The organism is Planococcus citreus (genome assembly GCF_003664125.1).
In the GTDB taxonomy this organism is placed as follows: domain Bacteria; phylum Bacillota; class Bacilli; order Bacillales_A; family Planococcaceae; genus Planococcus; species Planococcus citreus.
This window is the reverse complement of record NZ_RCCP01000001.1, coordinates 805,168-861,423: the sequence shown is the minus strand read 5'-3', so window position 1 is coordinate 861,423 and position 56,256 is coordinate 805,168. Positions and strand designations below refer to the sequence as shown.

General features: G+C 47.3%; 63 protein-coding genes, 1 riboswitch and 1 other annotated feature (2 of these 65 cut by a window edge). Of the genes, 36 read left to right on the top strand and 27 right to left on the bottom strand.

The features are described 5' to 3' along the window. The 3 genes from DFR62_RS04310 to asnB all read left to right on the top strand — a co-directional run. Positions 1-506: the 3' portion of a response regulator transcription factor gene (locus DFR62_RS04310; RefSeq protein WP_121298225.1), read on the top strand. The gene continues 205 nt to the left of window position 1, outside the view; only the last 506 of its 711 coding nucleotides appear in the window; its start codon lies beyond the left edge, outside the window; its stop codon occupies positions 504-506. Positions 507-522: 16 nt separating this feature from the next. Continuing rightward, positions 523-1,905, top strand: coding sequence for a HAMP domain-containing sensor histidine kinase (locus DFR62_RS04305; RefSeq protein WP_167456516.1), 1,383 nt, complete (start codon positions 523-525; stop codon positions 1,903-1,905). Positions 1,906-2,000: 95 nt separating this feature from the next. Then, positions 2,001-3,899 carry an asparagine synthase (glutamine-hydrolyzing) gene (asnB, locus tag DFR62_RS04300; RefSeq protein ID WP_121298223.1) on the top strand — a complete coding sequence of 633 codons (1,899 nt, stop codon included), beginning with the start codon at positions 2,001-2,003 and terminating at the stop codon, positions 3,897-3,899. Positions 3,900-3,997: 98 nt separating this feature from the next. Here asnB and DFR62_RS04295 read toward each other — a convergent pair whose 3' ends face one another. Further along, entirely contained in the window at positions 3,998-5,062 is a 1,065-nt protein-coding gene (locus DFR62_RS04295) for a metal ABC transporter solute-binding protein, Zn/Mn family (protein ID WP_121298222.1), read from the bottom strand. Positions 5,063-5,254: 192 nt separating this feature from the next. Next, positions 5,255-5,782: a GNAT family N-acetyltransferase gene (locus DFR62_RS04290; protein ID WP_121298221.1), complete on the bottom strand. Its 528-nt coding sequence runs from the start codon at positions 5,780-5,782 to the stop codon at positions 5,255-5,257. An 822-nt stretch (positions 5,783-6,604) separates the two neighbouring features. Between DFR62_RS04290 and DFR62_RS04285 the strand changes: the two genes are divergently transcribed. Beyond that, positions 6,605-8,074, top strand: a complete 1,470-nt coding sequence (locus tag DFR62_RS04285) for a glycoside hydrolase family 32 protein (protein WP_121299492.1) — start codon at positions 6,605-6,607, stop codon at positions 8,072-8,074. A gap of 32 nt (positions 8,075-8,106) precedes the next feature. Then, the gene (locus DFR62_RS04280; protein WP_121298220.1) at positions 8,107-9,072 is read left to right on the top strand and encodes a carbohydrate kinase family protein; all 966 of its coding nucleotides are present in this window, start codon (positions 8,107-8,109) and stop codon (positions 9,070-9,072) included. A 100-nt stretch (positions 9,073-9,172) separates the two neighbouring features. Here the strand turns inward: DFR62_RS04280 and DFR62_RS04275 are convergent, their stop codons facing one another. Genes DFR62_RS04275 through DFR62_RS04265 form a run of 3 tightly spaced genes read right to left on the bottom strand, consistent with a single transcriptional unit; the run spans position 9,173 to position 12,795 of the window. Next, on the bottom strand, positions 9,173-10,441 hold the full coding sequence (locus DFR62_RS04275; RefSeq protein ID WP_121298219.1) for a PTS ascorbate transporter subunit IIC: 1,269 nt from the start codon (positions 10,439-10,441) through the stop codon (positions 9,173-9,175). Positions 10,442-10,465: 24 nt separating this feature from the next. After that, on the bottom strand, positions 10,466-10,732 hold the full coding sequence (locus DFR62_RS04270; protein WP_121298218.1) for a PTS sugar transporter subunit IIB: 267 nt from the start codon (positions 10,730-10,732) through the stop codon (positions 10,466-10,468). Next, positions 10,729-12,795 (bottom strand): BglG family transcription antiterminator, encoded by a 2,067-nt coding sequence (locus tag DFR62_RS04265; protein ID WP_121298217.1) that lies wholly within the window; start codon positions 12,793-12,795, stop codon positions 10,729-10,731. The genes DFR62_RS04270 and DFR62_RS04265 overlap by 4 nt, the downstream gene beginning before the upstream one ends. Positions 12,796-13,143: 348 nt before the next feature. On the opposite strand from DFR62_RS04265, the gene DFR62_RS04260 reads away from it, so the two are divergent. Then, complete coding sequence (locus DFR62_RS04260; RefSeq protein ID WP_241663185.1) at positions 13,144-13,686, top strand: PepSY domain-containing protein; 543 nt, start codon at positions 13,144-13,146, stop codon at positions 13,684-13,686. A 139-nt stretch (positions 13,687-13,825) separates the two neighbouring features. On the opposite strand, the gene DFR62_RS04255 is transcribed toward DFR62_RS04260, so the two are convergent. The 7 genes from DFR62_RS04255 to DFR62_RS04225 form a co-directional block, all read right to left on the bottom strand. Continuing rightward, positions 13,826-14,722, bottom strand: coding sequence for a 3-hydroxyacyl-CoA dehydrogenase (locus tag DFR62_RS04255; RefSeq protein WP_121298216.1), 897 nt, complete (start codon positions 14,720-14,722; stop codon positions 13,826-13,828). Positions 14,723-14,844: 122 nt separating this feature from the next. After that, the gene (locus tag DFR62_RS04250; RefSeq protein WP_121298215.1) at positions 14,845-15,159 is read right to left on the bottom strand and encodes a DMT family transporter; all 315 of its coding nucleotides are present in this window, start codon (positions 15,157-15,159) and stop codon (positions 14,845-14,847) included. After that, positions 15,159-15,500, bottom strand: coding sequence for a DMT family transporter (locus tag DFR62_RS04245; RefSeq protein WP_121298214.1), 342 nt, complete (start codon positions 15,498-15,500; stop codon positions 15,159-15,161). The genes DFR62_RS04250 and DFR62_RS04245 overlap by 1 nt, the downstream gene beginning before the upstream one ends. Positions 15,501-15,546: 46 nt before the next feature. Then, complete coding sequence (locus DFR62_RS04240; RefSeq protein ID WP_121298213.1) at positions 15,547-15,759, bottom strand: hypothetical protein; 213 nt, start codon at positions 15,757-15,759, stop codon at positions 15,547-15,549. Positions 15,760-15,928: 169 nt separating this feature from the next. After that, a riboswitch (guanidine-I (ykkC/yxkD leader) is annotated at positions 15,929-16,024 on the bottom strand. 67 nt (positions 16,025-16,091) lie between these two features. Beyond that, positions 16,092-16,706 carry an FMN-binding negative transcriptional regulator gene (locus DFR62_RS04235; protein WP_121298212.1) on the bottom strand — a complete coding sequence of 205 codons (615 nt, stop codon included), beginning with the start codon at positions 16,704-16,706 and terminating at the stop codon, positions 16,092-16,094. Between the two features lie 18 nt (positions 16,707-16,724). Then, a complete protein-coding gene (gene paiA / locus DFR62_RS04230; RefSeq protein ID WP_121298211.1) occupies positions 16,725-17,237 on the bottom strand; it encodes a spermidine/spermine N(1)-acetyltransferase in 513 nt (170 codons plus the stop codon). A gap of 22 nt (positions 17,238-17,259) precedes the next feature. Continuing rightward, complete coding sequence (locus DFR62_RS04225; protein ID WP_121298210.1) at positions 17,260-17,712, bottom strand: MarR family winged helix-turn-helix transcriptional regulator; 453 nt, start codon at positions 17,710-17,712, stop codon at positions 17,260-17,262. 98 nt (positions 17,713-17,810) lie between these two features. On the opposite strand from DFR62_RS04225, the gene DFR62_RS04220 reads away from it, so the two are divergent. The 5 genes from DFR62_RS04220 (at position 17,811) to DFR62_RS04200 (ending at position 20,496) form a co-directional block, all read left to right on the top strand. Next, entirely contained in the window at positions 17,811-18,428 is a 618-nt protein-coding gene (locus DFR62_RS04220) for a YczE/YyaS/YitT family protein (protein ID WP_121298209.1), read from the top strand. A gap of 177 nt (positions 18,429-18,605) precedes the next feature. Continuing rightward, the gene (locus tag DFR62_RS04215; RefSeq protein ID WP_121298208.1) at positions 18,606-19,067 is read left to right on the top strand and encodes an NUDIX hydrolase; all 462 of its coding nucleotides are present in this window, start codon (positions 18,606-18,608) and stop codon (positions 19,065-19,067) included. 26 nt (positions 19,068-19,093) lie between these two features. Then, the gene (locus tag DFR62_RS04210; protein WP_121298207.1) at positions 19,094-19,285 is read left to right on the top strand and encodes a hypothetical protein; all 192 of its coding nucleotides are present in this window, start codon (positions 19,094-19,096) and stop codon (positions 19,283-19,285) included. Between the two features lie 25 nt (positions 19,286-19,310). Further along, positions 19,311-19,691, top strand: a complete 381-nt coding sequence (locus tag DFR62_RS04205) for a membrane lipoprotein lipid attachment site-containing protein (protein ID WP_121298206.1) — start codon at positions 19,311-19,313, stop codon at positions 19,689-19,691. 433 nt (positions 19,692-20,124) lie between these two features. Continuing rightward, positions 20,125-20,496 carry a hypothetical protein gene (locus tag DFR62_RS04200; RefSeq protein ID WP_121298205.1) on the top strand — a complete coding sequence of 124 codons (372 nt, stop codon included), beginning with the start codon at positions 20,125-20,127 and terminating at the stop codon, positions 20,494-20,496. A gap of 76 nt (positions 20,497-20,572) precedes the next feature. Here the strand turns inward: DFR62_RS04200 and DFR62_RS04195 are convergent, their stop codons facing one another. After that, entirely contained in the window at positions 20,573-21,058 is a 486-nt protein-coding gene (locus DFR62_RS04195) for a hypothetical protein (RefSeq protein ID WP_121298204.1), read from the bottom strand. Positions 21,059-21,089: 31 nt separating this feature from the next. Continuing rightward, the gene (locus DFR62_RS04190) at positions 21,090-21,305 is read right to left on the bottom strand and encodes a DUF6366 family protein (RefSeq protein ID WP_121298203.1); all 216 of its coding nucleotides are present in this window, start codon (positions 21,303-21,305) and stop codon (positions 21,090-21,092) included. Between the two features lie 336 nt (positions 21,306-21,641). Here DFR62_RS04190 and DFR62_RS04185 point away from each other — a divergent pair, with 336 nt between their 5' ends. Further along, complete coding sequence (locus tag DFR62_RS04185; protein WP_135449656.1) at positions 21,642-21,941, top strand: hypothetical protein; 300 nt, start codon at positions 21,642-21,644, stop codon at positions 21,939-21,941. 73 nt (positions 21,942-22,014) lie between these two features. Next, positions 22,015-22,258, top strand: a binding site (T-box leader). 63 nt (positions 22,259-22,321) lie between these two features. Next, positions 22,322-23,569: an MFS transporter gene (locus tag DFR62_RS04180; RefSeq protein WP_121299488.1), complete on the top strand. Its 1,248-nt coding sequence runs from the start codon at positions 22,322-22,324 to the stop codon at positions 23,567-23,569. A 53-nt stretch (positions 23,570-23,622) separates the two neighbouring features. On the opposite strand, the gene DFR62_RS04175 is transcribed toward DFR62_RS04180, so the two are convergent. The 3 genes from DFR62_RS04175 to DFR62_RS04165 form a co-directional block, all read right to left on the bottom strand. Then, on the bottom strand, positions 23,623-25,143 hold the full coding sequence (locus DFR62_RS04175; protein WP_241663166.1) for a multicopper oxidase family protein: 1,521 nt from the start codon (positions 25,141-25,143) through the stop codon (positions 23,623-23,625). A gap of 65 nt (positions 25,144-25,208) precedes the next feature. Beyond that, positions 25,209-25,661, bottom strand: a complete 453-nt coding sequence (locus tag DFR62_RS04170; protein ID WP_121298201.1) for a DUF305 domain-containing protein — start codon at positions 25,659-25,661, stop codon at positions 25,209-25,211. A gap of 30 nt (positions 25,662-25,691) precedes the next feature. Beyond that, positions 25,692-26,321: a YdhK family protein gene (locus DFR62_RS04165; RefSeq protein ID WP_121298200.1), complete on the bottom strand. Its 630-nt coding sequence runs from the start codon at positions 26,319-26,321 to the stop codon at positions 25,692-25,694. A 256-nt stretch (positions 26,322-26,577) separates the two neighbouring features. Between DFR62_RS04165 and DFR62_RS04160 the strand changes: the two genes are divergently transcribed. Together DFR62_RS04160 and DFR62_RS04155 are read left to right on the top strand one after the other, a co-directional pair. After that, positions 26,578-27,984 carry a sensor histidine kinase gene (locus DFR62_RS04160; RefSeq protein WP_121298199.1) on the top strand — a complete coding sequence of 469 codons (1,407 nt, stop codon included), beginning with the start codon at positions 26,578-26,580 and terminating at the stop codon, positions 27,982-27,984. Then, positions 27,959-28,636, top strand: a complete 678-nt coding sequence (locus tag DFR62_RS04155) for a response regulator transcription factor (protein WP_121298198.1) — start codon at positions 27,959-27,961, stop codon at positions 28,634-28,636. The genes DFR62_RS04160 and DFR62_RS04155 overlap by 26 nt, the downstream gene beginning before the upstream one ends. Before the next feature lie 48 nt (positions 28,637-28,684). Here DFR62_RS04155 and DFR62_RS04150 read toward each other — a convergent pair whose 3' ends face one another. Beyond that, positions 28,685-29,017, bottom strand: coding sequence for a four-helix bundle copper-binding protein (locus DFR62_RS04150; protein WP_121298197.1), 333 nt, complete (start codon positions 29,015-29,017; stop codon positions 28,685-28,687). Positions 29,018-29,228: 211 nt separating this feature from the next. Here DFR62_RS04150 and DFR62_RS04145 point away from each other — a divergent pair, with 211 nt between their 5' ends. Then, positions 29,229-31,334: a heavy metal translocating P-type ATPase gene (locus tag DFR62_RS04145; protein WP_421958196.1), complete on the top strand. Its 2,106-nt coding sequence runs from the start codon at positions 29,229-29,231 to the stop codon at positions 31,332-31,334. Between the two features lie 155 nt (positions 31,335-31,489). Continuing rightward, on the top strand, positions 31,490-32,320 hold the full coding sequence (locus DFR62_RS04140; protein WP_121298196.1) for a DUF4037 domain-containing protein: 831 nt from the start codon (positions 31,490-31,492) through the stop codon (positions 32,318-32,320). Here the strand turns inward: DFR62_RS04140 and DFR62_RS04135 are convergent. Next, complete coding sequence (locus tag DFR62_RS04135; RefSeq protein WP_121298195.1) at positions 32,304-32,840, bottom strand: hypothetical protein; 537 nt, start codon at positions 32,838-32,840, stop codon at positions 32,304-32,306. The two genes, DFR62_RS04140 and DFR62_RS04135, sit on opposite strands and share 17 nt — an antisense overlap. A gap of 548 nt (positions 32,841-33,388) precedes the next feature. Between DFR62_RS04135 and DFR62_RS04130 the strand changes: the two genes are divergently transcribed. The 9 genes from DFR62_RS04130 (at position 33,389) to DFR62_RS04090 (ending at position 38,353) form a co-directional block, all read left to right on the top strand. Then, entirely contained in the window at positions 33,389-34,099 is a 711-nt protein-coding gene (locus DFR62_RS04130; protein WP_121298194.1) for an alpha/beta fold hydrolase, read from the top strand. A gap of 22 nt (positions 34,100-34,121) precedes the next feature. Continuing rightward, on the top strand, positions 34,122-34,493 hold the full coding sequence (locus DFR62_RS04125; protein WP_121298193.1) for a hypothetical protein: 372 nt from the start codon (positions 34,122-34,124) through the stop codon (positions 34,491-34,493). 48 nt (positions 34,494-34,541) lie between these two features. Beyond that, entirely contained in the window at positions 34,542-34,988 is a 447-nt protein-coding gene (locus DFR62_RS04120) for an NUDIX domain-containing protein (protein WP_121298192.1), read from the top strand. Between the two features lie 29 nt (positions 34,989-35,017). Further along, the gene (locus DFR62_RS04115) at positions 35,018-35,434 is read left to right on the top strand and encodes an NUDIX hydrolase (RefSeq protein WP_121298191.1); all 417 of its coding nucleotides are present in this window, start codon (positions 35,018-35,020) and stop codon (positions 35,432-35,434) included. Between the two features lie 36 nt (positions 35,435-35,470). After that, a complete protein-coding gene (locus DFR62_RS04110) occupies positions 35,471-36,040 on the top strand; it encodes an AAA family ATPase (protein WP_121298190.1) in 570 nt (189 codons plus the stop codon). Then, positions 36,037-36,444 carry a YhfM domain-containing protein gene (locus DFR62_RS04105; protein ID WP_121298189.1) on the top strand — a complete coding sequence of 136 codons (408 nt, stop codon included), beginning with the start codon at positions 36,037-36,039 and terminating at the stop codon, positions 36,442-36,444. The genes DFR62_RS04110 and DFR62_RS04105 overlap by 4 nt, the downstream gene beginning before the upstream one ends. A gap of 33 nt (positions 36,445-36,477) precedes the next feature. Then, complete coding sequence (locus tag DFR62_RS04100) at positions 36,478-36,744, top strand: hypothetical protein (protein ID WP_121298188.1); 267 nt, start codon at positions 36,478-36,480, stop codon at positions 36,742-36,744. A gap of 373 nt (positions 36,745-37,117) precedes the next feature. Beyond that, positions 37,118-37,783, top strand: a complete 666-nt coding sequence (locus DFR62_RS04095) for a haloacid dehalogenase type II (RefSeq protein WP_121298187.1) — start codon at positions 37,118-37,120, stop codon at positions 37,781-37,783. Between the two features lie 66 nt (positions 37,784-37,849). After that, positions 37,850-38,353 carry a peroxiredoxin family protein gene (locus DFR62_RS04090; protein WP_058383087.1) on the top strand — a complete coding sequence of 168 codons (504 nt, stop codon included), beginning with the start codon at positions 37,850-37,852 and terminating at the stop codon, positions 38,351-38,353. Positions 38,354-38,404: 51 nt separating this feature from the next. On the opposite strand, the gene DFR62_RS04085 is transcribed toward DFR62_RS04090, so the two are convergent. After that, on the bottom strand, positions 38,405-38,782 hold the full coding sequence (locus tag DFR62_RS04085; protein WP_121298186.1) for a VOC family protein: 378 nt from the start codon (positions 38,780-38,782) through the stop codon (positions 38,405-38,407). Positions 38,783-39,305: 523 nt separating this feature from the next. Between DFR62_RS04085 and DFR62_RS04080 the strand changes: the two genes are divergently transcribed. Then, complete coding sequence (locus tag DFR62_RS04080) at positions 39,306-39,512, top strand: hypothetical protein (RefSeq protein ID WP_121298185.1); 207 nt, start codon at positions 39,306-39,308, stop codon at positions 39,510-39,512. A 60-nt stretch (positions 39,513-39,572) separates the two neighbouring features. Here DFR62_RS04080 and DFR62_RS04075 read toward each other — a convergent pair whose 3' ends face one another. From DFR62_RS04075 to DFR62_RS04055, 5 genes are all read right to left on the bottom strand, one after another. Next, positions 39,573-39,968 (bottom strand): hypothetical protein, encoded by a 396-nt coding sequence (locus DFR62_RS04075; RefSeq protein ID WP_121298184.1) that lies wholly within the window; start codon positions 39,966-39,968, stop codon positions 39,573-39,575. A 43-nt stretch (positions 39,969-40,011) separates the two neighbouring features. Beyond that, positions 40,012-40,374: a GNAT family N-acetyltransferase gene (locus DFR62_RS04070; protein ID WP_121298183.1), complete on the bottom strand. Its 363-nt coding sequence runs from the start codon at positions 40,372-40,374 to the stop codon at positions 40,012-40,014. Positions 40,375-40,780: 406 nt separating this feature from the next. Beyond that, positions 40,781-41,467: a Na-translocating system protein MpsC family protein gene (locus DFR62_RS04065; RefSeq protein WP_121298182.1), complete on the bottom strand. Its 687-nt coding sequence runs from the start codon at positions 41,465-41,467 to the stop codon at positions 40,781-40,783. 150 nt (positions 41,468-41,617) lie between these two features. After that, positions 41,618-42,658: an ArsR/SmtB family transcription factor gene (locus DFR62_RS04060; RefSeq protein WP_121298181.1), complete on the bottom strand. Its 1,041-nt coding sequence runs from the start codon at positions 42,656-42,658 to the stop codon at positions 41,618-41,620. Positions 42,659-42,876: 218 nt separating this feature from the next. Continuing rightward, positions 42,877-43,608 carry a C40 family peptidase gene (locus tag DFR62_RS04055; protein ID WP_121298180.1) on the bottom strand — a complete coding sequence of 244 codons (732 nt, stop codon included), beginning with the start codon at positions 43,606-43,608 and terminating at the stop codon, positions 42,877-42,879. Positions 43,609-44,924: 1,316 nt separating this feature from the next. On the opposite strand from DFR62_RS04055, the gene DFR62_RS04050 reads away from it, so the two are divergent. The 5 genes from DFR62_RS04050 (at position 44,925) to DFR62_RS04030 (ending at position 51,528) form a co-directional block, all read left to right on the top strand. Then, positions 44,925-45,890 (top strand): patatin-like phospholipase family protein, encoded by a 966-nt coding sequence (locus DFR62_RS04050; RefSeq protein ID WP_121298179.1) that lies wholly within the window; start codon positions 44,925-44,927, stop codon positions 45,888-45,890. Positions 45,891-45,983: 93 nt separating this feature from the next. After that, positions 45,984-47,009: an acyltransferase gene (locus tag DFR62_RS04045; protein WP_121298178.1), complete on the top strand. Its 1,026-nt coding sequence runs from the start codon at positions 45,984-45,986 to the stop codon at positions 47,007-47,009. Between the two features lie 227 nt (positions 47,010-47,236). Further along, a complete protein-coding gene (locus DFR62_RS04040) occupies positions 47,237-47,611 on the top strand; it encodes a hypothetical protein (RefSeq protein WP_121298177.1) in 375 nt (124 codons plus the stop codon). 485 nt (positions 47,612-48,096) lie between these two features. Beyond that, on the top strand, positions 48,097-48,999 hold the full coding sequence (locus DFR62_RS04035; RefSeq protein WP_121298176.1) for an Ltp family lipoprotein: 903 nt from the start codon (positions 48,097-48,099) through the stop codon (positions 48,997-48,999). A gap of 513 nt (positions 49,000-49,512) precedes the next feature. Further along, complete coding sequence (locus DFR62_RS04030) at positions 49,513-51,528, top strand: bifunctional 2',3'-cyclic-nucleotide 2'-phosphodiesterase/3'-nucleotidase (RefSeq protein ID WP_121298175.1); 2,016 nt, start codon at positions 49,513-49,515, stop codon at positions 51,526-51,528. A gap of 612 nt (positions 51,529-52,140) precedes the next feature. Here DFR62_RS04030 and DFR62_RS04025 read toward each other — a convergent pair. Continuing rightward, entirely contained in the window at positions 52,141-52,506 is a 366-nt protein-coding gene (locus tag DFR62_RS04025; RefSeq protein WP_121298174.1) for a hypothetical protein, read from the bottom strand. A 323-nt stretch (positions 52,507-52,829) separates the two neighbouring features. Here DFR62_RS04025 and DFR62_RS04020 point away from each other — a divergent pair, with 323 nt between their 5' ends. The 4 genes from DFR62_RS04020 (at position 52,830) to DFR62_RS04005 (ending at position 55,943) form a co-directional block, all read left to right on the top strand. Further along, the gene (locus DFR62_RS04020) at positions 52,830-53,852 is read left to right on the top strand and encodes a dTDP-glucose 4,6-dehydratase (protein WP_208640406.1); all 1,023 of its coding nucleotides are present in this window, start codon (positions 52,830-52,832) and stop codon (positions 53,850-53,852) included. 36 nt (positions 53,853-53,888) lie between these two features. After that, positions 53,889-55,049, top strand: coding sequence for a glycosyltransferase (locus tag DFR62_RS04015; RefSeq protein WP_158290845.1), 1,161 nt, complete (start codon positions 53,889-53,891; stop codon positions 55,047-55,049). Positions 55,050-55,248: 199 nt separating this feature from the next. Continuing rightward, positions 55,249-55,443, top strand: coding sequence for a hypothetical protein (locus tag DFR62_RS04010; protein WP_121298171.1), 195 nt, complete (start codon positions 55,249-55,251; stop codon positions 55,441-55,443). Between the two features lie 260 nt (positions 55,444-55,703). Then, positions 55,704-55,943 (top strand): hypothetical protein, encoded by a 240-nt coding sequence (locus DFR62_RS04005; RefSeq protein WP_121298170.1) that lies wholly within the window; start codon positions 55,704-55,706, stop codon positions 55,941-55,943. A 151-nt stretch (positions 55,944-56,094) separates the two neighbouring features. Here DFR62_RS04005 and DFR62_RS04000 read toward each other — a convergent pair whose 3' ends face one another. Further along, positions 56,095-56,256, bottom strand: the 3' end of a protein-coding gene (locus tag DFR62_RS04000) for a hypothetical protein (protein WP_121298169.1). 414 nt of this gene lie beyond the right edge of the window; 162 of the gene's 576 nt are visible here — the last part of the coding sequence; its start codon lies beyond the right edge, outside the window; it ends in the stop codon at positions 56,095-56,097.

Below are 56,256 nucleotides of genomic sequence, written 5' to 3'. Positions count from 1 at the left end.
ACTCCAATACACCCATCCTTATGTTGACGGCCCGATCTGCGATTGAAGATCGTGTAAAAGGGCTTCAACTCGGGGCAGATGATTATTTAGTAAAGCCTTTCGATTTCGAGGAATTGAAAGCGCGCGTCTATGCCTTGTTGAGAAGGAGCGCTCAAGTTAAAGAGAACGTAGCCAATGATTCGATAATTGTTTTAAAAGGTAAAAAATTAATGGTCAATAAACAGGATAAACAAGTAGTTTTCTGTGGACGGAGTATGGAGCTTACAGCGAAAGAGCATGCCATCATTGAGTTGCTCGCAGGGTCACCGAACAAAATCTTTACACGCGAAGAAATACTCGATTTGGTATGGGACTACTCAGAAATCCGGGATGTGCGGGCTATCGATTCGCACATCAAGAATATCCGGCTGAAATTCAGGAAGCTACAGCCAAACGTGTCGGTTATTAAAACGGTGTGGGGTTTAGGTTATCAAGTGGATTTGAAGGAAACTGAAGATGAGGCGTAAAGGGATTGTATTAAAGTTGGGTTTGCTGATTATGGCCCTATTTTTGAGTATCCTGATTCCGTTTGCATTCTTGATCGACCGAATATTCTTGAATGTTTATTCCATTTATCTAAACGATAACGTCAAGTCTCTCGCCCAGAGTTTGGAAGTCGAATGGGTAGAAAAAAATCAATCCCCTGAAGAAATTTATCATCACTTGGATCTTTTCTTCGAACATGAAGTGATTTTTTTAAATCAGGGTGGTCATATAACGCATGGCAATATCATGGAGTTCAATGAAGGGAACCATATCCCGGATGAATGGATCGCCCGGATGCAAAAAGGGGAGACCTTAGAAGGCGAACGTTACAACTCAGACACTGAAGAAAATTTTTATTATTTCGTAGCGCCAGTTTTTGACGATGAATCCTTTCAGGGTGGAGTAATGATTTTCTCTTCTATTGATGAACTGCATAATAAGATGCACAACGTAAGAGACTGGATGTTTCGGGCAATCGCGGCGACAATCCTGATTGCAATAGGTTATACGTTTTTCATTGTTTGGTATCTATCCAGGCCACTGGTCAGTATGGAGAAAGCGACACGCGAAATCGCAAAAGGCAATTTAACTACACGGGTAGAAGTGAAGAGCCAAGATGAACTTGGCTCTTTAGGCAACGCTATCAATGATTTAAGTGTGGAGCTTAATAATTACCGGAAAACCCGAAGTGAATTTTTAGCGAATATTTCTCATGAATTGAGAACCCCGACTTCCTATCTGATTGGCTATGCAAACCTTATTAAACAAGGAAAGTACGAAACACCCGAAGAGTTGGGCCGTTATGCATCGGTCATTGAGGGGGAAGCATCAAGACTTGCGAAATTGATCCAGGAGTTATTCGCTTTATCAAAAATGGAAGAAGGGGAATACACGCTTCAGATCCAAGAAGTGGATATGGAAGACTTTGTCCAAACCTTGCATGCGAAAATGAAACTGAAAGCCGCAGAGAAAGGGCTGGCTGCAACTGTACAGTTGCATAGCAATGACCGCGCATTCTTTACGGATGGCATGAAGCTCGAACAGATTTTGTTGAACCTCCTGGAGAACGCAATCAATTATACAGAACAAGGATCGGTCAGCCTGCAAGTCGAGATGGGAGAGGAACATATTGAGTTCATTGTCGAAGATACAGGGGCAGGAATACCGGAAAGTGATCAGTCTCTAATATTCGACCGATTCTACCGAGTGGACAAATCTCGATCCCGTGCGACCGGTGGGACGGGGCTTGGCTTGGCCATAGCCTCTGAACTGGCCAAACAAATTTCAGGAACCATCCAAATGGAAAGTGAGGAAGACAAAGGGACCCGTTTTATTGTAAAGTTTCCATACAGTATCGATAATCAGGATACAATGAACTGAGGTTTTTGGCTGAAAAGACACATTTTCTCTCCATATTTTCTCCATAATTCATTTCTATACTCATGCATAACGAAATGGAAATGAGGAGATGTAGGATGTGTGGATTTATAGGGGTTATTCCCGGTTCTTCAGAAACCAATGACGAAATCGTGCTGAGTGCCATGTTGGACCCGATTGTCCATCGCGGGCCGGATAACCAATCAGTGTACAGCGATGGTCAAGTTGGGTTGGGATTCGCCAGATTGAGCATATTGGATTTACGAAGTGCTGCCAATCAGCCTTTGGAAGCTGAAGAGGTGGTCCTTGTCTTTAACGGGGAAATTTACAATTACCGTGAAATCCGAGCAGAATTGATGGAACTGGGGTTCGAGTTTTCAACGACTTCCGATACAGAAGTGCTGTTAAAGGGTTATGTGCATTTCGGGGAGAACATCATCGGGAAATTACGCGGCATGTTCGCGATCCTGATTTGGGATAAACCGAACGGAAAGTTCATTGCAGCAAGGGATCCGTTTGGCATTAAGCCTTTGTATTACACAAAAATCTCCGACGGCTCATTCTTGTTCGCTTCTGAGATCAAATCATTCATGGAGCACCCGGGGTTTGTGAAAAAGCTGAACAAACGGGCCTTGAAGCCCTATTTAACTTTCCAGTACTCCGTGCTGGAAGAGACATTTTTTGACGGCGTATACCGTGTGCAGCCAGGAACTTATCTCGTGATGGAAAAAGGTGAAGAGACCCGGACTGTCGCTTATTTCTCCCGTGAATTTAAGGAACAACGTAAAAGTTACGAGGAATACATCGAAGACATCCAGCAGGCTGTCGCCGAATCTGTCGATGCGCATAGGGTGAGCGATGTTCCGGTGGGGTCCTTTTTATCAGGTGGAATCGACTCGAGCTACATCACCTCTTTGCTGAAGCCGCAAAAATCCTTTACCGTGGGATTTGAAGATTATGAGGACATGTTTGATGAGACCCAACTAGCGGTAGAGTTAGCGGGACAGTTGGGAGTCGAGATTGAGCAGCGGTATGTAAGTGCGCAGGAAAGTTTTGACGTCTTTCCCAAAATTCAATGGCATATGGACGAGCCGCATTCCGATCCGTCGATTATTCCATTGTACTTTTTGAATGAAATGGCCAGCAAAGACGTGACCGTTATTTTATCCGGTGAAGGGGCGGATGAATTATTTGGGGGATACGAATGGTATCAGCCTTCTAAAAAGCTGAATTCGTACCGGCGATTGCCGAAAGCTATCCAATATACGCTTGCACAAGCATCGAATGCCTTGCCGCAATCGAACCCGTATCGGAAGTTTTTCCAAAAAGCCATCCAGCCGATTGAAGAGCGCTTTATTGGCCATGCGCTTGTGTGGAGTGAAAAAGATGCGCTTGGAATTTTGAAGGACGACTATCAGGCTGGCCCTTCCGTCCAGGAAGTGGTGGACCCGCAGTATTCGAAAATGAACTACCGGAATGAAACGGATAAAATGCAGGCGCTGGATTTGGAGTTGTGGCTGCCTCGGGCCATCCTACTGAAAGCAGATAAGATGAGCATGGCTCATTCGATTGAGTTGCGTGTGCCTTTCTTGGACAAGAAAGTATTCGAAACGGCAAGGCAATTGCCGGAAAGCATGCGGGTTGATTATGGCAAGTCGAAAGTCGCTTTACGGGAAGCAGCGCTTAAGAATCTTCCGGAAGACTGGGCAAAGCGGAAAAAGTTAGGTTTTCCCGTGCCGATCCGCCACTGGATGAGAGAAGAAAAGTTTTATCAAATGATTTATTCGACCTTCCAACGAGAGTATGTCCAAGAGTTTTTCAATCAAGAGAAACTGTTGGAGTACCTCGAACGGCATTATAAAAATGAGGAAAATCATGCGCGGTATATTTGGACAATCTATAGCTTCTGCATTTGGTACGAGCAGTATTTTCTGGACGAATCAAAGGGACAGGCAGCCAAGAACCGAGATAAGCATCCCGTCTTGCAAGGGCAATGAATATAATTTCAAATTCGATAAACATTTTTCATTAAGCTCTCAATTGAAAATAAGTCAGACATCAAAAAACACCGCGATTCATTATCGCGGTGTTTTTGTTATTTTAGCATTGTTTCCAAGGTTTTCAGGTTCTTTTCCATCAACGTGAAGTAAGTTTCGTCATTGTCTTCATTTTCCGGAGTGAGAACGCTTAGGTTGTGAAGCTCGACAGCTTCAGCCCCGACTTCATTCTGAATCACTTCAGCCAGTTTGGAAGATACGTTTTGCTCAAACGCAATGTGTTCGATGTTCTTCTCTTTTGCCAAGTCCACGATGGCCGTCAATTCTTTCTGTGAAGGCTCATCTTGGCTATTCAATCCGGCAACTGGGACCTGTTCAAAGCCGTATGTGTCTGCAATATAACCAAAAGCATCATGGGAGACGAAGAAAGTCTTGTTTTCCGTGCTGCTGGCTAATGCTTGATAGGATTCATCCAATTGCTGTAGTTCGCTAACCAGTTCCTCATAATTTTCCTCGTACATTTCAGCACCCTCAGTATCAGCTTCTACAAGCGAATCTTTGATGGATTCAGCTAGCTTCTGGCTCAAGACCGGTGAAATCCATACGTGGGGATCGATTGAACCGTGGCCATGTTCGTCATGGCTGTCTTCTGCGCCACTTTCTTCCTCGTGACCTTCTTCGTCAGCATGTTCATCTTGTGTTTCTTCTTCTGAATGAGCGTCCTCAGCTTCTTCTTCGTGCAGTTGTCCGGATTCCAATTCTTCATCAGAAATGGCGTTTGACGTAGCGATTAATTTTACATCTTCACCGCTCAATGTATTTTCTGCACTGTCGATAAATCCTTCAAGGCCAAGACCGATATAGAAAAGAAGGTCAGCTTCTGCTAATTTCACCATATCCTGCTGTGTCGGTTCAAACGTGTGTTCATTGGAACCGGGCGGGTAAATCGACTGGACATTGACACGTTCTCCGCCGATTCTTTCAGTGAAGTAAGCAAGCGGATAAGCTGTCGTGAACACATCGAGCTCCGCTGAGGCGGACGCATCAGTTGTGTCGGCCGTTTCTTCCGACGAAGCATCCGTCGGTTCTTCTGAAGCGTTTTCGGGTTGGCTGCAGGCAGCCAATAGCAGGACGACCAGTAAAAGAAAAGCAATTTTTTTCATCTATATTCCTCCAAAGTGTAATAATTACGCTTTAATAGCAAGTGTAATACTACACGCTCTTCGGGAGAAAAACAAGCAGTTCCTAAAAATGTGCCATAAATTTTTGCAACGCGGTATAGCGGCAGCTGGCAGTCATTCAGGTTAAGGCTGATTATATACTGAGAGGAGGAAGGCGATATGGCCTACTCCTCTTTATGGTAAGAGAGCCAGTGATTGAATAGGCAAAGACTCCGTGGTAACAAATCGTTGAATTGGCCCAGGCCAATGATCGCGTTGGATTTCCACGAACTCATTGTTGGTATATTCGGATATGGTTTTTCGCCAAAACTTCTGTGCGGGAAGATTAGTTTCGAGCTCAGCCACTTCCCAGACGCCTTGAAACAAGTCGAATATATGGAATGCGGCTTGCTTGCCGATCCCTTCTTTCCGATATTTCTTCATGATGAAAAACTCGCATATCTTTAAATAGGAAGAACAACTTGAATCCTCAGATGCTATCTCGCGCACCAATGCAAATCCGGCAAGGTTTCCATCTACTTTGATAAGGAACGGGAAATGCGTAGGGATTGTCCAATAGTAATCGAGGTACTTGTAGCCAAACAAACCGTTTTCATCAACATCTTCGGATTCGAACTCGGAGAAGTCGTATTGATACAGTTCCATCAAGTTTTGAAATACATGCTTTTGTTCGATAGTCGGCTGAAAGATTTCAAGTTTCATAGTCCTTCCTCCATTCTGTCGATTTATTTATCTACTATAAATGTGAAATGTGTAAAAAGAATGGAGAAATGATTTGAATGAAAAAATTGTGAATGAACTAGACGGAGTTCGAAGCAAAATAATATTTCGGGAATAGATCACGAAGCGGAATTCAGTTTACACGCCATCACTTAAAGGAAAGTGAAGGTGCTCAAACAGAGACCACTTCATACCATTTCAGTTGTAGGAGATTTTTGAAAACTGAGTTGAGGGGGATAGGGGCGTCGATGGAAGCTAATGAAGAAATAGATTTTGATAGAACTGAACCCCAAGTCAGGGCACTTATACAAGTGTCCCGACTTGGGGTTCAGCTCATCTTTTCTTATGAAACTTCGACTATAAATGGAAAGGCCGGTACTCCTGAATCAGCGAATTTGAATTCTACCCATAGTTTATAAAATCCAGGGAAAGGGAACTGCGCTTCGAATTCAGGAACATCTTCTGAAGCTGGATGAACATGGATGAATTGTGTTGCATCTCCATTTAAAAGCCAGTAAACCCAAGGAGATGTGAGTTTACTGGCGTACCTTATCTTGTAGAGTGCAAGACACACTCCTATCACAAATTTACAGAAATATCTGACTTTTTAAGTGCGTCTCATTGATAAAATACCCTAAAAATAATATAATTCCTTTAAATAATCGCTATCATTTTTGGTGAAGTATAGCAGATGCCATCCAGGGATTCTGATTACAAGGAGGGGATGTCACAAGGGAGTTTTTAAGTCATGCGGCATGACAAAATTCTGCTTTTACCAAAAGGAGAATGAGAGAAATGACAAAGATGGAATTACCGCGGGGGAAGAGTTACATCCGTCTGGACCAGATCAGCCAAGAGGATATCGACAATTTGATTTTGAGGGTCAATAGCTGTACGTGGCGGCAAACCTTTCATATCCAACCGGTGTCCGGGCTGCTCAACGATCCGAACGGCTTCTGTTTTTACAACGGGGAATTTCATTTGTATTATCAGTGGCATCCGCTCGGGCCGTTTCATGGCTTGAAGTATTGGTACCACACCAAATCGACAGACCTGGTCAACTGGGAGAATGTCGGGATCGCCATCAAGCCGGACGAGTATTTTGACAGCCATGGCGCATATTCGGGAAGTGCTGTGGAACATGACGGAAAACTATACTTGTTATATACCGGCAATACACGGGATGAGAATCTCGTAAGACATCCTTACCTGTGCATCGCGCAGATGGACGATGAGGGAAATATCATCAAATCGAAAAAATCTGTGCTCGATAAAGTGCCAGAGGGATACACCGAGCATTTCCGCGATCCGAAATTGTGGAAAGTGGAAGACCGGTATTACGCGGTCATCGGCGCGCAGCGAACCGATGAAACAGGGGCTGTTTGTTTATTGAGTTCATCCGACTTATTGGAATGGAAGTTCGAAGGGGAACTGGCTACCAATCTGGATAATTTCGGTTTTATGTGGGAATGCCCGGATTATTTTGAAATGGATGACCGGGGCATCTTGATCTTCTCTCCGCAAGGGCTGGAACCAGAGGGGGATCTTTACCAGAATCTTTACCAGGCCGGTTATGTGCTGGGCGAGAAAATTGATTTAGAGCGGCGGCAATTGATTCACGGGGATTTTGTCGAACTCGACCGGGGATTCGATTTTTACGCCCCGCATACGATGAAGGATCCGAGTGGCAGACGGCTTATGGTCGCTTGGATGGGCTTGCCGGAAATCGAGTATCCGACCGATATCAATGGATGGGCCAACTGCTTGACCATCCTCCGGGAATTAACGCTTCGGGACGGGAAAATCATCCAGACACCGATTCCGGAACTTCAATCACTCCGCAAGGCTAAAACGGAAGCGCAAGGGGAACTGTCGGATGAAAAGAAAGTCGTTGAAGGATTCTCAGGGGTCACGTATGAACTGATCTGTGAATTTGAACGCGGGGACGCCTTGGAATATGGCATCGAATTCCGCGCGAGCGATACTGAAAAAACGGTGATTAAATTCGATGCCGCCCAAGGGAAAGTCATCATGGATCGTGCCTCATCGGGCAAAGTGATCGGCAGCAAGCATGGCACCGAACGCAAATGCCGGATCGATGGGGATGTGTACAAATTTCACCTATTCGTCGATTCATCGTCCGTGGAGATTTTCGTGAACGACGGCGAAGAAGTGTTTACCGCACGGATCTTCCCGGATATTAGAAGCCAGGAAATCCGGTTTTTTGCGACAGGCGGCCGAGCTAAGTTTAAAGCAGTGAAATGGGATTACTGATGAATGAAAGCAAGAAAAGGGAGAGGTGCCGAATGGGAAACTTGTTCTCGATTGGCGAAATACTGATCGATTTTATTCCCCATCAAAAAGGCATCGCCTTAAAAGATGTGGATTCGTTTACACGAGTGCCTGGCGGTGCGCCGGCCAACGTGGCAGCGGCGGTTGCGAAGTTTGGCGGCACAGCTTCATTGATCACCAAAGTCGGACAAGATGCCTTTGGTGATTTTCTGTTGGAACGGCTTGCCGAGGTGGGCGTGAAAATCGATAAAATTCCACGGACTAAAGAAGCGAATACGGGGCTTGCTTTCGTCTCTTTGCGTGAAGACGGGGAGCGGGACTTTTCATTTTACCGGAACCCTTCTGCGGATTTGCTTCTTAAAGCTTCAGAAGTGAATGCCGACTGGTTCGGGCAAGGCGATGTGTTGCATTTCGGTTCGGTCGATTTAGTCGACAGCCCGATGAAAAAAGCTCACGTGAAAGCGATCGGGGCCGCCAAGAGGCATGGCGCGATCATCAGTTTTGATCCCAATGTACGTTTGCCACTTTGGGACAATCCGAAGCAATGCCGGGAGACCATCCAGGAATTTATTCCAACGGCACATATCGTCAAAGTTTCCGATGACGAACTGGAGTTCATCACTGGCATTGCGGACGAGTCCATAGCCATCAACTCTTTGTTTACAGGGGATGTATTGGGAGTGGTGTTAACGAAAGGCGCTAAGGGTGCAGATTTGTACGTGCAAAATGAAAAATACTCATCACCGGGATATTCGGTAAAAGTCGAAGACACGACGGGAGCGGGAGATGCGTTCACTGGCGCATTCTTGTACCAATTATTGAATTTGGGTGCGGGACAAGACAATTTGGAAGCCATGCTAAAAGAACATCACGTGCAACTACTGGCTTTCGCAAATGCCAGCGGAGCGCTGGTCACTACTGGAAAAGGCGCCATTTCTTCACTTCCGACAAAAGATGAGGTCTTGGAGTTAATGAACTAAACCCGCGAAATGTCCAGACGCTTTGGCAAACAACTCTATAATTGCTGCACGCAAAAACCATTCCAAAATCAGTCGATTTTGGAATGGTTTTTTTAAATGATTATGCGAATCCTAACAACTTCATGATGCTCAAAATCAAGATGCCGACAACGCCAAAGTCCGAGTCTCCAAAGGTCGTTCCGGTGAATCCGATATCGCCCAGCAACACCAATAGGATGGCAGGGATAAAGCTGATGATCAGTCCATTGGCAAATGCGCCCGCCATGGCACCGCGTCTTCCGCCTGTGATGTTGCCAAAGACGCCAGCCGCAGCTCCCGTGAAGAAATGCGGGACCAAACCAGGAACAATAACACTTAACCCAAGAACAGGAAGGACGAACATCGCCAACAAGCCAGCAAAGAAGCTGAATAAGAAACCGATGATGACGGCATTTGGAGCAAACGGGAAGACCGTTGGAACATCCAATGCGGGCTTCGTATTAGGCACCAATTTATCGGCAATCCCCTGGAAAGCAGGGACGATTTCAGCAATCAGCATTCGAACACCCGCGAGGATGATAAAGACGCCTGCTGCAAACGTGATCGCTTGGATGAAGGAGAAGACTAAGAAATTCGAACCGCCTGATAGCGTCGTTTCAATATAGTCCTGCCCGGCAAACAACGCGACAACGAGGAAGAACAACACCATCGTCAACGAAACGGCTACAGAAGTGTCTCTCAAAAAGCCCAGCGACTTCGGAACCTTGATCTCTTCAGTGGATTTTTCTTTATTGCCGACCCATTTGCCGACATTAGCAGAAACAAAATAGCCAATCGAGCCGAAATGCCCGACAGCAAAATCGTCACTGCCTGTAATTTGGCGCACATACGGCTGCAATAGCGCTGGAAACAGCACCATGCACAAGCCTAAAATAATCGATCCTGTAATGATCAATGGAGCACCTTCGAGTCCGCCGACTGACAAAGTAACGGCCAGTAAACATGCCATAAACAAAGTATGGTGACCTGTAAGGAAGATGAATTTAAACGGGGTGATGCGTGCCAAAACAATATTGGTGATCATCCCGAATACCATGATCAATGCAGTAGACGTTCCGAATTCGCTTTGTGCAGCGGCAACAATCGCTTCGTTGTTCGGAATGACGCCCTGCACGTTGAATGCATAATCGAACATCTTCCCAAAGATGTCCAGTGAGCCGATCAATACGGTTGCGCCGGCTCCGATTATCAAGAAGCCCATTACGGTCTTTAAGGTGCCGGATACGACGTCAGCGCTGCTTTTGCGCTGCAATAATAATCCCGCGAGCGCAAACAAACCGATGAGAATGGCTGGTTCGCCCAATATATCGTTCATGATTACCTGTAACATAGCATTTCCCCCTTCACGCCAGACTTATGCTAAATGAGGCTCTAGTTTGGATTTGATTTCTGGAATGCTCATCATATTCTCTAGATTGATGATCGTTCTGTTTCCATCTTCCAGTTGGCTCATGATATCTGCAGCTCCGATAAAGATGTCAGCCTGCACCGATTTCGCCGAAGTCAGGTCGGTATGGTCGACTTCCGCTGTTTTGCCCAATTCGTTTAACGCTTTCTTGACATTCAATTCCATAATAAAGCTGCTTCCTAATCCGTTTCCGCACACTACCATGATTTTCATTCTGTTTCCTCCTTAGAATATGTTTGAATGATCTCCAATAATTGTTCTTTGTCTGTAGCTTCAAGCATTTTTTCAATATTGGCTGGCTCGTTCAGTAACGTGGTCAGTTGGATCAAAGCACGCAGATGCGAGTCGCTGTCCGCAGCCGCTAAGACGATGATCAATTGAACAGGTTTATCCGGCGCGAAATCGACTGGCTGGTCGAGCTTCAATAAGCTCATGGACAATGAGAGTACCCCTTCTTCAGGGCGTGCATGCGGGATGGCGACGAGCGGGGTGATGACCACATACGGGCCATTTTTCTCGATGGATTCGATCATCGCGCTGACGTATTGTTCTTTCACGGTCCCTAATTCCACAAGCGGGCTGGCAGCCAGTTGAATCGCTTCTTGCCAAGTGGCGGCCTGTTGTTTTAGTTGAAGTGTTTGGGTAGTCAGTAGTTCTCCTAACACGGGTTTTTCTGCCTCCTTTACTGCATGTGTGGATGTTCCGGCTGCTTGCGTATACAAAGCGGCTTGCAATTCTTTTTCCAATTGCTTCGGGTCGTGGATCGTTGCGTATTGGGAAATGAGCTTCATCAAGCCGTCAACATCCGAGTCCGGAACTGCGTAACCGTAGAGTTCCTGCATCACTTGCTTATTCAGTTTCTGCTTGTCCCGCTCTTCAAGAATGGGGGGGACCACAAACAAAGTGGCCTCGGTATTCAAGTAGACCGATGAAAAGACTAAATCATAATCCAATGGATATTCAGCTGTGTCCCTGACTGATAAGACATCCAAAAACAGGATGGTCGGAAACAATTCCCGCAGCGTATAGTTGAGGATATTGCTGACGCCAATGCCATGGGGGCAAACGACAATCGCTTTTTTCCGGTCGTCCAAACGAGTGCCTTGCCGTTGTAGCCAGCCGCCGAAATAGATCGTGAAGTAAGCGGCTTCATCTTCCGGAAGCTCGATGCCCAGCTCTTTTTCCAGGATCTTCAACGATTTACGTGTCAAATGGTGAAGTTCCGGATAAATTTTGTTGACCCGCTCCATCATCGGATTTACGTGGGGAAACCCGTATTTGATGCGGTAAAAAGCCGGTTTGAAATGGACGTACAATTGCTCGCAAAGCTGCTCTTTGTCTTGAAGATGAACAAATGTCAGCCGTTCAAACTCTTCTGTAACTTGCTGCAAAAGCTCACGGAAAACCTCGTCATCTCTCAAGGGTGACCGATCTTTTGTCCGGTTCATGCTGACCAGATGCAAGGTGGCGTAGAGTTTTTCCGTCTGGCTCCAATTGGATTGGAAAGTTGCTGTGTTGATCATGGCTTCGATCAATGCATATTCTTTGGTTTCTGCAAATGGCAGCCAGCTCGGGTCTTGAGCCAACTCTTCTCCTTTACCGATCAATTGATCGGTTGAAAAGAACAGGTAAGCGAGTTCATCGAGCCGTTCATCAGTAAAGGTGATGCCCAATTGCTTTTCAATGTGTTCCAACTGCTCATGCACAGCTGCGATACGTTCTTCAAATTCACTCCAGATGCACTGTGTAATCATTTGGCTGTTTGGGCTGTTCAACACTTCATAAAGCAGCTGCTCGATGACGAATCGTTTGCTCCGGCTGTCGCCCGTAATGATGTAACCCGATTGTTTGGAATACTGGATGGTTAATCCCATCTCGCTAGCCAGTTCTTTCAAGCGTTGTAGGTCATTCAGTACGGTGTTTCTTGAAACGCCCGTGGCTGATTGAAAATGGAAAACGGACAATGGTTCTTGGCTCAGCAGGATCATCAAGTAAATCACTTGCTCGCGATCCTTTTCTGAAAAAACATAACTCCGTTTTGTCAGCTTGACGCTGATCGCATCTTCAGGAATCTTATCGGGTAAAAAATACCCGAGTTCTCTTGTGTACTGCACAGGAGCGTAATCATTAAATTGAAGCCAATCATTGACCTTGCCCAAACTGTATTGAATCTGTCTGCGTGTCAGCCCTGTTTGATCTTCAATTTCACCCATTGAGGGAATCGATGAATGCTGCAGGAGCTTTAGTAAACTAGCGCTTCTCTCGTCTAAAAACATCCTTCAGGCCTCCCTTGTCTCTACAATATTCGATGTATTTGCTGAAATCTATCTTTTCTCAGTCCCAATATTGTTCCTATCGCTGCACAACACTGTACTGTAGTTTGGAGAATCACGCTAGAGGATTTTTTTCGTCCATTAATAAAAGTTATAGTAAATGAATTTTTGAAGGCTTCCTTACTGCGTCGTTCAGATTGTGCGACGAATAGTAAAAGAGAGCAGGAAACAAGCGGTTAGTCTAGTAGGAGGCGAAAGCGGGGATTCTCATCGAATTCTAATCTTTTCCTCAGTTAAAGCTCATTTCGGTTCGTTATTGTTATTGTGTAATAACAAAAAGGAGGAATCGTCTTGAAGAAATCATGGATGAGAGTCATTGCAGGAACCGCCATCGCGGGTGGTATTGGCGGAGCGTCCGTTGTTGGGGCATCGGCATTGAACGCAGCGGAAGCTCCAAAAGTGAGTGCTGGGGAAGCTTTGCAGGAAGTATTCGCAAAAGTGGAGGGAACGGTACAAGAAGTAGAGTTGTCATTAGAAGACAATCGCTTTTACGAAGTCGAAGTGGAAAGTACAAGCCGTGAATATGAGTTTATGATCGACGCTGATTCGGGTGAGTTTTTGCAACAAGCTCCAGATGAAGAAGCTTCTGCTGGCGATGAATTAAACCGCCCGGTAGATGCCTCAAACTATGCGGAGTACGCGATGATTGAAAAGAAAGTTGATACAGATTCACTTACGTACCATTTGGCCACAGACAATCCAGGAAACCGCATTCTCTTTCTAGTGAATGAAAACGGTGAAAAACAGTTTAAGACCATTTTTCTAAAGCATGCTCAAGAGTTGGAAATCATCGATTTGGATAACGGCAAACAGGTATACCAAGGCAATATTTAAGTTTGGCAAGAATTAAGAGTGAGGAGCTCAATTAGGGCGTTCTTTCATCTATAGGCATTAAAGGAGATACACAAACGAAGACGCAAAAAAACCCGCAAATTTGTGTTTATTCACACACAGATTTGCGGGTTTTCTTATCTCACTCTTTCAAAAAATCCTTATCCATATAGCGCGGGTTCGGGTAATCGTAGAAGCCTTTTCCGTTCTGGATGCCCATGCGGCCTTTGTCGAGGAATTCCGTTTTCAGATAGTCCGCAACTTTCGCAGCTTCCGCGTCGCCGGCGTTGGCTTTGGCGACAGATAAGTGATACGGCGTGTTGATGCCAATTACATCCAAGATCGCGAACGGTCCTCTCGGGGCGCCGGTTGCAATCATCCAGGTTTTGTCGACGGTGTGCGGGTCCGAAATGCCGTTGACGACCAAATACTGCGCCGAGTTCAAAAACGGCACGAGCAATGTATTCAAAATATAGCCCGGCTGTTCTTTATGGAGCGGCAACGCGACCATGCCGATCGCTTGAGAAAACTCGACCACATCGTTGAAGACCGATTCGTCGGTTCCGCCATGGCCCATGATTTCTGCGGTATTGCTGCGCCAGATATCATTAGCGAAATGAAGCGCCAGAAATTTCTCTGGGCGTCCTGTGTATTCAGCGAATGTGCTCGGCAGCATCGTCGACGTATTGGTCGCAAAGACCGTCTGTTCCGGTGCGACTTTTGCCAGGTTCGTGTAGAATTCCTTTTTTATGTCGAGCACTTCAGGCACCGCTTCAATCATCAAATCGGCATTCTCTACTGATGCCCCTAAATCGGTATAGAACGACAGGCGATTATAAGCTGCATCCAACGCTTCGTCTGTCGCTTTCAAATCCTTCTTGAAATGCTTTTTGAGCACCTCGAAACGTTCTTTTGCGCGAGTCAAGGCTTCCTCGTTGATATCGTATACTGCGACATCAAATCCATGATACGCAGATTGAAAAGCGATTTGGCTCCCCAACACACCGCTTCCTGCAACCGTGACATTCTTGAAATCCATTCCATCCCACTCCCTTTGAATAGATGATGAAAGTCTTGGTGTATTGGCAGAAAAGGATGTTTCTGCCAAACAATCTCTAATTCCCATAGTAGGGGAAGCGGGGGAGTTTTGCCATTGTTAAATTAAGAAACGAGCTTCAGCCCGACGGCAGAACCGAGAACCATCGCGATAAACAGGATGCGCCGCCAATCTTTTGATTCGTTATAAAACAGCATGCCGATGATTGCGCCGCCGGATGCCCCGATGCCGGTCCAAATCGCGTACGCCGTTCCCATCGGCAATGATTCCATCGCAACGGACAAAAATAAGAAGCTCGCGACAAATCCGCCGATGAGCATCGCGAGTGATTGCCACTTTCGGTCGTGATGCCATTTATTGATCATCGCCACGCCGACCATTTCAAAAATCCCTGCAAGTATCAATGAAACCCAAGCCATCACGCTTCACTCCTTTCAGGTGCTGAATCCGGTGTCACGAGTTTCAAGCCGATGACGCCGAGCAGTAAAATCCCGACCAGTACCAGTTTTGCGGCATTGATGGGTTCATTGAAGAATATAATTTCCGACAATACTGTCCCGGCCGTCCCGAGCCCGACAAACACCGCGTATACGGTGCCGACCGGTAATTTGTTTCCCGCATCGATCAGCAACGTGAAGCTGACAGCGATTGCGACGATCGTAATGAGCCATTCGCCGAGCGAATCCGCATGCTTTAATCCGACCACCCACGCCACCTCAAACAATGCCGCGATTAATACTTTTCCCCATTGAAGATTCATTGGAATTCCTCCTAATAATAAATAAAGTAAAAAATTGAAAAGTAGATCAGCCAATGAAGTCGCTGCAGGTGGACGCTTTCGGGCCCACAGGATGTGGGTCATGCAGCTGGCGCGACAGGACGTCGCGCTGCCAGCTGCCAGGGCATGGCTTCAGCCGCTTCTTGTTCGCTAATGGAAAAGTTGGAAACGCAGCTGCTCCAACATCTGCATGGCAGATGCGTCGCAAATGAACAAGCTCAAGTTCCTTTCGCTTATTCATTAGTCGCCACCTTCCGCTTTTTCATCCAGGTTAATAAAATTCATAAAAACGAAGGTAACACGAATCCAAGAGTTGTTCGTAGCAGTATTGTGAAACATCCGTTGCTACAATTTAAATTTCATAGAATACTTTTCAAAAATAAAAAGCCCGGGAGAACTGTAAAAACAGTTTCTCCCAGGCTTTTGTCCCTCCGTGTCACAGCGAATGCTGTGTGTTTTCTCTCGGACCAGGCCAGCTGTGCTGCGGAACCCTAGAAAACCTTTTTTAGTAATTCAATTACCTTTAGTTATATAAGAGACGGTCCTGAACTTCAAGCGAAAAGGGTTCGCAGATTACGGACGCCTTTTGTCCATGACGTCCGCGACTTCATGGGACAACGGGTCTTTTTCTTGCCGCAACCCGTCGATCACATGTTGATAGTCTTCGGGCGCTTGGTTCTGGCTCAGCTTGAATGCAGCTTGGATATCGGTGATGTGAAGTTTGAACCCGACGATGCCTTTAATATCTTTTTCGAGCAGTTCGGTCGGGAGGGTGTCCCACAGAACCGGCTCGTCGCGATGCTGTTCATGCTTCTCGAGCAAAGTTACCAGATCCTCGCGCAGTTCATCTTCCGATAGCAAGCGGCCGGTGCCGTACACATGCGCCGACTGGTAATTCCACGTCGGGATGTCTTTTTCCTCATACCAGGAAGACGTCACATAGGAATGCGGGCCTTGGAAGGTTACCAATACTTCATCCGCTTCTTCAATCGTTTTCCACTGAGGGTTGCCGCGTGCGAAATGGCCGCGCAATACATATCCGTCTTGTTCTTTTTTTAGCTGGAAAGGCAAATGCGTCGCAAGCGGACGGCCTTTTCCAGCGGTGATGATCGTGCCGAATGAATGGGCTTCAATGAATTCGCGGATCTCTTCGGGGTCATTCACTTTATAGTGTTTTGGAATATACATGGTAGACCGCCTTTCAGATTAAAGTGTCTTCGTCAAAATCAAATCCGTCTGCTCGTCATCGCCCATGAAAAACGAATGGCTGCCGGTTTCGACAAAGCCTTTTTTCTCGTAGAACGCACGGGCGTTGTCGTTGTGCTCCCAAACGCCGAGCCATATTTTTTCTTTTCCCAGTTCTTTCGCCATCTCAAACGCCTGATTCATCAATACTTTCCCAGCGCCGTTTTTCTGGAATTTTTTCTTGATGTAGATGCGTTCCACTTCGAGCGCCTGATCACCCATCGGCTCGGTTTGCGCTTCGTCTGTGTTGATTTTCAAATAGCCGGCCACTTCCTCGTCGACCATCGCGAAATAGAAATGGGAGGAGGGGGTGGCGAGTTCTTTCTCGAGCTTCGGCTTATTATAGGCCGCTTCAAGATAGGTGTTCATGTTTTTTTCGCTATTGTGCTTGTCGAAGGTTTCCTTATAGGTGAGAATGCTGATGTCTTGCAGTTCCTGAAGATCGCTTGCTGTGCATTTACGTAGGCTTGCCATGAAGATTCGCTCCTTTTACTGGTTAATAATCGCGCTTATGGCCTTTTTTGACCGTTTCGAAATCGACTTCGATGTTCTCTCGGATGCGGCGCAAATAGCGTTCGATTTCAACCGCTTCCTGTTCGGTAAAGCCATCGAGTGCGACCGCATTCGAATGCTCGTTTTCCCGGATGATGAAGGGATAGGCTTGGCGAGCTTTTTCGGTCGGGTAGATCTTTTTGATTTTCTTGTTATCTGAGTCATTATGCTTTTCAATAAAGCCGTTGCTCTCCAATTTCTGGAGCGCTCGTGTCGCGGTGGAGCGGTCGACTTTGATGAGGTCGAGCAATTGCTCCTGGATGATGCCGGGATTTTCACAGATGCGGACGAGGTAGAGATATTGCCCTTTCGTCAGCTCGAGCTCTTTGAATTCGATATTGCTGATGGAATCAAGAGCACGGGCAATCATGCCGATTTCGCGTAGGATTTCTGCCATAATAGAACTCCTTAATTTATGTTGCAAATGCAACAATAATGAATTATATTGAGTGTACAAGAACCACTCGGCCAATGCAAGAAGGGGGAGCGAAAAAAATGAAATATTTCTTTTACGTCGTAGGCCTGTTGTTATTGTCACTCGGAATCGCGCTGACCATTTTGTCAGACCTCGGCACCTCGCCGTTCGACGCTTTATTGGTCGGCCTGAGCTTTAATGTCGGCTTGACGGTGGGGAGTTGGGAAATCATCATCGCCGCCATCATGATCGTCGGCAACGCCATGCTCGGCCGGCAGAAACCGGAACTCCTTGGCATCATGACAGCCGTCATTGTCGGAATCGGCATCGATTTCTGGCTTCATACATTGAGCACAGCGATTGCGCCTGTTAGTGTCACCAGCCAGATTCTCTACTTTACAGCGGGCCTCTTCGCAGTAGGCGTGGGAACGGCCATTTATCTCCACACGAATTTCGCGCCGATTCCAGTGGACCGCCTGACGCTTCTCGTAAAAGAATTGGCGAAGACCAATCTGTTCTACTCCAGAACCGCCATCTATTTGATATTCCTGGTCCTCGCCATTGTTTTCGGGGGACCGATTGGCATTGGAACGGTGCTGACGGTGTGTTTCGGCGGGCTTATCTTGAACGCCATTATGCCCGTGACGGCGAAAACCTTGGATCGTATGTTGCTTCCGAAAGAGTCACTAATACCCTAATGTTGAACTTAACGAATGAATGAAAATGATAGCAAGAGATTGAAGAGAAGAATCTGAAAATTCTTCTCTTTGTTTGATTTTATGTTGGGTTTTTTTGGTATATTAAAAAGGACCAAAAGAAATAGCAATCTAGAAGAGGGTTTAAGGTTTTGCGATAGATGTAATGAGGAGGTTTTTATGAATTATATAAAAGACATGCGCGAGCTGATCGACTCGAATCTATTGATGACGGTTGGATGTGGAATCATTCTGGAAAAGGACAGCCAAATTTTGCTTCAGCACCGAAAAGACCGAGATGTCTGGGGGATTCCGGGCGGCGTCATGGAGCCTGGCGAAACATTTCTCGAGACGGCCGTTCGGGAAACACATGAAGAAACCGGCCTGCATGCAGAGAACCTGCAGCTATTCGGCCTGTATTCAGGGACAGAAGGCTATGCCGAATACCAAAACGGCGACCAGGTCTATAGTGTGCAAATCATTTTTCACACACAGCAATTTTCAGGTGAGCTGATGCAAGAAGGGGAAGAAAGCCACGAGCACCGTTTCTTCAGCCCAGACGAATTGCCGAAAATCAACTTTCATCAGGAACGCTTCGTCATGGATTGGGCAAACAACGCGAGCTTGCCGATATTGAAATAAGTGCGCAGCGAATGGGAGTGGAAGGGATGAGAGAATACTTAAAAGAAAACAAGGCCTACCATTTATCATTCCTCGCCGCTGTCATCATTGGGTTTATAGTTGCCAAAATCTTTACGGACGTGGCAGCGGACGGCCTACTCCTCTGGGTGCTCGGCTTCTTTTTTGTAGCTGAGCTTGTGAAGTTCATCGTTTGGCGGATTGAGCAAAGAGAAGAGTGATAATCGACTATGGAGGTGTGGCCAAATGAAGAAACTGATCACAATCTTATTCCTTGCTGTTTTATTAAGTGGATGTATTGGCGGAGAGCAATATCTTTATTCAGGAAAAAGCCAGAGTTGGAGCATGACGTATAAAGTAGTCGAGGCACAAAGCGGCAGCCAGCAAGTTGAGGGGACGCTCGAGTATATAGGAGCAGGGACAGCACCAGAGACGATCGGTTATTCGATGAATTCGGTTATTCGAGGCCAATCAACAACGAATGTGCCGGTAACAGATGGGAAAGTGACGCTGCAAAACGGAAGCTGCGTGGATTGTGCGATCATTCAAGAGCACACGAAAATTAAAGTCGAAGTCATATGGGATGGGAAATCGGAAACCTTCAATTTGGATGAGGAAGAATCTTAAACGGCGACGTGTGGTCGTAATAAAAGGCTGGAAAGTAACCAATCCTTTTGAAACTTTAAGTCGGCCACGTGTAACCAATACGTAAAGGATTCTAAGTAAGCTACAGCAGATTAACATTTCTTATACAATTCACTTATCGAGCTTTTTTTCTAGCCGATTTACCTTTTTGAATAGCACTACCAATGCAATAATGATGGCAATCGGCAAAACCCAGGTGAATATTAAACTGAACACTCCAGTCAGGAATACAGAAGTCATTGTAAAATTCCCTTTTTAATTATATTTTTCTCTACAGATTTTTGGGTTTATTCATTTCCAATTAATTGTTAATAAGACAAGCATAGCATAAGTAAAATTACTTTGGAATGAATCCTGGAAGAGCTGCGGTTACTTCGATATGAATTGAAATTAAAACTATCAAGGAGGATGGCAATTGAGAATTCTAAAATACATAGCAATCGCAAGCGCTGTGCTTTTCCTATCCGCCTGTTCGGATGGACCGGATGTCGGCAACTCACCTTACCCGGCAACAGAATTGATAGCGGATCCGCCTGTCGTCATAGGGCATGTGATCAAAGTGCTCGAGGAAAAGCAAGCCTTGGTAGTGGTCGAAAGAATCACCAAAGAGCAAGCGCTCGAAATCGATTACCAAAGCTATGAACTTCCGACGGCTACATTTTTTTCTAATGGGACAAGGTTCGAAAAGGGATTTAAAGAAGGAGATAAAGTGGCTGTCTGGAAATTCGATGAAGGTCCTGAAATGGCAGGCGTCGTCGCGGAGCGGATCGTTCTATTGGAAGAGTAAGGGTGAGAATCTGAATAAAGACAGATAAAAGCGACGCAGCTGTTTGAATCAGCTGCGTCGCTTTTATAGTTCCTTCTCAGAAAGATATTTCCACTTCTTCAAATAAGGTGATGCCAAAATAGCTGTATTGGATATGTATGCTCCGGATTTCTTCATTATGTATCACATTGAGCCCGTAAATCTCTTCGTCTTTGGAAGCACTTTCTGCATCGTGAGGCGGAGAAGTACCTGTTTGGATGGTTACTTCATCGAAATTGTGGAAGCGATAGGGCTGCGCTGCTTCGGACTGAAAATCGTCTGTATGAACCAGTCCTTGCACCTCGTTGCTTACTTGAATTTTGCTATCTTGCGGATCTTCGTAATCATTCACTGCGACATCCGTCACGCGGATATCCCCCCATCCCTTATTGCCAAAACCGACTACGGCGAAATGTTGGTTTTCATTAGTGGCTTGCATATTTATTTCAAGCGGCGGGTTGCTTTTCAAGAAAATAAGCGTCCCGCCGACCAAAGCCACACACACCATCAACGTTAACACTACGATTAAAATTTTCTTATTCAACTTCCCCAATCCCTTCTGTTAATCCAACTACTCAACCGAAAAACACTTGATACAAACTATAAGCAATCAACAAGATCACCAGCAGCAAAATGACCCCGCCGATTTCTTTCCATCCCATGCCTCGCGTATCTGGCATGCCGCTTTGTGCGCGGTTGGTCGAGTCATTGACATTGCTGCCTGCATGTTCTTTCTGGTCTTTCAGCTGCAGGCGGTCACGCTGGTCTTCAGCTTTGTTGTGATTGGGCATACTAGGTCCTCCTCCAATTATCATTTTGAATATAACTCTAATGAACTATACGACCTTTGATCCAAAAAGTTACATAAATACCAGTCGTTTTTTCCTTATTTACTTAAGATTAACTATGTCTTGCCACAAATATGTATGCTACCATTTATTTATCAATATTTTCCATAAAATCCATATTAATTGCAGTGAATTAAAGGGGGCTAATTATGGGACCGGGTTCCATGCTCGTAATGCTGATCATCACCATTGCGTTGGTGTATTTCGTAATTAAAGCGATCAAGAAAACGATAGATGGCTTCAAAAGGTGAAAAATGTATAAATGTTTCGGGGATGGGAGTGGGAACGATTAAAAAGCGGCTTGGCTTATTTATCATTTCATCGATTTTATTGACAGGTTGCGGCAGTTTACACGGCACGGTGGCGGAAAAGACAGAGGCGAGTTTTATGCTGGATGTCCAAACCGATGATGCACGGCAAGACCCCATCCAAGAGATTTTCCTGACCGACCATACGGAGTTCATCGGCGCCGCGAGCTCGTTCGAGGAGCTCGAAGAAGGCGATCGCGTCAAAGTCACGCCATTCGATACGACACCGGACATTCCTTATTTTCTTGCCTCCAGGATCACGGTTGAATGAATATTAATGAAACAGGCAGAATCTTGTTATATACCAATCCCTCGGGCTCATGGTAATCTAGTGAAAATCTAAAATCAGTGCGATGAAGAGAACAGTAGCTGGCAATTCCTTTTCCTAGAGAGCTCCGGGTTGGTGGAACGGGGCAAAAGGATGTCAGCGAAGCAAGCCTCTGAGCACCGCATCGGAACCAAATGGGGATGATGCGGCGTCTGCTCCCGTTAAAGAGCTTAGGTATAGATCCAGTGTACCGAATGAGGCGCATATGGCGACATATGGGCGAACAGGGGTGGCACCACGACCGGAATCTCGTCCCCAAGACAATTAGTCTTGGGGGCGGGATTTTTTTCTTTGTCCAAAAGAAAAGGAAAGCGGTGGCAGAGATGAAAAAGATATGGAACGACAAAGAGTGGCGGGAACCCGCCATATTACTAACAGGGATCGGCATCGCGAACTTCGGGGCATGGGTGTATTTGATCGCCTTGAACTTGATCGTGCTCGATATGACCGGATCGGCGCTTGCAGTCGCGGGGCTATATATCGTCAAGCCAGCTGCGACCCTATTGACAAACTTCTGGTCAGGCAGTGTCATCGACCGGACGAACCAACGCAATTTGATGATCACGCTCGATGTATTGCGGGCCTTGCTCATCGCTTGTTTACCGTTCGCCTCCTCTGTATGGCTCATCTATGTATTCGTACTCCTCATCAATATGGCGGGATCGATGTTTGAACCGGCCTCGATGAGCTACATCACTAAATTGATTCCAGAGAAAAACCGCCAGCGCTTCAATGCCTTCCGCAGTCTCATCGATTCAGGGGCCTTTCTCATCGGCCCGGCAGTTGCTGGTATCTTGTTCATGATGGGCACGCCGGTGATTGCCATTTACTTGAACGCAGCGGCGCTCGTCACTTCCGCCCTCATCCTCAGCACGATGCCGAAGCTCGAACACAAAGCAGCCGCTGCGGTAATTCCAACGCGTATGTCCTGGGAAATAATCCGCGCCGACTGGAGAATCGTCATCGCATTCAGCAAACGCCACGTTCTTGTCATGACGGTCTTCTTTTTATTCAGCTGCATGATGGTCATGGCCACCGCCATCGATTCGCAGGAAGCGACGTTCTCGAAACGCGTGCTCGGCCTGACAGACGGCGAGTACGGGTTTCTCGTGAGCGTCGCGGGAGCTGGCATCATTTTCGGGGCTATTGTTAACACCGTATTCACGAAAAGATTGACGGTCGCTGCTTTGATCGGCGGTGGATCGGTGTTGGTATCACTCGGTTATCTCGTCTATGCGTTTTCGAGTTCATTCGCGGTCGCAGCGCTCGGGTTTTTCATCTTGGCGTTTTCACTTGCGTTTGCCAACATCGGTTTCCACACCTTCACGCAAAACAATATTCCGGTCGAAGTCATGGGCAGGACTGTCAGCGTCTATGGCCTTCTTGAAGCGCTGCTTATTATCATGGTGACAGCGATCATCGGTGTGGCGTCGGAACTGGTTTCCGTTCAGCCGGTGGTCATCGCTTCGACTGCCGTCATGTTCGGGATCTCGCTGCTATTGTTTTGGATGAGCTTGAAATTAACCGCAGCCACAAGCGGTGAACTGGCTTCAGCAACAAACAAGAGCTAATTTTAACGTAAAACAAGGCAGACAGCGAAATTCCGCTGTCTGCCTTGTTGTGTTCAATATACTTCGATTTGGCCCATCATGCCATTATCTTCATGTTCCAAGATGTGGCAATGATAGACGAACACGCCTTTTTCGGGGAAAGTGACGAGCAATTTCACTGTTTCGTCCGGTTCGACCAAGACAGTATCTTTGAACCCTTGTTCATGCGCTTCTGGCGGCTTACCATCGCGTGAAATGATCTTGAACTGGGTGCCGTGGATATGGAAAGGATGGATCATGCCACCCATCATATCCGGTTCATTGGTTACTTCCCATACTTCCGTCACGCCTTGTTCCTGGCGCAAGTCGATGCGGTCCATATCGAATTTCTTGCCATTGATCGTCACCATTTCCATCATGCCAAACAGCTCGATCTTTTTAGTGACTGGCATTTCCTGTTCCTGTTCGCTCAGGAACGGTTCGCCCGCTGCTTGCATATCCATTGAATCGGCAGGGGAGTCGTCTAACGCCACCTCAAACGGCAGCAACTCGACGCCTTCTTCATTGACGATAGCGATGTCTTGTCCATTGAATTCGGAAAAGTCGATGACGATCTCGGCGCGCTCAGAGGCGGCCAAAGTCAGCGAATCGGTTTCCACCGGCTCATCCAGCAAGCCGCCGTCTGAAGCGACTTGCGTGAAGTCGCCACCGTTGCTCAAGCGGAACGTGTAATTCCGCGCATTGGAGCCATTCAATATCCGGAAGCGCATGACAGGCTTCGCGACGGTCAATTTCGGATCGAGTGTACCGTTAATCATCGAGATATCGCCGAGTGTGCCGTCATTGTCCATCAAGCGCCCATAATTCAATTGCTGGTTTTCATCAAACAGCCGATCCTGGAAAATGAGCGGAATGTCATCGACGCCGTATTCATCCGGCAGCCCCGAATCCGTACCGGCCTCATCGATCAACAGCATGCCGGAAAGCCCCTTGAAGACTTGCTGGGCCGTATTGCCATGGACGTGCGGATGATACCACAGCGTCGCTTCGGGTTGATCGGCTTCTAGCGTAATGATCCGGCTTTCGCCCGGTTGGATCTCACCATGCGGCCCGCCGTCGATGTCGCCGGGCACTTCAAGGCCGTGCCAATGGAATGTCGTCGGTTCGTCCAACGCGTTGGTGATTTTAACCTCGGTACGTTCGCCTTGTTCGAGTTTCAAGGTCGGGCCGAGGAGATCGCCATTATAGCCGTAAGTGGCGGTCTGGACGCCTTCGAAAAACTCGGTGCTGCCTTGCTGGGCGACAACTTCATAATCGAAATCCTGCCCTTGCTGCGGCTCCATGAGAGGAGGGATTGTCAGCTCGCGGACTCCTTCCGAAGGCTCAAGAGATGGCACGGCGCCATGGTTCATCATGCCGCCCATGCCATTCATGCCGCCTTGATTTCTGCCATCCGGATTATTTCCGTCGCCGTCTCTCATGCCACCCATGCCACCCTGGTCGCGCATATGCCCGTCGCCCATGGGAGAGCCATTATCGCTGCAGCCTGCTAATAGAAAACTTAGCGCGAATGTGCCCAGTATAAATTTCTTCATCTTCAGTCGCTTCCTTCAATGTAAAAGTATCGCTGGCCAATTCCAGCAACCATCCTTAGAAATGCTTATTCTTCATTCTCCAAGTCCTCGATCAATTTCTTCATCTCATCAATTTCCTTGCGCTGGGCTTTGATGATTTCATCTGCCAACTGTCTCACGCGCGGGTCGGAAATGTTCGCGCGTTCACTCGTCAAGATGGCGATCGAGTGGTGGGGGATCATCGCTTTCATCCAGCCGGTATCTTCAATGAGCACTTGGCTGCGCACGAGGTAAAGCGATAAGGCGAAAATCAGCGCGCTGCCGGCAAGGATTCCGGTATTCGCTTTCTTGTTCTTGTACATCGGCCACATGAACAGCATCATGACAATCGCCATGACAGAGCCCATGATGAGCGCCATATAGAGGCGTGTTTCGCTGTAGAAAATATGACCCAGTTGGAATACGTTCAAATACATCAGCCAATACATAATAAATGTAGATGTCCCGATCATGATTCCGAATTTCAAGTAATTATTCATCGTCTCTCTCCTTTATGGTGTACTGGTGTTTTACTCGACAGGCATCAATTCATCTTCTGTGACCCATTTGTGGTTAGTCACTTTCTCGCCGCTGTCCATCGCATTGAAATCAATCATATAGACAGTCGTTTGTTGTGCAGAATCGACCGTGGCCGTCACGCCGTCCATGCCTTGCATATGGTCGGCATCGAGCACGACTTCATCGCCTTCCTGGAAAGGTTCGCCTCCGGCATTCTCCAATTCCTCATGGATGACCCATTTATGGTTCTCGACCGGGGCTCCACCAGATGGCGTATAGCTGACAGCATAGACCGTTGTGTCGTAAGCCCCGACAATGGTCGCTTCTGCATCCTTCATGCCAGTCATGTGATCGGTCGTGATGATCGCTTGAGTCCCGACGGCATATTTAGGGTCTTGGGCTTCTTCTAAATCGTCCGGGATTTCCCCGGATCCCGAATGGTCCATCATATGGTCATCCTCATCGCCCATTTGTTCATCCATTTGATCGTTCATGTCATCGGCATTGTCTCCCATGTTCTCGTCCATCTGCTCATCCATATCCACCGGGGCATCGGCAGGCGACGGGTCGGCTTGGCATGCGCTCAGCGCCAGGGCAGCGAAAACGGAGGCGGCCCCCATCATCATTTTGTTCTTCACCATCTTGAATCCCTCATTTCTTCAATCTCTTCTTAAGTACGCTACCCCGAATGTTTGCAAAATCTGTGCACAAACCGTGACAATTTAAAACAATCGCATGCGGCGGGAAATTCCTGTCACTTCTTTGTTTCCCTGCACAAAAAATCGAAAACTTTCGAGTATAGTGGAGGAAAGGGCAAAAGCAACAAGGAGTTCCCGGCCTCTGAATCGAATCCAATGCAAGAACGCCATGCAAAGCCACTGCTGAAAGAGGGAGTTTATGTTAAACAAACTGGCATTAAAAATCGGCCTATTATTTTTCGTCTTCATCGTCGGCATCGAATTGTTCCTGTTTTCGACGCTCTACCTCACATATGTCAACGAGCGCGTCGATGAAGTGATGTCGAACCTTCTCGCGCGGGGCAATACCCATAGCGAAGTGCTCGAGGACAGTTTCAATGAAACGACATTGTCCCATGTTGCGATGATGGAATCGTCTTCGGATTTCGTCGTCATCATCACGGATGAAACCGGCAATGAATTGACCCATTCCGACAGAATCGAACCGGAAATGCTCGACGTGCTCAGCCATACCGATATCGAACAGGTCCCGGAACAAGGCGAAATCCTCGAGGACAATTGGCGGGATGAACGCTTTATCGCGACCGACAGCCCGATTACGATCGGCGGCGAGCATCGGGGGCATGTCTTCATGTTCGCCGAAACGAATCACATCAAGGAAATGGTCGGGCGCATGAGAAATCAATTCATTCTTGGCGGCTTGATCTCGGTGTTGCTGACGGTCATGACGATTTTCCTGTTGTCGCGCTTTATCACCTTGCCGCTCATCCGCATGAAAGAAGCGACCGAGCAGCTCGGCAAAGGCCATGGCGAAGTGGCGCTCCACATCGAACGCAACGACGAACTGGGCGAGCTGGCCAATGCCATTACCCGGCTCTCCGATGACTTGGACCGGCTGAAGCAGGAACGCAACGATTTTCTCGCGAGCATCTCGCATGAACTGCGCACTCCGCTCACCTACATGAAAGGCTACGCCGACATCGCGAGCCGGCCCGGGCTGACTGAACAAGAGCGGGAAGAATACCTTGCGATCATCCGGGAAGAAACGGCCCATTTGACGACGCTCATCAAGCAATTATTCGAACTCGCACAACTCGACCATAACCAATTTTCCATCCAGAAAGAGCAAGTGCCGCTCGATGCACTATGCCATTCGGTCGCTGCGCTCGTGCGCCCGGCGTTCAATGACAAGAACATCACCATTTCGGTCGAATGCGATCCGAAAATTACCGCCCGAATCGACCCAGCGCGTTTCCAGCAAGTCTTGCTCAATATTCTCGACAACGCGCGCAAGCATTCCGAAGCCGGAAGCCAAGTCACCTTGCAAGGGCGGCAAGACGCCAAATCGATCACCATCACCGTGACCGACACGGGCGAAGGCATCCCGCAAGAAGACTTGCCGTTCGTCTTTGACCGCCTGTATCGCGTCGACAAATCCCGCTCTAGGCAGTACGGTGGCAGCGGGCTTGGGCTCGCGATCGCCAAGGAGCTGGTCGAATCGCACGGCGGCCGCATCGACATCGACAGCGAGCGGGGAGTAGGGACGGCTGTCACCATCACATTGAAACGAGGTGAGGAAAATGAAAAAAATCCTATTGATCGATGATGAACAACGCATGCTTGATTTGCTCGCCTTGTACTTGACGCCTCACCATTATCAATGCATAAAAGCGCAAGGGCCGAGGGAAGCGTTGCGCCATTTGGAAACGCAGGCGTTCGACATCGTCTTGCTGGATATCATGATGCCCGAAATGAGCGGTTTTGAGCTTTGTGTAAAAATCCGCAGCTTTTCCGATGTGCCGATCATCATGTTGACGGCGCGCGAGCAACAGGAAGACATCGTCAAAGGGCTCAAGCTCGGCGCTGATGATTACATCACCAAGCCGTTCAATGAAGAAGAATTGCTCGCCCGCATCGAAGCGCTGCTCAGGCGGCAAGCGCCAAAAAACATCATCGAAGTGGATGGCTTGAAATGGGACGAAGAACGCTTCGAGCTGAGCTACCGGGGCACGCCGATCAAACTGACGCCGAAAGAATTCTTCATGGTCGGGCAATTGCTGAAAAACCCCGGCAAAGTGTTTTCGCGCGACCAATTGATATTGCTCATTTGGGGCTATGACTCGGAAACGGAAGGGCGCACGATCGATTCACACGTCCGCAACGTCCGCGAGAAAATCCGCCAATCCGGCTTTCCGGTCGATAAGCATTTCCTGACCGTGTGGGGCGTCGGCTATAAATGGTTGAACGAAGCCGAATAAACGCACAAAAGGGCCAGCCGGAAAACATTCCAGCTGGCTCTATCTGTCTTATGCGATTGAACGGCAAGCCTCTGCACAGTTGTGGCAAGCTTCCGCGCATTTCTTGCAATGGTCGTGCATATCGGCATGTTTCTGGCATTCGTCGCCGCAAGTTTGGCAGATTTCCGCACACACTTTTGCGAGCTGTGGGACGAAAGGCGAGTTGCGCGTAATCGCCTGTGCCAAGTACGCGCACATGTCTGCGCATTCCCGGTCCAAGCGGATGCATTCCGCCATCATCTTGACATCGTCTTCCTTCAGGCAAGCGTCGAAGCAGTGGTTGCACGCCGCCATACAGTCGTGCAAGGTCTCGAGCAATTGTTGGTGTTGTTCGTGAGCCATTCCAAAAACCTCCTTATTGGATTTAACTTGTCAGTAAGGCAATTTCCCGTTGGAACTGGAAGTAAACGGAATGTTCCGAACTCGATAGAAATTCCATAGAAACTGCACAAATTCCAAAAAAGCGCGATTAGCTATTCTCGATAATTTCTCGATAATTGATGCTTATAATGAAGTCAAAAGAACCGAAAAACGATCCGAGAGGTGAAAGTACATGGCAAAACATGACGAAACAAAACCACATGCAGACGACCATTCATCGGGTACAGGCCATCACGACATGCATGAAGACGATTCGACCGTCCAAGAAGAGCATGCCCATACAGAACATGCGCACGACGGGCATGAGACTGAAGGACACGGCCATCACGGTCACGGCGGACATGAAGACATGGTGGAGGATTTCAAGAAGCGCTTTTTCATCTCGCTGATCCTGACACTCCCGATTCTCGCGATTTCACCGATGATTCAGCATTTTCTCGGCGTCGATTGGCGCTTCGGCAACGATATGTATGTGTTGTTCGCTTTGTCGACAATTGTCTTTTTCTATGGCGGCTGGCCGTTCCTTGTGGGTGGCATCGCTGAACTGAAAGACAAAGCGCCGGGCATGATGACCTTGATTGCGCTCGCGATTACTATCGCCTACAGCTATAGCACCTTGGTCGTGTTCGGTTGGGACGGCAATCAGCTGTACTGGGAACTCGCGACGCTCGTCACCATCATGCTGCTCGGGCACTGGATCGAAATGCGCTCCATCATGGGGGCATCGAACGCGCTCGAGCAGCTCGTCAAATTGATGCCGAATGAAGCGCATCGTTTGAATGAAGACAAACAAGTCGAAGACGTGCCTTTGTCCGAAATCCGCAACAAGGATTGGGTATTGGTCAAGCCGGGCGAGAAGATCCCGGTCGACGGCGTCATCGTCGAAGGCCGTTCCGCGGTCGATGAATCGATGCTGACGGGGGAATCGATCCCGATTGAAAAACAAGACGGCGATGCGGTCATCGGCGGCTCGGTCAATAAAGAAGGTTCGCTCGTCGTGGAAGTAGAGAAAACCGGAGAAGATTCCTATCTGTCCCAAGTCATCACGATGGTCAAGGAAGCCCAGGAATCAAAATCCAGAACGCAGGATTTGACGAACCGTGCCGCGAAATGGCTATTTTATCTGGCGCTCGCTGCCGGATTTGCCACATTGTTCGCCTGGCTTGCCCTCGGCTATTCCTTTGATATCGCCATCGAACGCATGGTGACGGTCATGGTCATCACTTGCCCGCACGCACTCGGCTTGGCGGCTCCGCTTGTCGTCGCGGTGTCGACGTCGATTTCAGCTAAGCAAGGTTTGTTGATCCGCAACCGCGCAGATTTTGAAGGCGCGCGCAATTTGAACGCCGTCGTCTTTGATAAAACAGGAACCCTGACGAAAGGTGAGTTTGGAGTCACCGACATCATCGCAAGTGATGGCTACAGCGAAGACCAAGTGTTGCAGCTCGCCGCAGCGATCGAACAGAACTCGGAACACCCGATTGCGACGGGAATCGTCCAATCGGCAAAAGAACGCAACTTGGCGATTGGCAAAGTCACCGATTTCGAATCAATCACCGGTAAAGGCATACAGGGCCAAGTGGACGGCATGAAAGTTAATGCCGTCAGCCCCGGTTATATCAAAGGCGAAAATGTGCCATATGATGAACAAGTCTTTAACGCATTGTCGGAACAAGGCAAAACGGTCGTCTTCGTCCTGGCTGATGACAAGCTCGCGGGCATGATCGCGCTCGCCGACATGGTGCGCGACACGGCGAAACAGGCAGTCGCGGCTTTGAAGGAAAAAGGCATCCATTCGATCATGCTGACAGGCGATAACCAAAAAGTCGCGAACTGGGTCGCCGCACAGCTCGGCATCGATGAAGTATATGCCGAGGTGCTGCCGGATGATAAAGCGAATCAAATCAAGAAAATCAAAGACCAAGGTTGGCGCGTGGCCATGACCGGAGACGGGGTAAACGATGCCCCGGCACTCGCAACCGCTGACCTCGGCATTGCAATCGGTGCCGGGACGGACGTTGCGATGGAAACGGCAGACGTCGTGCTCGTCAAAAGCAACCCGAACGATGTCGTCGCGCTCATCGACCTGTCGAAAAAGACCTACCGCAAAATGGTCCAGAACTTGTGGTGGGCGACCGGCTATAATATTTTCGCCATCCCGCTCGCTGCCGGCGTGCTGGCACCGTGGGGCATCATCGTCAGCCCGGCAGTCGGCGCGGTGTTCATGAGCTTAAGTACAGTCATTGTCGCAATTAATGCGAAATTGTTGAAGGCTTGAAATGAATCGCCATACAAAACAAAGCATCCATTCAAATTGAATGGATGCTTTTTCTTTTGAGGTGTAAGAGGGATAGGAAATATACAAAGAAAAATATATAGTAAAGCTAATAAGACCTGGCCGATTGCCAAAGTCGAAATGAACGGAGAGATGGAATGGAGCTGAAAAAACTAGCGGTGCAAGCTGCTGAACAGTACGCGCAAATCCCTAATATAGAAGCGGTCATGCTCGCGGGATCGGTATCGAGGGATTGGCAAGACGAATTCTCGGATATTGAATTGCTCATCTTTTGGAGGCAAGCGCCATCGGACGAAGAACGTCAACAAATCATCCGTCAACTGGGCGGAAAACTATTGGAATTTCATCCATATGAAGAGCAGGAGTGGGCGGAAACTTACACCGTAAACGGCATGAAATTCGAAATCAGCAGTTTTCTCACCGAAACGATTAGCCGTACCATCCATCAAGTGACTGAAAAATTCGCCATCAATCCAGACCTGCAGTGTATAATCGCAGCTGTCCAATACGGCATTTCACTTTATGGCGATACGACAATCGAGCAACTAAAGAAACAAGTCGAGCATTATCCCCTTGAATTGCAAGAAGCGGGGATTAATTATTATAGCGACTTCGGAAGCCGTTGGAACAACCGGGAAGCGCTCGTTCACCGGAAGGATTGGCTCATGTTCTACAAAGTGGTCGTTTCCGTCCAAACGAATATTATGGGCCTGCTATTCGGTTTGAATCGCCAATTCATCCCCCATCCGGCATTCAAATGGCAGCGAAACTCGCTCGCGTTAATGGACATCAAACCAAAGAATTGCGCCGCCCGTTTGGAGTCAGTGTTTTTTCAAGAACCGTCTGACGCCATCAAAGAACTGGAAGCGCTCATTGGAGAAATCTTCGGGCTGATTCGTCAAGAACTCCCACATATCGACCTTTCTGAAGCAACTCGCAAAGCGTCGTTCGTCAGGCCAAAGATTTGAACGAACGCGTGATTTCCCTTTTTCGCAATAGCTCATCAAACAGGAAAAACACCACAGCTACGAATACTGCAAAAAACATGAGCGGTCCGAGGAACAAGTAAGAAAACACGGCGAACCCCACATGGATCAGGAAAGCGAGCGGAAAGCGATAGCGTTTCACATCGGAAGTCGCGAAATCGGAAAGCAAGGAAACAGGAACACCGTAAACTACGGATCCAAACAAGAAAATCAAGAACAAGGAAGCAAGAAAATATACATCTGCAAAGTCAATGCCATTGTAAGTAGTGACCGTGCAGCTATCCAGAAGCAGCGCAATGGCAATTGGAAAAAGTGAAGCGTAGAAAGCTGCTTTGATTTTTCGGAATACCGTACTCTTAGTGGATAGGTATTTATTGATTGTTAGAAAGAACATCAAGATGATCACGCTGAAGGCGATTTTCAATCCGGTTGCTATGAAACTGGCCCATATAACAAACGCCAGAATACTGAGGACCGGTATATATAATAGATATTTGTACAAGTGGATTCCCCCTACTTGTATTGTACCAAGCCGAAGTCTATGGAACTATGCAAAATGAAAACAAGCTGGAATGAGCGTAAATAAGGAAAAGGGACAAAGCAGCTGCTTTGTCCCTTTTTTAACGCTCGACGGCGCGCATTAGAATCCTCCACCGCCCAGGCTCAAGTCCCAGCAGCAATCACCGGTTCCATCGCTTCATACTGAGGCTTTTTGTCCTGTTCGCCGCATCCTGCAAGCAATAACACACCCGCCAGAAACAGCACAAACAATTGGCGCTTCATCGGAACCCCTCCTCAAATTTTATGTAACGAACAGGAAAGGAGGGTGAATCGAATTGCATAACTGCCGCCTGGCGTTAGACATAGGTGTTTTCGTAAGTAGTTGATTCCATTATACCATTCAAGATGACAAAAAACTGCCTCTTTGTACTGAATAATCAGTGAAAATAGGTTAAACTAGAATTAACCATATTTTCAATATTATTAGCCTACTTATATGGAGAAATGAACGCCATAAAGCCACTATCTATAATTAAAAAGGGGAATTAGATGATTTTACATACCGAAAGTTTCGGCACAGGGGAACCGATTGTGTTCCTCCATAGTGGGCTGCAGACCGGGCTCACCGATTTTGAATACCAGCGCGATTATTTTAAAGAACATTACCAGGTCATTGTGCCGGACTTGCGGGGGCATGGAAATTCCGTCAGCACTGATTTAAGCGATAATTTTGAAAGCAACGCGAAGGATTTGGCAGAGACACTCGAACGGTTGGGAATCGACTCGGCCCATATCGTCGGGGCGTCGTTCGGGGCATTGGTCGGGATCGTGTTCGCGAAGCGCTTTCCATCCAAAGTGAAAAGCCTGACGATATCTGGCGTCACGGCAGAAAAGCCGGACAACTGGGCGCAATTGCGTGAACAGGAAACGCGCAACCAACAACAGATTTTCCAATACGAGGAAACGAATGCGTATTTTGACCAACTGCATAAAGGCGATTGGCGGAAGCTTATCGAAATGGGGCAGAGTGAAGAATGGTATCCATTCGAAGAAACGACCGATTTGTCCGGCATTCATGCACCGATCCTCTACATCGCAGGAGAAGGCAACCCGAACGAAACGAAAGGCGTCTTGTATTACCCCAACAAGCATGAAAATGTCCGCGTATCGGTCATTCCCTTCGCATCCCATTTGGTTCATGCCGAACAAGCGGAATTGCATGCGAAAACGCTTGAATTGTTCCTAAGCCACGTCGACTAATCAGGAGAGGGGCTCGTATCTCATGAAAAAACTTAGTTCACTTTTGGCCATACTGATCATCCTTAGCGGCTGTTCAGAGGGCGACCGTTACAACTTCAAAGGAAGCGGCGACAATTGGGAGGTCTTCTATACGGTCGACGTCACTTCACAAGACAGCAAGGAAGCGACCGGAAAAATCGTCTACACCGGCGAAGAGCCACCTCCTGAAACCATCATCTATTCCATTGAATCGACTGCCGGTGCATCGAGTGGAAATGTCTTGGTCGATGAAGGTGAAGTGCTGGTCGGCAAGAGTGCCTGTGAAGGCTGTGCGGTCATTCAACAAGATGAAGAGTTGGATGTGGAGATCAAATGGGACGGGCAAGTCGAGGAATTCGCGTTGACCACGGAATAAAAAAGTTTAGGGATTTTAAGCATAGAGCCTGACGGAGGAGAGTAACCGATGAACACGACAAGAAGCCATGGCTTTCAATTTCTGGACTTTCTATTTATGGAGGAACATGAGATCCATCAGTTTGAGACAATTGCAGGTTCATTTGCAGTCATCAAATGCGGCGGCAAAAATTTGATGGTCTACAACAAATGGCGTGAGCAATGGGAACTTCCGGCTGGCAGGAGAGAAGGCGGAGAGACGTCGAAGGAATGTGCCGTAAGGGAATTGTATGAAGAATCCGGCCAGTTGATTGAGGACTTGGAATTCAAAGGCTTGCTCAAACTGCAGCATACTGAAACTAGGGAAATCAAATACAATCCTGTTTTTCTTGGAACGGTAGAGAAGTTACAGCCCTTTATACCAAATGACGAAACGACGGAAATGAAGTTATGGGACGCAAAAGAGGACATCGGGGTCCTGGATGAGATGGATATTAAAATTCTCGATTATATCTAAGGTGCTAGAATGCTATGGAGGGTAGAACTGTGAAAGAAACCAAAAAAGTTTGGCGCGGGGCCGCTGGAGTGGTCATCGATAACAAACAAATCCTAATGGTGAAATCGAAGGAATCCGGTAAATGGAGCATCCCGTCCGGAGAAATCGAAACGGGCGAATCCCCACAACAAGCATGCGTGAGGGAAGTGTGGGAAGAAACCGGCTTTCGCATTGAAGTGAAGAAACAGCTTCATACAAAAAATGTGCAAATCGGCCATTACGAAGTCACGAGCCATTATTTTCTGTGCGAAGTCATCTCAGGCGGTATTTGTTTGCAGGACCCGGATAATGAAATCGACGAAATTATGTGGAAAACAGAAGCCGAACTGAAAGAACTGCTTCACGATTACCCGGAAGACCAAGAACACCTCATTGCGTTCATGAATCGCGCGGCGGCTATCCAGTAATCGCTTTTCACAAACCATACGAACGGAGTTGCGCATGTGAACAGAGTAGCGGTCATCACGGTCGGCAAAACCCATAGTGGCAAAACGACATTCGCCAAAGCGCTTGAGCGACAGCTTACCAATGCAATCGTTGTTGATCAGGACAATCATGCAGAAATCCTGAAAACTTATTATCCGGCGCTCGTCCCGAAAGAGGGGGCGAATGTGATCAAGTATGCCCTGACACAGACCATCGTCAATCACGCGGTCGATCAAACCGATTGCCACATCATTTTGTGCAACGCTAATCGTAACCGGCAAGGTCGCTTGAAGCTGCTGGATTTTTACCGATCGAAAGGCTTTACGACTATCTTGGTGAACTTTGACATGGCAGACGAGGTGTTAAAAATGAGAATCGATCAGGCCGGGCGTGACACTTCCGTCTTGCGCACCGTTTCTTCATTCGAGGATGTCCTCGTTCGTCAACAAGCTGAATCCGTCGATAACCCCGGCGTCACACCCACACCAGACGAAGCGGATTACCTGTTTAGCGTAACAAATGAACAACAAGCAGAAGCGGCCATTTCAGAAATCAGGGAAATAGCTGCCAAGGGGGAGAGCCCATGAGAAAACTGCAAGTCCTGTCATTGCTGCTGATTATGCTCTTCACCTTAACGGCGTGCCAGAATGGTTTACTGAATGCCGAACAACAATCAGTCGACAAAATCGTCTTGTACCAAATGGAAAGTTTCGGACAAGTGAAAGAAAACACAAATTACGAAATCACCGATAAACAAACAATCAAGCTGTTCGCAACAGCCATTTCTCGTGCCAATAAAGTCTCGGGCATCGCTGATGTAGTGGATCCGAATTTTAAAGTGGAGTTCGGTGAAAAGGAATTTTACATGTGGGTGTCGGCAAATCACGGTTCCGTCATGGATGAAGCAGACACCCATACGCTCTACACATTGGAACAAAAAGATGCCGAGCAACTCTACAGTTTTCTCTCATCCGAAAATCTGCTTGATTGAATGGACAAAGATAGAGGAGGAGGAGGCCGCAGGATGAAGAAGTTTTTCTTATCAATCGTAGGCGGCCTTGTAATAGGGCTCATTCTATCGTTCAGTTTCATGGAGTACGAAAGCAGCTGGACACACCACATCCAAAGAGCTGGCGTAGACCAAATGGTGGAAGAGATGGATTTCGATTTTGTCTTCACGGCCTCACTCTTGGTTGTCGGGATTTCCATATTGATTTTTGCCGTTTGGAGTTTCATTGAAAAGAAGAAGGATGAAAAGTTCCTCAGAGACTTTGAGAATGAAAAAAACTGAGAAAACTAAATACATTTCAGAGAGTTAGATAAGTTTATAGTCTACTAGATGAAAAAAGGGGACTTTATTTCTACATTTAAAAATGAATGGACTGTCCAAGTATTTGGAGAAGTGTTCGCTCGACTCCTGTGGGACTAGCGGGTTTGAGAGACCCCGCAGGAACGTAGTGACGAGGAGGCTCGATTCCCGCCCCACGGAAAGCGAGCGATAAGCTTCGGAAAATACAGTTTCTCAAGTTTCTTGACAACCTAAAATACACTCCCGCGGCATCTCACAGAAGATGCTTTTTTTCATGCCGTTATTTTTCTGCCTAACAGGGGATACAAGGAAAAGTAATGAAATTTATCAGTGAAAACCAGAGGAGGACAATTATATGGACAAACCGATCAAAGCGTTCGTCTTCGATGTGTACGGCACATTATTCGACGTTATCGCCATCAAAGAGCAATGCGAAGAGGTGTTTCCCGGGCACGGCGAAGCGATCAGCCAGACGTGGCGCACAAAGCAAGTCGAGTATTTCATGATGCGCCAACTGATGGGAAAATACGATACACTATACGCCGTCACCCGTAGTGCCTTGAAATACGCACTCGAAGACGAGGGACTCAAATCAACAGATGACATCGAGCAGCAATTGATGGATGCCTATTTGCATTTGCCGCTCTATGAGGAATCAGAAGCGGTGTTGAAACAACTGCAGGATCATCAGCTCGTCGTGTTCTCGAACGGCTCACATGATATGCTCGACCCCTTGATCGAAAACGCAGGTATTAAGGACTTGCTCGACAAAGCCGTCAGCGTCGACGAAATCAAGCAATTCAAGCCGGCACCGGCCGCTTATCAATACGTCTTAGACCAATTGAACATCGAGCGCGACGAAGTGTTGTTCATGTCTTCAAATGGCTGGGACATTTCGGGAGCGAAGAATTTCGGTTTCCAGACCGCATGGATCAACCGCAAAGAGGCGCCGGTCGAGCAGCTCAGTCTGGAGCCGAATTATATATTTTCGGACTTGAACGGCTTATTGAAATGGAAATAGAACGGTCAAAAAGATTAAAGCTTATTATTCCGGGTAAACTACTTATATATAAGAGGAGGCATTCACATGAATAGACTACAATTAGGGGATTTAGCCCCATCATTCTCATTGCCGCGCGCTGAAGGCGGAGATTACTCATTGCAACAGGACTTATCCGAACGTCCAGGCTGGCGCTTTGTCATTTTCTTCAGAGGCTCATGGTGCCCAGTATGCAACGAAGAATTACAGGAAATCCAAGACAGCCTATCGTATTTCGAAGGCAAGGACATCCATTTCACGTTCTTGTCCACAGACAATCAGCAGGATCTCAATGAAATGAAAGAAAAACACGGCTTGACCTCGCCAATCTTGGCCGATGCGACTGAAGACATCTTGAAACAATACGGTGTCTACCATCACGGAGAAGATGCGTTGTACGAAGACCACGGCATTCACGGCGAGCCGGCGTATTACTTGCTCGATGAAGAAGGCAAGGTCATGTACCAGCAGCAGCAAACGAGCCCATTCGGCCGTCCGCACGCAAAAGAATTGCGCAAAATCGCTGCGTACATCCGTAAAAACCTAAAATAAGATTTTACACAAAAGAGCTTGGAGGGAATTCTCCAAGCTCTTTTTCATTGCTTAATCCATCTCGCGCACAGCGAAATAGTTGTCTTCAGCATCGGCGAAATTGAACGTCCAACCTGTCGGCATCTCGACGATATCGCCGACCGTGACACCTTTTTCCGCCAACTCGTTCCGCAGCTGCTCGAAATTGTTCGCGTAAAACAATAGCGACGGCGTCTCCAAACTCAAGCCCGTATCCATCTGCTCGAGCAAATTCTTGTCATGCAAGACGATGCTCGTCTCCGCATCTTCACGAGGCGCAATTTCGATCCACCGCATGCCATCATTTTCGACGTCTTGCAAAACCACAAAGCCCATCTTCTCCTTCCAAAACGCAACAGCTGCGTCCTGGTCGCGCACATACACCATGACCTGTCCGATTTTTGAAATCATTGCTTTTCCTCCTCTGAATAAAATGATGAGTCTCGTCACCCTAATAATTCGATGGGGAAAGGGAAAACCCTTTAGATGGCCAGCTATTTAAGGGCTGCGTTTTAATCCAAGGGGAACGATAAAGTTTTCGACAAAAGAAAGGATACCAACCAGAAAGCATAAAAAGCTCAGAAGGAATACTTCAATCCAAGAAGCCCCTAAGAAACGGAATAATAAGATGGAAAGAAACCTACAATAAAATAAACCGGAACAAATTTCTTGGACAATAATAAGTGGCTCAGATAAATCACTCCTTAACCTATTCAATTTCGGGACTGTGTTAAATAAAATGATAAATCCCATCTTTACATAAAAATGGAACATTCACAATCCAAGCCATAGAAGTTTGATACACTAATCATAGCAAGCCTAAAAGAGGAGGAGACCCATGAAAAAAGCACCGAAACTCATTCTATTCTTTACGCTCGGCATCATCACCGGTTTTATCTTGTCATACTTGTTCAGATAAGGAGGCAATTACATAATGGACATCCGTAAAGCACAAGCCGAAGACGCAGCTGGTATCCGAAAAGTCTGCGCAGTCGACAACCCTGAAACCTACCACGGCTTATTGCCGAAGCACGAGATCGAACGAGTCATCGAGCGCCAACAAAACAGCGACTCCCAGAACAAGCATGATGTGCTTGATTTAGGAGTCGCTTTATATAAATTCAGCCGGGGCAATCCCTAGCCGAAGTGTCGCCAAGACAGTGAAAGAGAGTTCTTGCACATACTTCTATTCGATGAGAAGTCACGCCTCCAAGGCATTGAAGGCAGCGGCCAAGCGCGCGGCAAAATCTTCTGGCGCTTCGACCGACTCCATGCAGACACTGACAATATGCGGATTGACCTGTTGCCACTGGCGATAATCGGTCGGCAAGGGAATGTGGAAATCATTCCAGGCAAACAGGAACGAAGGATACTCTTCAGGCAATAGAAAAATCTCTGCGCGGTTCAATGCCGTGCCGTCAGCGTTCACTTTCTCGAACGAGATATCATGTTCGATGATGCACGTAAAGCATTGCTGCTCCCGAAAAATTTTCATTTCACGGGATTTTTTAACGACTGTCTGGCCAGCAGTAATTTCCACTTCAGCATCCAAATAGGATTTGACCTTCTCCGCTGCACTTGCTGTTAACGTCTCCATGTCGATCGTCCTTTCTGCCAGTATTCGGCGCGACTTGTGGAAATCAACTAAATTGAGATTGCTTGTGCCAGCATCTGTCCAGAAAATCTTTGGTTTCTTGAGTTGAACACATTGCTTGTGATACGTATTCTTCCTGGACGGCTTGAATCAAGGCACTGCCGATTCCCCGGTTGCGGAAGGAAGGGTGAACGGCGATGTGCTGCACAGCAAAGGTTTGTTTCTGTATGTGGATGCCGATCACTCCAACCACTTTTTCATTTTTCTCCCACAGATACAATCGGCGCTCCGGTTGTCTTTCGTAGGCGCTGAGTATTTGCTGGACTGAAACTCCTTGCTGGGCTGTGGGTAGGTGGGAAAGCAAGCGCAGTACAGCCTCCCGGTGGCGTGATTCGTATGCGATCATCATTCAAATCCCTCCTTCTCAAGTATGCTTCATCAATGAAAAGGCCATTAAAAAAGCGCCAAAAAGAATAGAACATTCTTTTTGGCGCTACCTCCAGCACTGGTGTCTGGTGTATACGACCGATTCATTATTGGTTGGCCTTTAAAATGAAAAAGGCAGTTGCTTTGCGTTCATTGATAACTCGTACAATTACACCATACCCAATTTATTTCATTAAGTAAACTGACTATTGAGAAAATGGTTATAAAGAAACGCTTGTTATGAAATTTTACCTAAAGTTTAGAAAAAATAGCTTTCGCATCGCAAAACAACAGCGCCTGCTTAGGCGACGGGGATGAACAGCCATTGTCATGATAAACCCCCGGGCTGTCGCGTTGCCACGACAGGTCCGAGGGGAGTGAAGCTAGGCTTATTTCTTAAAGACAAGTAGCGCGTAGCCTTTATCTTCTTCAAAGTCCCAGTCAACATAACTGCCGATTAACGGGCGGTTGACGATTGCGGGCACTTCCGATTCTGCAAATAACATATACTCCAGCGGCCGTTTTGCCAGTTTCAAGGCTTCCTGAAATTCATTTTTAATCAGTTCTTTCTCCAGCAAAGTAAAAATGCCGATCCGTTCAATGAGCAGAGTCCGGTCGTTCAGCCAAAAGAAATTGGTTTCTTCCGGTTCTTTCTGTCCGGCGATGCTTAAACGGATCACTTCTTTCCGGAGTTCCGTTTCATCCACTTCTTCAGGCCACCTGAGTTTATGCGATCTTGGTTCTTCCAATACCCCCAGAATCATGCCGGAATAATCGTCCAAATTCCAATCGGCATACAACTCCATCACATCGAGGTCGGCTTGCTTCCAGAAATTCCTCTTGAATTCGGCCATCAACTCAACCATCAATAAATCCCTGGTCTTCAACACGCGGTTCTTTTCATTCTGATCCAACAGGATTCTCTCCATCGGCGCAAGGAAATCCCGGATCTGAATGCAGACGAATGATTTGTAAATGGTCACATACACTGAGCTTGGCCCTTTGCCGAAATGCTCCCGCAAGATGGACGCAGTGAAACCACTGATGATGGATTCGACCGTTTTCTCTTGAGTCATGTGCTCTCTCCTTCAAACGGAAGAAGCTATCCATTCCATTTGGGCAAGTGTACAGGGCTTTAGCAGAAATAGATACCTTATGGGACCAATTCGATAAATTACTTGTACCGGACCATCAGTCATTCCATCTTCTCGCGTTGGGACAGCCTATCACTCATCCATTCCCAAATAACGGTTCAATTGAGTAGAAAACGCCTGGAGTTTCTCTGGCTGAATCGAGTAGACGCCTTTGTCGACCTTCACAAACTTCGCCGCTTTCAACAAAGCCAGCTGATGATGCAAAGTCGTCTTGGACATTTTGAATCGCTCACTCATTTCCTGCAAGGGAGCGGGGCCATGGCATAAATAATGCAACACGTTCAAGCGCAGCCCATCACCGAGCGCTTTATGCCCTTGAATCAATTCGTTCGGCGGCACTTCCGGATCGAGCAGTTGCTGTTCGCTGACCGGATAGAAAAACAATTTCACATCAGCCGTACGGATCGTCAGCAGCCATGGCCGATACGACACATGCGGAATAAGCTTGACCGACCAAACGGAAGGCTCCGGTGCATAGTCGACACTCGCCACGCGCTCGATTTCCTTCGCCGCATTCGCGGAATCAAGCCCGCGGTGCTGCTGTTCTTCAAACGTCAGCGCATGCAGCCATCTCCCGATATAAAACTTCTTCGTCATCCAGTCCTGCCATTCTCTTAGCACCTTCATAAACAATTCGCTTAGCTGGGCTCTTGTATGCCCGTGAAGTTGCCATACGTAACCGCTGAGATATGCATGTCCTTCAAACAAGCGGGCATAAGAAAACCACCAGCCACTGTCTTCAGGGTGTTGAGCTGCCTGTTCCCGTAACGCTTCTGCAGCTCGGCTATGATAGGGAAGTAAAATATCGTAAAATCGCTCCTCTGAAATCTCTGCCAGCCGCTCCGCAAATTCCTCAACAGAACGAGCCCCGAACTCATTCTGCAACAGCAGCAGCCCGTACCATAAATTCGTCTCTTCGATCTTCGCTAATGACTCAAGCAAAGAAGCAGGCATCGCTTGTGCATCCTGTGTCCATTCCTCATCCATCTCGAACGTATGACGCAATTGCCCATGCGTATATCCCGCAATCCCTACAATCCATTCCCACACCGGCGACTGTTCCACAGTTAAGTGAATCGTCTCTTCGGGTAACGTAGCATCCATAATTTTCATACTGAAAACCTCCTTAAGCATTTTCTCTATTCTAAATGAATGAAATTATTAATTCAATATAAATTGAATTATAAATTCGGTTTATTTCGAATAAAGAGAAAAGCGATACCCTTTATATAGAAGAAAGAGAAGAGATTCCGAACAACACACGAAGTTCTTTCCAAAAAAATGCATAAAAAAAGAGCACCCGAGATTTCGGATACTCCCTGAAGCCTATATTATTTGAAACGTTTGAAGCTGTGGAATTTCTTGCCCCAGTATGGGCCGCTCAAGCTTTTCACTTCTGCTTTAGAACCGCCAGAGTGTACGAACTGGTTGTTCCCGATGTAGATCCCAACGTGTGAGATTCCTGGACGGTAAGTGTTTGCGAAGAAGACCAAGTCTCCTGGGCGTGGGCTTGAAACTTTGTAAGACTGAGCATATTGAGAAAGCGTTGTGCGTGACACGCTTTTGCCTGCTTTTTTGAATGCATATTGTACGAATCCTGAGCAGTCAAACCCAGCTGTAGTTGTGCCGCCGAAACGGTACGGGATACCTTTAAGTGCTAGTGCTTTAGAAACGACTGCTGAAGAAGAAACGCTAGATGAAGCTTGGACAACGCCAGATCCTGATGATTTTGTCACGAGTGAGCTGTGTACCCAACCGTGTGTACCGCCAGTGCGGACTTTGAACCATTTACCGCTGCCGATTGTAGCGGATTTTGTAACTGTTGCAGTAGCACCTTTAGAAGCGACTTTGATGACACCGTGGCTTGTGCCGGCATCTCTGCGGACGTTTGTAGCGTATTTGAATTTATAAGTGCTGTTAGAAACCTGGACGATCGCTGGCTCAGATGCTTTCTGTGCAACTTCTGTCTGTGGTTGTGCTTGTGCTGTATTTTGTGCGTCTGTAGCTGAACTAGAAAAGACCAATGCGCCTGCTGCGAGTAGTGTAAAGAATGCTTTTTTCATTTAGTCAGTACCTCCGAAGGATAGTTTTTTTAAATTTATGTTATGTGGATATAAGGATTATCATTAATTTGCTCTGCCACTTACTATATAGACTGCCCCCTACAAAAACAATGTCTGTGGAGTTTCAATTAGGTTACAAAAATATTACAAGTGAATGACGGCTCATAAACCCAGGTATATCAAGGGTTTTGAAGGTGGTAATATTTACAAGTGGATGTTTATTTCTTTGAAAAACGGGAAACACGAGCATCTCACGCGTGTTTGAATTCATAAAATATTACAGTCCAGTAGAATTTGTTGTAAATTTCAGAGCCTATAATTTCCAAATCGGGACTCTGAATACTTTCATAGCAGTTTTTTAGTCAATTTAATCATATAATTATTAGAAAAATCAAAAACTATAGCAATAAAGCTTTGTTACATAACTGTAACAATCCATTCATTGCTTTATTTTTGCGGGTTAGGGGTATACGGAAATTAATAGAAGTATTTGAGTGGGGGAGATGTCGCTGCAATCGGACGCTTTCCGCGGGCATGGCCTCAGCCGCTTCCCTCGCTACGCTCAGTCCAGGGTCTTCGGCTCATGCTATTCCCGCAGGAGTCGCCGATTTCCACTCCATCTCTAGTTTTAGAGGAATAGGCAAATAACACATTATACTGGTTGATTTAGAGAACATATAAAATGATAGTGTTTTGATCTTCAATAGATATAGAAAAAGTGAAGAGTTGAGATTGCGCTCCAGGCGGAAGCTTGCCCAGGGGCGGGAATCGAGCCTCCTCGTCACTCCGTTCCTGCGGGGTCTCTCAAACCCGCTGATCCCTCGGGCGTCACCGCCTTACGCTCCATCTCTAGTTTTAGAGGAATAAGCAAATATCATATTTCGTTGGTGTGTAGGCATGACTAGTCGATATTGCTTTTTGAATTTCTGCTTACTTATATAGAAGAAAGTAGTTTTGACGAACCACAAGTTGAGTCTAGAAAACCTCATTTCACCATTAATACAACTCACTGCGACTCGGCGTGAAGCGCTGGGAGCAGTCTTGCATTCTTCGTATCATCACAAACTAAAAACAATGAAATCCAATTGTTCCACCCGTTTCACAATGAACTGAACGAGCGTCGGCGCGTCCAAGGGCTAGGCGTTGTGATGAGACCGATGGTCTTTCGGGCTCATCACGAAAGCCATGCCCAAAGCGCCAAGCGCTGTGTTACCGGATTCCTTGTCCAACATTCTCAACTCATCTATCACGCATTCCACTCATTTAATAACTAATAGAAGAAACGAAACACACATCTATAGAAGGAGGCTGTCCATATGAAGAAAATCCTATCGATCGATGGCGGGGGCATACGGGGGATTTTGCCGGCGATGATGCTGTGTGAACTGGAGCGGCGGACGGGGAAACCGGTCTCTGAACAATTCGATATCTTCGTTGGCACGTCGACCGGGGCGATCTTGGCGCTTGGACTTTTGGTACCGGATGGCAAGAAGCCGCGCTATACGGCGAACGACATCCTCAAGCTCTACGAAACAGAAGCCGAGCGCATGTTCCGGAAATCCTTTCTCCACCGCTCGTTCGGCCTCGTCGGGCGTTTTCTTCATACGCAATACAGCCACCGCGAATTCGAACAAGTGCTCAAGCATTACTTCAACGACTTGAAATTATCCGACCTGTTGCAGCCAGCTGTCATCCCGACTTATGACATCCACGGACGGCATGCGCATTTCTTCAAAAGTACCGTCATCAATTTGAACGAACGCCAGCCTGACAGCGAAATCCGCCACATCATCCGAGCAGCGACGGCGGCACCGAGTTATTTTGCGCCAGCAAAGATCCCGGATTATCCGAAAGCGGCGTTTATCGACGGCGGCGTGTTCGCCAATGACCCGGGGATGAGCGCTTATACGGAAGGGCTCGAACTTTACGGAGACGAAGAGGAAGATTTTCTGCTCGTATCGCTTGGCACCGGGGAAGCGCAGCGTGAAGTGGAAGTGACCGGCTGGCGGGCCTTTTTCCATTACGGCTGGGCGCGGTCTTTATTGAAAGTGATGATGGACGGCAGTTCCGACTCCGTCGACCATCAACTGCGCCATTTGTTGAAAGACGAGGGAATCGACCAGCGCTATTACCGCTTCCAGGAAAAGCTGCCCGCGGACGATTCCGGGATCGAACAGCTTGACCGCGTGACGCCGGAAAACCTCGCCCGGCTGCGGCAAGTCGCGAAGCGCATGATCGACAGCCAAAGTGCTGAACTCGACAAATTGTGCCGCTTGTTATGAGTTGTCATCGAAGTGTAATGCGTTTGTCGTGGTAATTGCAGCGGCGGCTCGGTTAAAATAAGCGAGGAATCATAGTGAAAAGAGGTCAACCCAATGGCACGAAGATACGGCTATATGGACTGGATGCGGGTGTTTGCGATCATTACGGTCGTTGGCGTCCACGTCGCATCGAAAATCATCAATAATTACACAACCGGCGATTGGGAATGGCATTACGCAAACGCGATCGACAGCGCACTCCGCTGGTGCGTGCCGATCTTCTTCATGCTGAGCGGCGCATTGCTCCTTACGCGCGACTCAAAAGAACAGATCGGTGAATTTCTCCGGAAGCGGCTCGGCAAAGTCCTATTGCCGCTCGTGTTCTGGAGCGCCATCTACATGGCCTATAATATTTTTCAACTCGGGGAGGAATATACGCCAGGGCAAATGCTCGGTGCATTCATTTCAGACGATATTTATTTCCATCTTTGGTTCCTCTATATCATCACGGGGCTGTATTTGATGGCGCCGTTTTTACGCATACTCGTTAAGCATATGGACAAGACGATGTTCCATTATTTCTTCGCATTCTGGTTCTTGTTCTCAGCCGCGGTGCCGATTTTCACGCGGGCGACAGGTTATGAAGTCGCTTTTGCGGGGCAAATGTTCGCGCCGTATATAGGCTATTTCCTTCTCGGTGCATATCTGGTCATGTACCCATTGCCGAAGCGCTGGCTACCGACACTTGGAGTGCTCGCGATTATTGGCTATGCGGTTACGCTGTACGGAACGGTGTCGGCCAATGTGGGGCGTGAAGCGGGCGATTTCGATGACTTCTTCTACGAGCATTATTACCCTCACGCGATCTTTGTTTCGCTCTTCGTCTTCGTTGCGTTCCAGCAACTCGGCAAGAACTTGAAATCGACGCCGCTCATTACGCGCATCAGCACGGCGACGTTTGGTGTCTATATCATTCACCCGCTGATCCAGACGTATTTGAACCGCTTGTTTAATTTCAACGAAACGACCATCAACGTGTGGATTGGCGTGCCCTTGTCGTGGATCGTCATCTTCATCTTGTCGTATGTCGTCATCCGCCTGATGCAGAAGACACCGGTAGTGAGAAGGCTAGTGCCATAGGGAATCTAAGCACTTATGTCTATATAACTCTATACACAAGAGGCCACTGATTAATGTGGCAGTGTGTGGACGGGGTTAATGATTAAAAATTTGATGGATTTGATAGAATAACTCGTATTAAACGGAATACCATGATAAGCTGTATTTAATTGTAAATAAAGGCGGGTTTGTGGGTATAAAGGGGTGATAGTATCAAGAGGTCGATTTGGCTAGGCGTAATGATAGCGATGGCGATTGTGCTATCGGCATGTACACATAATGAAGTCATACGGGTCGGCGTGCCATTTAGCGATGGCTTGACCGAAGGGGTTCATTTCCAGAAAGACATCAGTGACCGAGCTTCCATTGTGTCACTCAGAACGATTCTGCAAAACGAAACCGAGCTCGAGTCGCTCGACCGGTTGTCGGTTGAACCGCAGGCTGTCTTCACCATTGACCGCCCAGACGATGGCGTCCAGGAAGTCCGTCGTTTTGTCTGGTACCGCGACAATGGCCGGGCCATCATGTCCAATGAACGCAACGTCCTATCCCATAAAGAAAACCAAGAATTCTTCAGGCTGACGGCAGAACAGACGCAAGATCTGAAAAAGATTCTTCAATAGGACGTATAAATAGCATAAAGGTAATAAAGCTCTGTTGTTTGCAGGGCTTTTTGTTTTGGCAAATAGAGCGGCCAAAGAAGGAAGAGGCGACACCCAACAATTCAAAGATTTTGGTTTTGGGTATCGGACGGAGAAAGTTTGAGTGGATCCGCTATGGCAACTTTGTCTTCCGTTTCACAAGTGAATGGATAAGAAACAGGAAGCTAAAAATCAGATGTAGAATTTCAAAATTAGACACTTTAGTTAAACAAAGGCAGGCCGGAGAAAACTTTTCTTGGGTCTGCTTTTTTGATTGAAGAAATCTTGGAATTAGAATAAATAGATTTTTTCATTGTTTTAGTAATAATTAATCATTATAATGAAAATTAAGACAATTAGTTCGGTTAAAAAGTTCTATTGAAGGAGTTGGCATATAGTCATTAATAAATACGAATAGGCTAATCCTTGTTTACTGCCATCCAATCATTTAATGAGGAGGGAAAAGAATGGATAATGTTTTCTTGCTGCTGTTTTTGCTTTCTGGGATTGCCTTGATTATAGGTTTAATCAAACCGAGCCTTATTTTGAAGTGGCTGCCTGAATCCGGACGCAACCGAAAGAAAGTTGTGATGTACTTTGTGCCTGCGTTATTGATTTCGTTCGTAATGCTTGGAGTCACGGCGGATCCGGTCGAAGAAGATCTGGCAGCTGTGGAAGAAGTAGAAGCTGAAGCACCGCCTGAGGAAGAAACAGCCGATGAAGATGCTGAGCGCGAAGCGGAAGAACAAGCCGCTCGCGAAGCGGAAGAAGCTGCGGAAGCTGCAGCAAAAGAGGCGGAAGAACAAGCTGCGGCAGAAGAAGCAGAACGTGAAGCAGAAGAAGCCGCCGCCCGCGAAGCTGAGGAAGAAGCAGCTCGCAACGCAGCTGAAGAGGAAGCGGCAGAAAAAGCCGCAGCAGAAAAAGCGGCTGCCGAAGCCGGAACGCTATCCCAACAACAAGCAGTCGAACACGCCAAAAATTACATCAGCTATACTGCCTTCTCGAAGAACGGCCTAGTGGAGCAATTGGAATTCGAGGGCTATAGCAATGCAGATGCTGTATACGCAGTCGACAAAATCGATGTCGATTGGAGAGCTCAATCTGTCCTCAAAGCCCAAGATTACCTGGCATACACAGCCTTCTCCAAATCTGGCCTCATCGAACAGCTGGTCTTCGAAGGTTTCAGCAATGAAGATGCCGCGTATGCTGTCGAAAACATCACTGTCGACTGGAGAGAACAAGCCGTCAAAAAAGCACAGGATTACTTGGACTACACGCCATTTTCCAGAGCCGGTCTCATTGAACAGCTGGAATTTGAAGGCTTTAGCAATGCTGACGCCGTCTACGCAGTAGACACAATTGGTTTGTAACCAAAGAAGAATCGTGCAAAACTCAAAACAAAACGGAGCGGTCAAAGCGACTGCTCTTTTTTTACGGATTGAAGTTCTACAAACACTAAGCTGTATATAACAGCGGATGCGGGATGCAAAACCACTCACTCGTGACTATTCACAATCAACGAGATCTAAAAGCGGTTCCGCGCCAAGGGTGAAGCGAAGCAATAAGACAAGCGTTCTTCTTAGCTTATTGCGAAAGCTCAACCCCAAGCGGACACTGCGGCTACATAAACAGACACTAAAAACAGAACCAATTACAAGTCTCTATCAACTTCAGTTGAATGTAATTCCCACCCCATCTCACACAACTAATCAATTAGCTATAATTCTCGCATGACTATTTGTTCTCCAGAAACCCATCAATACAGTTCCATCAAGTAAAGCTTATTACAATAGACACAATTTTGTGTAAACGCATTCTATTCCGAAACCCGAAGTAGTATAATAACTTTGCTTGACCATTATGAACTAAGAGGAGATGGAAGAATGAGCAAGAAACTATCCTTGACGCTCGCCGCTTCGGTGCTTGCGCTAGGCAGTTTGACAACGGGGGCACCAGCGATTGCAGCGGGAGATAGCAATCCGCAAGCGCAAGAGAACCCTGGAAAAGGCAAGGGGCAAAGCTTTAAAGAATACATCCAGGAATGGAAGAACAGCGGCAAAAAAGGAAAACTCAAAGAAGTGGAATTACAGATTCTCGGCACCTCAGATTTACATACAAACTTCGTTAACTACGATTACTACCGCGACGCGAAATCCAATTCATTGTCGCTCGCGAAAACAGGAGTCTTGATTGAAGATGCGCGCGAGGAAAATGACAACACATTGTTGTTCGATAACGGCGACTTGATCCAAGGCACTCCGTTCGGCGGCTATAAAGTGAATGTCGATCCGCTCGAAAAAGATGAATTGCATCCTGCATTCGCAGCGCTCGAGTCACTCGATTTCGATGCGTCGACACTCGGCAACCACGAATTCAACTTCGGCCTTGAGTATCTCGATAACGCATTAGAGGAAGCACCGTTCCCGGTACTCAATGCCAATGTCTATGATGTAGAAACCGGCGAGAACCGTTTCACGCCGTACACGATCATGGATAAAGAAGTGACGGACCGCAAAGGCAAGAAACACACGATCCAAGTCGGCGTCATCGGCGTCGTGGCACCGGGCATCATGGAATGGGACCGCGCGCATCTTGAAGGCGAAGTCATCGCCAAAGATGCTGTCGAAACGGTCGAGAAATTCATTCCGGAAGTCGAGAAAGCAGGAGCGGACGTCGTCGTTGTTCTTTCCCACTCCGGCATGGGCGATGAAGTCCATACGGTCGGCGAAGAAAACGTTACCTATCAATTAACGGAAGTGGACGGCGTCGATGCCATCATCACGGGCCACAACCATGACGTGTTCCCAGGATCTTATAGCGAATTGGCGAATGTCGACCAGGAAAACGGAACGATCAACGGCACGCCGGTGGTCATGCCTGGTAAATTCGGCAGCCATCTCGGCGTCATCGATTTGACGCTGGAGCCGCGCGGCAAGAAATGGCGCATCACAAACGGTGAAGCGGAACTGCGCGCCATTGATTCAAAGACAGATGAAGTCGCTGAGCAAGTGATTGAAGCCGTGAAAGAAACGCACGAAGGCACGGTGGAATACATCCGCAGCCCTGTCGGCGAAACAACGGCTCCGATCAACAGCTATTTCTCACTTGTGCAAGATGACCCGTCCGTGCAGATCGTCAACAATGCACAACTTTGGTACGCCGAGCAGCAACTCGCTGGAACGGCAAACGCAGATCTTCCGTTACTTTCCGCAGCAGCTCCGTTTAAAGCAGGCGGACGCAACGGCGGCGATTACTACACGAATATCGAAACTGGCGAAATCGCCATCAAGAACGTCGCAGACCTTTACGTCTACGACAACACTGTCTTCGTCTTGAAACTGACAGGCGCAGACCTTAAGGAATGGCTCGAAATGTCAGCCGGCCAGTTCAAGCAAATCGACCCGAACGCAGCGGGCGAGCAGACATTCATCAACGACAACTACCGCACGTATAACTTCGATGTCATCGACGGTGTCACATACGATATCGACATCACAGAGCCAGCGAAATACGACGGCGAAGGCGCTGTTGTCAATGAAGGCGCAGAACGCATCGAGAACCTTCAATACGAAGGTGCAGCGATCGACCCGAACCAGGAATTCTTAGTTGTGACGAACAACTACCGTGCAAGCGGCAACTTCCCAGGCGTCCGCAATGCAACAGAATCCATCGACTTTGCGTATGAGAACCGCCAAGCGATCCAGGATTACATCGTAGAAGTCGGTACAATCGACCCGTCTGCAGACGGTAACTGGCAGTTTGCGCCGGTAGCAGGCGACCCGAATCTTGTGTTCGAAACGTCGAATTCAGCACAAAGCTTGGCAGAAAAAGAGCCAGCGATCCAGTATATCGAAGCCACACAAAACGGCTTCGCGAAATACGGCTACACGATCCAGTAAACAGAAAAACAGACCGGAGAGATTTTTTCTCGGGTCTGTTTTTTTGTTTTATATAGGAAAGGATAGTGGGGGGAGATTGCGCTGCAAGCCGACGCTTTGGGTCTGCAGGATGCGGGTCATGCAGCTGATGCGACAGGACGTCGCGTTTTCAAGCTGCCCGGGGGCCGGCTTCAGCCGCTTCCAATGCAAAGTTTCTTTGTGCAGTGGAATAGACAAGCTTTAGTCAGTCACCCCAAATACTAAGTGTCAATACAGCCGTGCGATAAGTACTGTAACACTCACATCTCACTAACTCTTCACAATGAAATTTCCAAGCAGTTCCGCGCCATGGGTGAAGCGAAGCAATCATCAACTTCAGCAAAGTCATTTCTCTGCTGTCGCTTTGCTTAGCCTCGCTTAAACACCTTGCTCCCACATCTGCGAGGCAGATGTGTCGCAAATGAATCGGCTCAACTGCCTTTCGCCAATTCATTGGCTTATGGCGAAAGCTCAACCCTAAGCGGTGACTGCGAATAAAAACAGACGCATCAGGCAACCAGTTCTCCATTCACTATAACCAGAACAAGGTGAATGAGCCAGATTGACACAAATCCCCCTAGCGGGGCTGATCCCTCAAGCCAAAGATCCTTCAGCTTTCAACTTCCGATAAGCCGCAATCCCGTAGAACAGATAAACCACAAACACCGTCACAGCGAGCGATGCGGAGATATTGGACAGCGTGAACATCTGATAGGCAAACCAGAGAAGGAACAGCGAGCCCACTAATAGGCCAGCGCGTTTGTTCTTGCGATAGATCGTCATGAAAATAATGGCAGAGAGTGCCCCCATAATGAGCGCAGCGCCTACGAAAAGAATATACATAACAATTGGTATCTCGATACGCCACATCTCCTTTCTTTCCGTTACCTTACCATACCCAATTTCGCTTTCTTCTACATAATAGCCACCTTTTCTAACGCCGAAAACCCCAAGATTCATTCTTTCTCTCTAATTTCTAATACAAAACACGATTTCTAATAGCAATAATTTATAAAGAAACGGGGTTTACTGCAAGTTTGTTCTCTTCTTATTAAGTAAATGGATAATATCTTGCAATAGTTATAACTATAGTCTCTTAAAATTTACCAAAAGTGTTCCATAATACCTAATTTTTTTGTATACTTAAACCATTATTTAAAATACAAGTTTTTTACTTGTTTTTAACTTCTGACCGGTAAATTAGAGAAAACGGCGGAAGAGGTGGGGGCACCATGAGAACTGATGTGGGATTCAAACCGATAGGAGAGGAGGAAAAGCCAATCATGAGAACGATTTTAGTAACGGGAGGACACGGCTTTTTGGGATCGCGCTTTATCCACGAATTACTTATCAAATACCCGGCCTACCAAGTAGTGGCGATCGACGAGGAAGCGGACAACGTGCCGGAACTGTTGCGGCCGTTAGCAGCTTGCAATCGCTATGCGTTTCACCAAGTCGATATCCGCAATAGCGATGCGGTCGCACAACTATTCGAACATTATGAGATTAGCGATGTCGCCCATTTTGCGGCGAAAACGCATGTCGGCGAATCGATGCGAAATCCGGGCATTTTTGCGGAAACCAATGTGCTCGGCACGTTCCATGTGCTCGATGCCGCGCGCAAGCAATGGATGGATGGCCCGTTTGAAATGAAACCACGCTACGCAGGCTCACGCTTTTTGCATATCTCGACCGATCAAGTATACGGTCCGAGAGCAGATGGTTTTGCGGACGAGACTTTGAAATACGATCCGATCAGCCCCTACGCGGCGAGCAAAGCGAGTTCGGATTTGATGGTCACAGGATTCCATGAGAGCTACGGGATCGATACGGTCATCTTGCAGGCATCGAATGTCTTCGGTCCGCATCAGCAAGACGATAAGCTCATTCCGATCATTTTGCAAAAAGCCCTATCCGGCAGCATCATCCCTGTCTATTCAGGAGGCGAAGATGTCCACGACTGGCTGTATATCGATGATTTCTGGCGTGCCGCAGATACCGTGTTCCATTTAGGTGATGCAGGCGAGACGTATCTTGCGGGAGGCGAGGCGCCGCTCAAGACACTCGAAATCGTGGAACGGATCTGCGCATCGCTCGACCGTCATTTCCCGGGAAATGATAGCTATCAGCATTACATCCGCTTTGTAGAACAGGCAGGCGGGGCCAAGGCGCCTCACCGGTTCGCCGTTTCAGCCGACAAACTGAAACTAAAGCTCGATTTCGTCCCCGAAACTCATTTCGATCAAGGCATCAAAGAAACCATCGACTGGACGCTGTCGAAAAAGCGGCTCTGGGAAGTTGTATAACACGTAAACCAAACGACAGTTGCCATGAGGTGTCCCATGATCCCATTTGAAACGATTCATAATGAAGAAAGCCATCACAAGGCGAGCGGCCAAGTCCGGAAAATTGCCCTCGTCCATAAACATATGAAAGCGGGCGGCGTGGAAGCGCTCATCATCCGCATGTCGCGCTGGCTGGTAGATAACGGCTACGAAGTAAGTGTCTTTCTCTACAGCAGCGGCGGCCCACTTCTCAAACACCTCCAGCAGATCGATGGGCTTGAGCTCATCGTCCGCGATAACGGCAAGGAACCGCCGCTCGATTTGTCCGTATTGAACCAGCTCGTGCGGTCCGATAAATACGATCTGGTTTATTCGTTCAGCCCGTCCGGCTTGTTGTTGTCGTATGCGTTGCCTGCACATGTGCGCCTATCCGGCGTCTATCAGCCGGAACTGTATAAGCTCGAACGCAATAAAAAAATTATCCGCGCGCTGAAGGCGATTGATAAAGGGTTTCATCAAAAACTGGTGTTCATGAACCCGACCATAAGGCGCTATACGGCGAGGGCATTAGAGACCGAAGTGCCGGAACAATTCATGCCGCCGCCTGTGGAACAAGGTACTGAAGACCAACAGCTCGGCAGCCCGCATTCAAGGCGCATCGTTTCGGTTGGGGCGATCCAAGCCTTCACGACCCATTACGCACAAGTGATCGAGTTGATGGAAGAGCTCATCCAGATCGATCCCGAATTTACGTACCATATTTACGGGGAAGGGCCGGACGAAGCGCGTCTCCGGAAAAGCATCGACGAATCCGAAGCAAGGGAACACATCTTTCTGCATTCGATGCCAAAAGGCGGGCGGATGGAAGATGTGCTGAAAGACAGTTTCTGCTTTATCGGATCGGGTGCGGTGATGATCCAGGCGTGCGGAGCGGGCGTTCCGGGCATCACGTCACGCGCCAATGACGCCGAAGCGCTATCGGAAGGCTATTTCCATGAATTGCCGCCTTATGAAGTCGGGGAATCTTACTGGGAAGCACCAGAGACTTACGAAATCGGCGAGCTGGTGAAAAATCTGCTCGTCTCGGAAAACGCCTACCGAAAAGTGGTGGAACGCTGCAAGCAAAAAGCACGCAAGTTCGGAATCGATGCCGTGATGAAGGAGTTTCTCGAGCTGGCGAACGGAAAATTGCCACAGGCAAACAAAAGTGAGGGCTAATAGTGCTAAATATAATTCGTCTGAAAGTTCGCTCAAAAAAGTGTCGTTCAAGACGAATTGATGAAAATGGAAAATATTTATCGGTTATTTGTATCATTTGGTCTAGGAATTGGAGAAAACCTGCTGTATACTAAAAATTAGATAATACAGGAAGGGACTCCAGTCACTCCCTGAATAAGCAGAAAGCAGGTGGAGCAGGATGGATTTTGCTGAATACCAACACCGCTTAGAGAAAAAATACGGGGAACCGATCGAACAAATCATGCGCACCATCTACATCGACAAAGATTACGGCCCTGCCACTGGCGCCCAGGAACTTGGGATCCCAAGGCAAGTGTTTATGCATTTCGTCCATGAATTCAATTTAAAGCCTGACAAGTTGCAGCGCCTGTGATTATACAAACCGCCCATTTTCAGATGGAGCGGTTTTTTCTTTGCAGAAATCTTGTTAAGAATGCACTAAATGACAGAGGTGCAAAGACAGAAAGAGGATGAATGAACCGGTTTAAAAATATTTTCTTTAATTTATTTGTATTAGTAGGTACAAATATTCAAAAATTGACTAGTCAAAAGGATATAAAAGGAATATAATAGGTACATCTTATGAAAACAAACTGTATCTAAACGCAATACACAGGAGGAGTGTCCGGGCGCATGAAAGATTACGAACTAGTGAAAAAGCAATTGGAGAGAGAGCATAAACAAACGATTGATGATATTATGTACGATTACTACATCGAGAAAGATTTGGGTCCAGCTGTCGGTGCAAAAGAACTGGGGATTCCGCGCCGGGCATTCGTCTACTTCGTCCAGCAATGTGAGCTGCAGGCGGCCAAGTTCGACCTCATTAAAAAAAAAGCACTGAACTCCGGTGAATTGATGGCTGCCCTTTGAGGGTGGCCATTTTTTATTTAAATCGAAGAGTTTTATATCTGTAGGACAACCTTTTGTTGAATTTATACCGTTAAAGTGAAAGTGTGTTTGAATAAAAAAGCCCCTCTATTATTGAGTTGCACACTAATAATAGAAGGACAATTTGATTTTATTAAGCGGATAAAGATGAAATTTTTTTACTCCAATACATGCCTTGCTTATAAGCTTCTAGATAAATTTCGCTATCCAGATCAATTCCACCTTTTTCATCAAGTATGACAATGGAGCTATAGGGAGTTACGCTGTTATTATATGATAGCACTAACTCTATTTT

Coding starts and splice junctions, on each gene's coding strand:
- DFR62_RS04210 (WP_121298207.1), top strand. CDS start 19,094: ATGAGAGAATACTTAAAAGAAAACAAGGCCTACCATTTATCATTCCTC.
- DFR62_RS04075 (WP_121298184.1), bottom strand. CDS start 39,968: ATGGAGACGTTAACAGCAAGTGCAGCGGAGAAGGTCAAATCCTATTTG.
- DFR62_RS04150 (WP_121298197.1), bottom strand. CDS start 29,017: ATGGCTCACGAACAACACCAACAATTGCTCGAGACCTTGCACGACTGT.
- DFR62_RS04255 (WP_121298216.1), bottom strand. CDS start 14,722: ATGGATTTCAAGAATGTCACGGTTGCAGGAAGCGGTGTGTTGGGGAGC.
- DFR62_RS04165 (WP_121298200.1), bottom strand. CDS start 26,321: ATGGTGAAGAACAAAATGATGATGGGGGCCGCCTCCGTTTTCGCTGCC.
- DFR62_RS04245 (WP_121298214.1), bottom strand. CDS start 15,500: ATGAATCTTCAATGGGGAAAAGTATTAATCGCGGCATTGTTTGAGGTG.
- DFR62_RS04240 (WP_121298213.1), bottom strand. CDS start 15,759: ATGAATAAGCGAAAGGAACTTGAGCTTGTTCATTTGCGACGCATCTGC.
- DFR62_RS04025 (WP_121298174.1), bottom strand. CDS start 52,506: ATGAATCTTGGGGTTTTCGGCGTTAGAAAAGGTGGCTATTATGTAGAA.
- DFR62_RS04265 (WP_121298217.1), bottom strand. CDS start 12,795: ATGTTTTTAGACGAGAGAAGCGCTAGTTTACTAAAGCTCCTGCAGCAT.
- DFR62_RS04205 (WP_121298206.1), top strand. CDS start 19,311: ATGAAGAAACTGATCACAATCTTATTCCTTGCTGTTTTATTAAGTGGA.
- DFR62_RS04280 (WP_121298220.1), top strand. CDS start 8,107: ATGGGAAACTTGTTCTCGATTGGCGAAATACTGATCGATTTTATTCCC.
- DFR62_RS04285 (WP_121299492.1), top strand. CDS start 6,605: ATGGAATTACCGCGGGGGAAGAGTTACATCCGTCTGGACCAGATCAGC.
- DFR62_RS04170 (WP_121298201.1), bottom strand. CDS start 25,661: ATGAATAATTACTTGAAATTCGGAATCATGATCGGGACATCTACATTT.
- DFR62_RS04275 (WP_121298219.1), bottom strand. CDS start 10,441: ATGTTACAGGTAATCATGAACGATATATTGGGCGAACCAGCCATTCTC.
- DFR62_RS04035 (WP_121298176.1), top strand. CDS start 48,097: ATGGATAATGTTTTCTTGCTGCTGTTTTTGCTTTCTGGGATTGCCTTG.
- DFR62_RS04125 (WP_121298193.1), top strand. CDS start 34,122: ATGAAAAAACTTAGTTCACTTTTGGCCATACTGATCATCCTTAGCGGC.
- DFR62_RS04090 (WP_058383087.1), top strand. CDS start 37,850: ATGAATAGACTACAATTAGGGGATTTAGCCCCATCATTCTCATTGCCG.
- DFR62_RS04005 (WP_121298170.1), top strand. CDS start 55,704: ATGAAAGATTACGAACTAGTGAAAAAGCAATTGGAGAGAGAGCATAAA.
- DFR62_RS04235 (WP_121298212.1), bottom strand. CDS start 16,706: ATGTATATTCCAAAACACTATAAAGTGAATGACCCCGAAGAGATCCGC.
- DFR62_RS04160 (WP_121298199.1), top strand. CDS start 26,578: ATGTTAAACAAACTGGCATTAAAAATCGGCCTATTATTTTTCGTCTTC.
- DFR62_RS04010 (WP_121298171.1), top strand. CDS start 55,249: ATGGATTTTGCTGAATACCAACACCGCTTAGAGAAAAAATACGGGGAA.
- DFR62_RS04045 (WP_121298178.1), top strand. CDS start 45,984: ATGGCACGAAGATACGGCTATATGGACTGGATGCGGGTGTTTGCGATC.
- DFR62_RS04070 (WP_121298183.1), bottom strand. CDS start 40,374: ATGATGATCGCATACGAATCACGCCACCGGGAGGCTGTACTGCGCTTG.
- DFR62_RS04290 (WP_121298221.1), bottom strand. CDS start 5,782: ATGAAACTTGAAATCTTTCAGCCGACTATCGAACAAAAGCATGTATTT.
- DFR62_RS04105 (WP_121298189.1), top strand. CDS start 36,037: ATGAGAAAACTGCAAGTCCTGTCATTGCTGCTGATTATGCTCTTCACC.
- DFR62_RS04015 (WP_158290845.1), top strand. CDS start 53,889: ATGATCCCATTTGAAACGATTCATAATGAAGAAAGCCATCACAAGGCG.
- DFR62_RS04220 (WP_121298209.1), top strand. CDS start 17,811: ATGAAATATTTCTTTTACGTCGTAGGCCTGTTGTTATTGTCACTCGGA.
- DFR62_RS04030 (WP_121298175.1), top strand. CDS start 49,513: ATGAGCAAGAAACTATCCTTGACGCTCGCCGCTTCGGTGCTTGCGCTA.
- DFR62_RS04100 (WP_121298188.1), top strand. CDS start 36,478: ATGAAGAAGTTTTTCTTATCAATCGTAGGCGGCCTTGTAATAGGGCTC.
- DFR62_RS04175 (WP_241663166.1), bottom strand. CDS start 25,143: ATGAAGAAATTTATACTGGGCACATTCGCGCTAAGTTTTCTATTAGCA.
- DFR62_RS04270 (WP_121298218.1), bottom strand. CDS start 10,732: ATGAAAATCATGGTAGTGTGCGGAAACGGATTAGGAAGCAGCTTTATT.
- DFR62_RS04180 (WP_121299488.1), top strand. CDS start 22,322: ATGAAAAAGATATGGAACGACAAAGAGTGGCGGGAACCCGCCATATTA.
- DFR62_RS04295 (WP_121298222.1), bottom strand. CDS start 5,062: ATGAAAAAAATTGCTTTTCTTTTACTGGTCGTCCTGCTATTGGCTGCC.
- DFR62_RS04020 (WP_208640406.1), top strand. CDS start 52,830: ATGAGAACGATTTTAGTAACGGGAGGACACGGCTTTTTGGGATCGCGC.
- DFR62_RS04055 (WP_121298180.1), bottom strand. CDS start 43,608: ATGAAAAAAGCATTCTTTACACTACTCGCAGCAGGCGCATTGGTCTTT.
- DFR62_RS04250 (WP_121298215.1), bottom strand. CDS start 15,159: ATGGCTTGGGTTTCATTGATACTTGCAGGGATTTTTGAAATGGTCGGC.
- DFR62_RS04120 (WP_121298192.1), top strand. CDS start 34,542: ATGAACACGACAAGAAGCCATGGCTTTCAATTTCTGGACTTTCTATTT.
- DFR62_RS04085 (WP_121298186.1), bottom strand. CDS start 38,782: ATGATTTCAAAAATCGGACAGGTCATGGTGTATGTGCGCGACCAGGAC.
- DFR62_RS04040 (WP_121298177.1), top strand. CDS start 47,237: ATGGCGATTGTGCTATCGGCATGTACACATAATGAAGTCATACGGGTC.
- DFR62_RS04060 (WP_121298181.1), bottom strand. CDS start 42,658: ATGAAAATTATGGATGCTACGTTACCCGAAGAGACGATTCACTTAACT.
- DFR62_RS04190 (WP_121298203.1), bottom strand. CDS start 21,305: ATGCCCAATCACAACAAAGCTGAAGACCAGCGTGACCGCCTGCAGCTG.
- DFR62_RS04065 (WP_121298182.1), bottom strand. CDS start 41,467: ATGACTCAAGAGAAAACGGTCGAATCCATCATCAGTGGTTTCACTGCG.
- asnB (WP_121298223.1), top strand. CDS start 2,001: ATGTGTGGATTTATAGGGGTTATTCCCGGTTCTTCAGAAACCAATGAC.
- DFR62_RS04145 (WP_421958196.1), top strand. CDS start 29,229: ATGGCAAAACATGACGAAACAAAACCACATGCAGACGACCATTCATCG.
- DFR62_RS04140 (WP_121298196.1), top strand. CDS start 31,490: ATGGAGCTGAAAAAACTAGCGGTGCAAGCTGCTGAACAGTACGCGCAA.
- paiA (WP_121298211.1), bottom strand. CDS start 17,237: ATGGCAAGCCTACGTAAATGCACAGCAAGCGATCTTCAGGAACTGCAA.
- DFR62_RS04215 (WP_121298208.1), top strand. CDS start 18,606: ATGAATTATATAAAAGACATGCGCGAGCTGATCGACTCGAATCTATTG.
- DFR62_RS04095 (WP_121298187.1), top strand. CDS start 37,118: ATGGACAAACCGATCAAAGCGTTCGTCTTCGATGTGTACGGCACATTA.
- DFR62_RS04225 (WP_121298210.1), bottom strand. CDS start 17,712: ATGGCAGAAATCCTACGCGAAATCGGCATGATTGCCCGTGCTCTTGAT.
- DFR62_RS04155 (WP_121298198.1), top strand. CDS start 27,959: ATGAAAAAAATCCTATTGATCGATGATGAACAACGCATGCTTGATTTG.
- DFR62_RS04080 (WP_121298185.1), top strand. CDS start 39,306: ATGGACATCCGTAAAGCACAAGCCGAAGACGCAGCTGGTATCCGAAAA.
- DFR62_RS04130 (WP_121298194.1), top strand. CDS start 33,389: ATGATTTTACATACCGAAAGTTTCGGCACAGGGGAACCGATTGTGTTC.
- DFR62_RS04050 (WP_121298179.1), top strand. CDS start 44,925: ATGAAGAAAATCCTATCGATCGATGGCGGGGGCATACGGGGGATTTTG.